At 45.4% G+C, this 57157-nt stretch carries 59 protein-coding genes, 2 tRNA genes and 3 riboswitches (1 of these 64 cut by a window edge); of the genes, 16 read left to right on the top strand and 45 right to left on the bottom strand.

What is annotated here, in order from left to right; genetic code table 11:
• From kdpB to MHH52_RS02685, 3 genes are all read right to left on the bottom strand, one after another.
• On the bottom strand, nucleotides 1-1501 hold the 5' portion of the coding sequence (gene kdpB, locus MHH52_RS02695) for a potassium-transporting ATPase subunit KdpB (protein ID WP_340006490.1). The gene continues 533 nt to the left of window position 1, outside the view; the window shows 1501 of its 2034 coding nt (coding positions 1-1501); the start codon lies at nucleotides 1499-1501; the stop codon falls past the left edge of the window.
• Nucleotides 1502-1517: 16 nt separating this feature from the next.
• The gene (kdpA, locus tag MHH52_RS02690) at nucleotides 1518-3194 is read right to left on the bottom strand and encodes a potassium-transporting ATPase subunit KdpA (RefSeq protein ID WP_340006489.1); all 1677 of its coding nucleotides are present in this window, start codon (nucleotides 3192-3194) and stop codon (nucleotides 1518-1520) included.
• A 216-nt stretch (nucleotides 3195-3410) separates the two neighbouring features.
• Nucleotides 3411-3827: a hypothetical protein gene (locus MHH52_RS02685; protein WP_313639948.1), complete on the bottom strand. Its 417-nt coding sequence runs from the start codon at nucleotides 3825-3827 to the stop codon at nucleotides 3411-3413.
• 193 nt (nucleotides 3828-4020) lie between these two features.
• Nucleotides 4021-4210, bottom strand: a riboswitch (cyclic di-AMP (ydaO/yuaA leader).
• 421 nt (nucleotides 4211-4631) lie between these two features.
• Nucleotides 4632-4797, top strand: a riboswitch (cyclic di-AMP (ydaO/yuaA leader).
• Nucleotides 4798-4977: 180 nt separating this feature from the next.
• Between MHH52_RS02685 and MHH52_RS02680 the strand changes: the two genes are divergently transcribed.
• Genes MHH52_RS02680 through MHH52_RS02670 form a run of 3 tightly spaced genes read left to right on the top strand, consistent with a single transcriptional unit; the run spans nucleotide 4978 to nucleotide 6315 of the window.
• Complete coding sequence (locus MHH52_RS02680) at nucleotides 4978-5286, top strand: hypothetical protein (RefSeq protein ID WP_340006486.1); 309 nt, start codon at nucleotides 4978-4980, stop codon at nucleotides 5284-5286.
• 16 nt (nucleotides 5287-5302) lie between these two features.
• Nucleotides 5303-5824: a hypothetical protein gene (locus tag MHH52_RS02675; RefSeq protein ID WP_340006485.1), complete on the top strand. Its 522-nt coding sequence runs from the start codon at nucleotides 5303-5305 to the stop codon at nucleotides 5822-5824.
• Between the two features lie 38 nt (nucleotides 5825-5862).
• Nucleotides 5863-6315: a hypothetical protein gene (locus MHH52_RS02670; RefSeq protein ID WP_340006483.1), complete on the top strand. Its 453-nt coding sequence runs from the start codon at nucleotides 5863-5865 to the stop codon at nucleotides 6313-6315.
• A gap of 239 nt (nucleotides 6316-6554) precedes the next feature.
• Here the strand turns inward: MHH52_RS02670 and MHH52_RS02665 are convergent, their stop codons facing one another.
• The 14 genes from MHH52_RS02665 to MHH52_RS02600 form a co-directional block, all read right to left on the bottom strand.
• Complete coding sequence (locus MHH52_RS02665) at nucleotides 6555-7844, bottom strand: ABC transporter permease (protein ID WP_340006481.1); 1290 nt, start codon at nucleotides 7842-7844, stop codon at nucleotides 6555-6557.
• Nucleotides 7837-8739, bottom strand: a complete 903-nt coding sequence (locus MHH52_RS02660) for an ATP-binding cassette domain-containing protein (protein WP_313639478.1) — start codon at nucleotides 8737-8739, stop codon at nucleotides 7837-7839. Before MHH52_RS02660 ends, MHH52_RS02665 begins: the two co-directional genes overlap by 8 nt.
• A 4-nt stretch (nucleotides 8740-8743) precedes the next feature.
• Entirely contained in the window at nucleotides 8744-9673 is a 930-nt protein-coding gene (locus MHH52_RS02655) for an ABC transporter ATP-binding protein (RefSeq protein WP_340006479.1), read from the bottom strand.
• Between the two features lie 19 nt (nucleotides 9674-9692).
• Nucleotides 9693-10088 carry a GntR family transcriptional regulator gene (locus tag MHH52_RS02650; protein ID WP_340006478.1) on the bottom strand — a complete coding sequence of 132 codons (396 nt, stop codon included), beginning with the start codon at nucleotides 10086-10088 and terminating at the stop codon, nucleotides 9693-9695.
• 61 nt (nucleotides 10089-10149) lie between these two features.
• The gene (locus MHH52_RS02645; protein ID WP_313639481.1) at nucleotides 10150-10878 is read right to left on the bottom strand and encodes a hypothetical protein; all 729 of its coding nucleotides are present in this window, start codon (nucleotides 10876-10878) and stop codon (nucleotides 10150-10152) included.
• A 337-nt stretch (nucleotides 10879-11215) separates the two neighbouring features.
• A complete protein-coding gene (locus MHH52_RS02640) occupies nucleotides 11216-11353 on the bottom strand; it encodes a hypothetical protein (RefSeq protein ID WP_340006477.1) in 138 nt (45 codons plus the stop codon).
• Nucleotides 11354-11657: 304 nt separating this feature from the next.
• Complete coding sequence (locus MHH52_RS02635) at nucleotides 11658-12866, bottom strand: IS4 family transposase (protein WP_340004463.1); 1209 nt, start codon at nucleotides 12864-12866, stop codon at nucleotides 11658-11660.
• Nucleotides 12867-13423: 557 nt separating this feature from the next.
• Nucleotides 13424-13888 (bottom strand): DUF420 domain-containing protein, encoded by a 465-nt coding sequence (locus tag MHH52_RS02630; RefSeq protein WP_340006475.1) that lies wholly within the window; start codon nucleotides 13886-13888, stop codon nucleotides 13424-13426.
• Between the two features lie 26 nt (nucleotides 13889-13914).
• The gene (gene ctaG, locus MHH52_RS02625) at nucleotides 13915-14835 is read right to left on the bottom strand and encodes a cytochrome c oxidase assembly factor CtaG (protein WP_340006473.1); all 921 of its coding nucleotides are present in this window, start codon (nucleotides 14833-14835) and stop codon (nucleotides 13915-13917) included.
• Between the two features lie 117 nt (nucleotides 14836-14952).
• Complete coding sequence (locus MHH52_RS02620) at nucleotides 14953-15279, bottom strand: cytochrome C oxidase subunit IV family protein (RefSeq protein WP_313639484.1); 327 nt, start codon at nucleotides 15277-15279, stop codon at nucleotides 14953-14955.
• A gap of 5 nt (nucleotides 15280-15284) precedes the next feature.
• The gene (locus MHH52_RS02615; protein ID WP_313639485.1) at nucleotides 15285-15911 is read right to left on the bottom strand and encodes a cytochrome (ubi)quinol oxidase subunit III; all 627 of its coding nucleotides are present in this window, start codon (nucleotides 15909-15911) and stop codon (nucleotides 15285-15287) included.
• Nucleotides 15908-17755, bottom strand: coding sequence for a cytochrome c oxidase subunit I (gene ctaD, locus MHH52_RS02610; protein ID WP_340009468.1), 1848 nt, complete (start codon nucleotides 17753-17755; stop codon nucleotides 15908-15910). The genes MHH52_RS02615 and ctaD overlap by 4 nt, the downstream gene beginning before the upstream one ends.
• A 127-nt stretch (nucleotides 17756-17882) precedes the next feature.
• Nucleotides 17883-18929 (bottom strand): cytochrome c oxidase subunit II, encoded by a 1047-nt coding sequence (gene coxB, locus MHH52_RS02605; protein ID WP_313639486.1) that lies wholly within the window; start codon nucleotides 18927-18929, stop codon nucleotides 17883-17885.
• Nucleotides 18930-19332: 403 nt separating this feature from the next.
• The gene (locus MHH52_RS02600) at nucleotides 19333-19521 is read right to left on the bottom strand and encodes a hypothetical protein (RefSeq protein WP_042123803.1); all 189 of its coding nucleotides are present in this window, start codon (nucleotides 19519-19521) and stop codon (nucleotides 19333-19335) included.
• A 468-nt stretch (nucleotides 19522-19989) separates the two neighbouring features.
• Here MHH52_RS02600 and MHH52_RS02595 point away from each other — a divergent pair, with 468 nt between their 5' ends.
• The 3 genes from MHH52_RS02595 to MHH52_RS02585 all read left to right on the top strand — a co-directional run bounded on the left by MHH52_RS02595 (nucleotide 19990) and on the right by MHH52_RS02585 (nucleotide 22506).
• Nucleotides 19990-21006 carry a serine hydrolase gene (locus MHH52_RS02595; RefSeq protein WP_340006470.1) on the top strand — a complete coding sequence of 339 codons (1017 nt, stop codon included), beginning with the start codon at nucleotides 19990-19992 and terminating at the stop codon, nucleotides 21004-21006.
• A gap of 92 nt (nucleotides 21007-21098) precedes the next feature.
• Nucleotides 21099-21437: a hypothetical protein gene (locus tag MHH52_RS02590; protein WP_340006468.1), complete on the top strand. Its 339-nt coding sequence runs from the start codon at nucleotides 21099-21101 to the stop codon at nucleotides 21435-21437.
• A 112-nt stretch (nucleotides 21438-21549) separates the two neighbouring features.
• Entirely contained in the window at nucleotides 21550-22506 is a 957-nt protein-coding gene (locus MHH52_RS02585; RefSeq protein ID WP_340006467.1) for a diacylglycerol kinase family protein, read from the top strand.
• Between the two features lie 105 nt (nucleotides 22507-22611).
• Here MHH52_RS02585 and MHH52_RS02580 read toward each other — a convergent pair whose 3' ends face one another.
• Genes MHH52_RS02580 through MHH52_RS02565 form a run of 4 tightly spaced genes read right to left on the bottom strand, consistent with a single transcriptional unit; the run spans nucleotide 22612 to nucleotide 25205 of the window.
• Nucleotides 22612-23199: a xanthine phosphoribosyltransferase gene (locus MHH52_RS02580; protein ID WP_340006466.1), complete on the bottom strand. Its 588-nt coding sequence runs from the start codon at nucleotides 23197-23199 to the stop codon at nucleotides 22612-22614.
• A 43-nt stretch (nucleotides 23200-23242) separates the two neighbouring features.
• Nucleotides 23243-23545 (bottom strand): hypothetical protein, encoded by a 303-nt coding sequence (locus tag MHH52_RS02575; RefSeq protein ID WP_313639491.1) that lies wholly within the window; start codon nucleotides 23543-23545, stop codon nucleotides 23243-23245.
• Nucleotides 23546-23567: 22 nt separating this feature from the next.
• The gene (locus tag MHH52_RS02570; protein ID WP_340006464.1) at nucleotides 23568-24386 is read right to left on the bottom strand and encodes a helix-turn-helix domain-containing protein; all 819 of its coding nucleotides are present in this window, start codon (nucleotides 24384-24386) and stop codon (nucleotides 23568-23570) included.
• A 33-nt stretch (nucleotides 24387-24419) separates the two neighbouring features.
• A complete protein-coding gene (locus MHH52_RS02565) occupies nucleotides 24420-25205 on the bottom strand; it encodes a zinc ribbon domain-containing protein (RefSeq protein WP_313639493.1) in 786 nt (261 codons plus the stop codon).
• Nucleotides 25206-25511: 306 nt separating this feature from the next.
• Here MHH52_RS02565 and MHH52_RS02560 point away from each other — a divergent pair, with 306 nt between their 5' ends.
• The gene (locus tag MHH52_RS02560; RefSeq protein WP_313639515.1) at nucleotides 25512-26186 is read left to right on the top strand and encodes a GTP pyrophosphokinase family protein; all 675 of its coding nucleotides are present in this window, start codon (nucleotides 25512-25514) and stop codon (nucleotides 26184-26186) included.
• 236 nt (nucleotides 26187-26422) lie between these two features.
• Here the strand turns inward: MHH52_RS02560 and MHH52_RS02555 are convergent, their stop codons facing one another.
• Nucleotides 26423-27232 (bottom strand): hypothetical protein, encoded by an 810-nt coding sequence (locus MHH52_RS02555; protein ID WP_313639494.1) that lies wholly within the window; start codon nucleotides 27230-27232, stop codon nucleotides 26423-26425.
• Nucleotides 27233-27264: 32 nt separating this feature from the next.
• On the bottom strand, nucleotides 27265-30351 hold the full coding sequence (locus tag MHH52_RS02550) for a DEAD/DEAH box helicase (protein ID WP_340006461.1): 3087 nt from the start codon (nucleotides 30349-30351) through the stop codon (nucleotides 27265-27267).
• Nucleotides 30352-30947: 596 nt separating this feature from the next.
• Here MHH52_RS02550 and MHH52_RS02545 point away from each other — a divergent pair.
• Nucleotides 30948-31724, top strand: coding sequence for a tryptophan-rich sensory protein (locus MHH52_RS02545; protein WP_340006460.1), 777 nt, complete (start codon nucleotides 30948-30950; stop codon nucleotides 31722-31724).
• Nucleotides 31725-31810: 86 nt separating this feature from the next.
• On the opposite strand, the gene MHH52_RS02540 is transcribed toward MHH52_RS02545, so the two are convergent.
• From MHH52_RS02540 to MHH52_RS02520, 5 genes are all read right to left on the bottom strand, one after another.
• The gene (locus MHH52_RS02540) at nucleotides 31811-32191 is read right to left on the bottom strand and encodes a RidA family protein (RefSeq protein ID WP_042123782.1); all 381 of its coding nucleotides are present in this window, start codon (nucleotides 32189-32191) and stop codon (nucleotides 31811-31813) included.
• 93 nt (nucleotides 32192-32284) lie between these two features.
• Nucleotides 32285-32950, bottom strand: a complete 666-nt coding sequence (locus tag MHH52_RS02535) for an oxidoreductase (RefSeq protein ID WP_340006458.1) — start codon at nucleotides 32948-32950, stop codon at nucleotides 32285-32287.
• A gap of 19 nt (nucleotides 32951-32969) precedes the next feature.
• Nucleotides 32970-34235, bottom strand: coding sequence for an MFS transporter (locus MHH52_RS02530; RefSeq protein ID WP_340009467.1), 1266 nt, complete (start codon nucleotides 34233-34235; stop codon nucleotides 32970-32972).
• Between the two features lie 223 nt (nucleotides 34236-34458).
• Nucleotides 34459-35139 (bottom strand): ATP-binding protein, encoded by a 681-nt coding sequence (locus MHH52_RS02525; RefSeq protein WP_340006456.1) that lies wholly within the window; start codon nucleotides 35137-35139, stop codon nucleotides 34459-34461.
• A gap of 133 nt (nucleotides 35140-35272) precedes the next feature.
• Nucleotides 35273-35476, bottom strand: coding sequence for a CsbD family protein (locus tag MHH52_RS02520; protein ID WP_313639499.1), 204 nt, complete (start codon nucleotides 35474-35476; stop codon nucleotides 35273-35275).
• Between the two features lie 446 nt (nucleotides 35477-35922).
• Here MHH52_RS02520 and MHH52_RS02515 point away from each other — a divergent pair, with 446 nt between their 5' ends.
• From MHH52_RS02515 to MHH52_RS02500, 4 genes are all read left to right on the top strand, one after another.
• A complete protein-coding gene (locus tag MHH52_RS02515) occupies nucleotides 35923-36813 on the top strand; it encodes an FMN-binding protein (RefSeq protein WP_313639500.1) in 891 nt (296 codons plus the stop codon).
• A 48-nt stretch (nucleotides 36814-36861) separates the two neighbouring features.
• Nucleotides 36862-38742, top strand: coding sequence for an FAD-dependent oxidoreductase (locus MHH52_RS02510; protein WP_313639501.1), 1881 nt, complete (start codon nucleotides 36862-36864; stop codon nucleotides 38740-38742).
• Nucleotides 38743-38987: 245 nt separating this feature from the next.
• A complete protein-coding gene (locus MHH52_RS02505) occupies nucleotides 38988-39437 on the top strand; it encodes a hypothetical protein (RefSeq protein WP_340006453.1) in 450 nt (149 codons plus the stop codon).
• A gap of 18 nt (nucleotides 39438-39455) precedes the next feature.
• Complete coding sequence (locus tag MHH52_RS02500) at nucleotides 39456-40436, top strand: polyprenyl synthetase family protein (RefSeq protein ID WP_340006452.1); 981 nt, start codon at nucleotides 39456-39458, stop codon at nucleotides 40434-40436.
• A gap of 705 nt (nucleotides 40437-41141) precedes the next feature.
• Here MHH52_RS02500 and MHH52_RS02495 read toward each other — a convergent pair.
• The 10 genes from MHH52_RS02495 to MHH52_RS02450 all read right to left on the bottom strand — a co-directional run bounded on the left by MHH52_RS02495 (nucleotide 41142) and on the right by MHH52_RS02450 (nucleotide 51044).
• Nucleotides 41142-42026: a UbiA-like polyprenyltransferase gene (locus MHH52_RS02495; RefSeq protein WP_340006451.1), complete on the bottom strand. Its 885-nt coding sequence runs from the start codon at nucleotides 42024-42026 to the stop codon at nucleotides 41142-41144.
• Nucleotides 42027-42066: 40 nt separating this feature from the next.
• Complete coding sequence (locus MHH52_RS02490; RefSeq protein ID WP_340006450.1) at nucleotides 42067-43353, bottom strand: aspartate aminotransferase family protein; 1287 nt, start codon at nucleotides 43351-43353, stop codon at nucleotides 42067-42069.
• A gap of 97 nt (nucleotides 43354-43450) precedes the next feature.
• Nucleotides 43451-45376, bottom strand: a complete 1926-nt coding sequence (locus MHH52_RS02485) for a U32 family peptidase (protein WP_340006449.1) — start codon at nucleotides 45374-45376, stop codon at nucleotides 43451-43453.
• Nucleotides 45377-45419: 43 nt separating this feature from the next.
• A complete protein-coding gene (locus MHH52_RS02480) occupies nucleotides 45420-46211 on the bottom strand; it encodes an energy-coupling factor transporter transmembrane component T (RefSeq protein ID WP_313639507.1) in 792 nt (263 codons plus the stop codon).
• Nucleotides 46204-47106 (bottom strand): ATP-binding cassette domain-containing protein, encoded by a 903-nt coding sequence (locus MHH52_RS02475; RefSeq protein ID WP_340006448.1) that lies wholly within the window; start codon nucleotides 47104-47106, stop codon nucleotides 46204-46206. The genes MHH52_RS02480 and MHH52_RS02475 overlap by 8 nt, the downstream gene beginning before the upstream one ends.
• On the bottom strand, nucleotides 47097-47951 hold the full coding sequence (locus tag MHH52_RS02470) for an ATP-binding cassette domain-containing protein (RefSeq protein WP_340006446.1): 855 nt from the start codon (nucleotides 47949-47951) through the stop codon (nucleotides 47097-47099). Before MHH52_RS02470 ends, MHH52_RS02475 begins: the two co-directional genes overlap by 10 nt.
• A 29-nt stretch (nucleotides 47952-47980) precedes the next feature.
• The gene (locus tag MHH52_RS02465) at nucleotides 47981-48538 is read right to left on the bottom strand and encodes a Gx transporter family protein (protein ID WP_042123757.1); all 558 of its coding nucleotides are present in this window, start codon (nucleotides 48536-48538) and stop codon (nucleotides 47981-47983) included.
• A complete protein-coding gene (locus MHH52_RS02460; protein WP_313639510.1) occupies nucleotides 48522-48911 on the bottom strand; it encodes a NusG domain II-containing protein in 390 nt (129 codons plus the stop codon). Before MHH52_RS02460 ends, MHH52_RS02465 begins: the two co-directional genes overlap by 17 nt.
• 731 nt (nucleotides 48912-49642) lie before the next feature.
• Nucleotides 49643-50578 (bottom strand): alpha/beta hydrolase, encoded by a 936-nt coding sequence (locus MHH52_RS02455; RefSeq protein ID WP_340006445.1) that lies wholly within the window; start codon nucleotides 50576-50578, stop codon nucleotides 49643-49645.
• 172 nt (nucleotides 50579-50750) lie between these two features.
• Nucleotides 50751-51044 carry an LPXTG cell wall anchor domain-containing protein gene (locus MHH52_RS02450; RefSeq protein ID WP_340006443.1) on the bottom strand — a complete coding sequence of 98 codons (294 nt, stop codon included), beginning with the start codon at nucleotides 51042-51044 and terminating at the stop codon, nucleotides 50751-50753.
• 422 nt (nucleotides 51045-51466) lie between these two features.
• Here MHH52_RS02450 and MHH52_RS02445 point away from each other — a divergent pair, with 422 nt between their 5' ends.
• Entirely contained in the window at nucleotides 51467-51859 is a 393-nt protein-coding gene (locus MHH52_RS02445) for a hypothetical protein (protein ID WP_340006441.1), read from the top strand.
• Nucleotides 51860-52056: 197 nt separating this feature from the next.
• Here MHH52_RS02445 and MHH52_RS02440 read toward each other — a convergent pair whose 3' ends face one another.
• The 4 genes from MHH52_RS02440 to MHH52_RS02425 all read right to left on the bottom strand — a co-directional run bounded on the left by MHH52_RS02440 (nucleotide 52057) and on the right by MHH52_RS02425 (nucleotide 53153).
• Nucleotides 52057-52470, bottom strand: coding sequence for an ASCH domain-containing protein (locus MHH52_RS02440; RefSeq protein ID WP_340009466.1), 414 nt, complete (start codon nucleotides 52468-52470; stop codon nucleotides 52057-52059).
• A gap of 89 nt (nucleotides 52471-52559) precedes the next feature.
• A tRNA-Thr gene (locus MHH52_RS02435) sits at nucleotides 52560-52631 on the bottom strand.
• Between the two features lie 82 nt (nucleotides 52632-52713).
• A complete protein-coding gene (locus MHH52_RS02430) occupies nucleotides 52714-52842 on the bottom strand; it encodes a hypothetical protein (RefSeq protein WP_313640587.1) in 129 nt (42 codons plus the stop codon).
• Nucleotides 52843-52856: 14 nt separating this feature from the next.
• Entirely contained in the window at nucleotides 52857-53153 is a 297-nt protein-coding gene (locus MHH52_RS02425) for an FAD:protein FMN transferase (RefSeq protein ID WP_340006440.1), read from the bottom strand.
• Between the two features lie 156 nt (nucleotides 53154-53309).
• Here MHH52_RS02425 and MHH52_RS02420 point away from each other — a divergent pair, with 156 nt between their 5' ends.
• Together MHH52_RS02420 and MHH52_RS02415 are read left to right on the top strand one after the other, a co-directional pair.
• A complete protein-coding gene (locus MHH52_RS02420; RefSeq protein ID WP_313640585.1) occupies nucleotides 53310-53651 on the top strand; it encodes a DUF4234 domain-containing protein in 342 nt (113 codons plus the stop codon).
• Between the two features lie 12 nt (nucleotides 53652-53663).
• Nucleotides 53664-54095: a DUF2752 domain-containing protein gene (locus tag MHH52_RS02415; protein ID WP_340006437.1), complete on the top strand. Its 432-nt coding sequence runs from the start codon at nucleotides 53664-53666 to the stop codon at nucleotides 54093-54095.
• A gap of 57 nt (nucleotides 54096-54152) precedes the next feature.
• Here the strand turns inward: MHH52_RS02415 and MHH52_RS02410 are convergent, their stop codons facing one another.
• Nucleotides 54153-54980 (bottom strand): MerR family transcriptional regulator, encoded by an 828-nt coding sequence (locus MHH52_RS02410; protein WP_340006435.1) that lies wholly within the window; start codon nucleotides 54978-54980, stop codon nucleotides 54153-54155.
• Between the two features lie 98 nt (nucleotides 54981-55078).
• Between MHH52_RS02410 and MHH52_RS02405 the strand changes: the two genes are divergently transcribed.
• The gene (locus MHH52_RS02405) at nucleotides 55079-55639 is read left to right on the top strand and encodes a GNAT family N-acetyltransferase (protein WP_340006434.1); all 561 of its coding nucleotides are present in this window, start codon (nucleotides 55079-55081) and stop codon (nucleotides 55637-55639) included.
• 391 nt (nucleotides 55640-56030) lie between these two features.
• On the opposite strand, the gene MHH52_RS02400 is transcribed toward MHH52_RS02405, so the two are convergent.
• Both MHH52_RS02400 and MHH52_RS02395 read right to left on the bottom strand, forming a co-directional pair.
• Nucleotides 56031-56102: transfer RNA gene (locus MHH52_RS02400), tRNA-Thr, on the bottom strand.
• A 94-nt stretch (nucleotides 56103-56196) separates the two neighbouring features.
• The gene (locus MHH52_RS02395) at nucleotides 56197-56505 is read right to left on the bottom strand and encodes an MTH1187 family thiamine-binding protein (protein ID WP_340006432.1); all 309 of its coding nucleotides are present in this window, start codon (nucleotides 56503-56505) and stop codon (nucleotides 56197-56199) included.
• Nucleotides 56506-56878: 373 nt separating this feature from the next.
• Nucleotides 56879-57114, top strand: a riboswitch (cobalamin riboswitch).
• Nucleotides 57115-57157 lie beyond the last annotated feature (43 nt).

Below are 57157 nucleotides of genomic sequence, written 5' to 3'. Positions count from 1 at the left end.
GAATGACCGCTATTTTATCCTCTGGTGTACTTTCAGCGATGAAATCATCTACACCCGCTTCACGGGCAATAGTAGCTGCGGTCAGGGGATTGTCGCCCGTACACATGATGGTCTTGATCCCCATCCTCCGCAGCTCATCAAACCGCTCTTTCATACCCGGCTTTACCGTATCCTTCAAGTAAATAAGTCCATAGATTCGATTGTCTACTGCAACAGCAAGCGGGGTTCCCCCCATCCGTGCGATAGCATCGGAATTACTGTCTAGATTAGCGGGAATTACCCCGCCTTTCGACTGTACCCACTTCTTCACGGAGTCTACCGCACCTTTACGTACACAGCGTCCATCTTGCAGATCAATACCACTCATCCGGGTTTCCGCCTTAAATTCTACGAATTCCCCACCTTCAGCAAGTTTGCTGTCATAGCTGCGTTCCAGCTTCTTGGCCAGCTCAATAACAGAACGTCCCTCAGGCGTCTCATCCTTTAGGGAACTAATGGCCGCCCATGCCGTAAGCTCAGCTTCGGATTCATTTCCGACAGGTACAAATTCACTCGCCATCCGGTTCCCAAAGGTAATCGTACCGGTCTTATCTAAGATCATCGTATTAATATCGCCGGCAGCCTCAACTGCCTTACCCGACATCGCAAGTACATTAAACTGGGTCACTCGATCCATACCCGCTATTCCGATTGCAGAGAGCAGTCCCCCGATTGTTGTCGGGATCAGACAGACCAACAAGGCGATCATGACGGGAATGTCTAATTCAACGCCTAGATAAGTTGCAATCGGCCGCAAGGTCACTACTACAATCAGGAAAATTAGCGTCAGACTGATCAAGAGCGTATTTAGCGCGATTTCATTCGGTGTCTTCTGACGTTTCGCCCCTTCAACAAGGGAGATCATTCGATCTAGAAACGACTCACCTGGATCACTTGTGATTCTCACTTTAATCTCATCACTGACGACCCGTGTGCCGCCTGTAACGGAACCAAAGTCCCCACCAGCTTCCTTGATCACAGGTGCAGATTCACCTGTAATCGCTGATTCATCAACGGAAGCCAGCCCTTCAATCACTTCACCGTCACCAGGGATGAGTTCTCCCTGACTGACGATGACGATATCCCCTTTACGCAGCTCGGAGGAGGATACTGTCTTCACTGACCCTCCAACCAGTTTGTTGGCAGTGATATCTTGTTTCGTTTTCTTGAGCGAATCTGCCTGGGCTTTTCCGCGGCCTTCCGCCAGCGCTTCAGCGAAATTCGCAAACAGCACTGTAAATAGCAGAATGAACAACACCGTGATATTAAACCCTAGCGATTTCTCAGCATTGAAATATCCAGGTGCGAGTACCATTAGCAATACAATGATCGTACCGACTTCTACCACGAACATAACCGGATTTTTGATTAGCGTCACTGGGTTAAGCTTAATAAAGCTATCCTTTACAGCGCTTAGGAGTATGGGTCCCGTCAGCAGCTTTTTTCTTTTTACAGTACTCATTTTGTTCTCCCTCTTCCTACCGTAAGGTTAGATATTCTGCAATCGGGCCGAGCACAATGACCGGCAGAAACGTCAGTGCACCAATAATTAATACCGTAACAATCAGAATCCCAGTGAACAGACCATTGTCTGTACGGAATGTGCCGATCGTTTCTGGAACTGGCTTCTTCCGAAGCAGAGAACCTGCTACCGCCAGCATAGCGATCATGGAGACATAACGGCCTAGCAGCATCACGATCCCGGTTGTGACATTCCAAAAGGTTGTATTGTCCGCAAGCCCTTCAAACCCTGAACCGTTGTTCGCAGCAGAAGAGACATATTCATATAACACTTGGCTAAGTCCATGGAATCCAGGGTTCGTAATCGCTCCTTTGCCCAAATCCGTCAGGAACGCACCTGCGGTTGGCACAAGGATAATGAACGGGTGAACGAGGATCGCGATGGCGATCAGCTTCATCTCCCTGGCCTCTATCTTCCTTCCGAGAAACTCCGGTGTCCTGCCGACCATCAGACCACACAGGAAGACACCCAGAATCGCATACATCAGCATATTGATCAGTCCGACACCTTTACCACCGAAGACATTGTTCAGCATCATCAGTGCCAGAGGCGTAATGCCTCCCAGCGGCGTCAGAGTATCATGCATATTGTTAACACTACCTGTCGTAGCTGCGGTTGTTACCGAAGTAAACAAGGATGACTGTGGAATGCCGAAGCGTACCTCTTTACCTTCCATGCTACCTTGTGAAGATTCGATTCCAAGTAGATTGATCGCCGGATTACCCTTTGATTCAGCATAAAAGTTCAGGCTTAGTAACAGTACGAACAAGGTCATCATTGCGGTAAAAATCACCCAGCCCTGACGTTTGTTCTTGGCAAACAATCCGTACATATATGGGAGTGAAGCTGGCAACATCCACATAGAGAGAATCTCCAGTACGTTCGTAAGTGGATTAGGGTTCTCAAAAGGATGGGATGAATTGGCCCCGAAGAAGCCGCCTCCGTTCGTGCCCAAATGTTTGATCGATTCCAGAGAAGCTACTGGACCGATAGCGATTTGTTGCGTTTGCCCTTCAAGTGTAGTAACCGCAAGCGATGGCTTGAGTGTTTGCGGCACATGCAGTCCTACCAGCACCAATGAAACCAGCAGAGCTAGCGGAATGAACACACGAATTTGTGCTTTAACGAAATCCTCGAAGAAGTTCCCAACTGATTTCTGTCCCGTAATCCCTCTGACAAAGGCAACAGCAACAGAAAGTCCGCTCGCTGCAGACGTAAACATCATCATCGTAATAACTGCCATTTGTGAAAAATACGAAAGTCCCGACTCCCCACTATAATGCTGCAGGTTCGTATTCGTCATAAAGCTGATTACTGTATTGAATGAAAGCGTCTGCTCCATATCCGCAATTCCATTCGGATTCAGCGGCAATCCCCGCTGTAATCTAAGAAAGATATAACTGAAAGCAACCAGCACGATATTCGTTAAAATAAAGCTGAGTGCATACTTCTTCCAGGACATTCCGTCCCGCTTCTTCAAGCCGATCAGCTTATAAATACCTTTCTCTGTACGTGCAAACCATCTATCTGTACGATTCTGTTCATTAGAAAATACATGATATAAATACGTGCCCATCGGCTTAACCAGCAAGATGAGAATTACGATTACAGCAACTATTTGCAAAATGCCCATGAATGCCCCTCCTTAAAATTTCTCCGGATGAATCAATGCGTAAACCAGATATACAAACAGCAGTAGGGTAACAGCGATTACTAGAATCACAGCTTATCCCTCCCTGTATCCTCAACTACACCTGCGCACCAGCGCATAAATCCATAAAACAACCCGTAAATTACAGCTAATGAAGCTACCATATACAGATCCATCATATCTCCCGCACTCCTTCTTTTATCCTTGATGAGGTGATTTATCTACCAGAAAATCAGCATCACCACTGTGGGAATAGATTACATAACTCGCACCAAGTCTTTTATAGACCAATCTAGGATTTACTGAACTTGTGATTACAAAAATCGGCTGTGTCGTCCAGGTACGGCACATCTGAATGTAGCGGCAGCAAAGCGTAAAGCTGCTCTCGAACAGATATACCCTGCCTACCGGGAACGGTGGGCGAAACCAAGTGTTCTGGTGACGGGTATCTACTAGGATCACCTGCTCAATCCCCAGCTCCTCAAGTAAAGCTTTCTCAGCCACATTGTTGGTAAGTCCCGCCATCTTAATACCTCTGAATTTCAGAAGTTTAATGAAATGTTCGCCCGCCTTCGTTGGCGCACATACCAGCACATATTCATTCTGATCCGTCATCTCTTATTATTCTCCTCAAATGCTCTGCTTGTAAGATCAGAAAGTGATCACCCTGATCTTGTAAGAAAAGCCACCGCTAATGATGAATTTAACGACCTCTTCGTGAGGCTCTCCATATATGCTTTGCTAATAAAAAGCACAGCAAAAAGCCACAAAGGATATCCTCTGTGGCTCGCTAGCGGTCACATTGCACTCATCCTCTCTCCATACGCTTACGAGGTTAGCTGTCGGATTCGGGCGGTGAGAGTCGCCCTACCTGTATAGATACGAGCTCACTCGCATCCTCTACAGGATTCACCCCATAACCGGCTTCCGACTCTCACATCGTCTGCCGATTGTTGGTTCCCCCGCTTTCCTTATCGGAAATTAAGCGGATCAAATATTCGATTGTTGTTGAAACAGGAGTAATCATACCCTTATGCAGGAAGTATTGTAAAACCTGATTGATGCCAAAATAATGCAAATTAAAAACTATTTTCGCATTGGATAGCGCTTACTTGATATCCAATCTCTCTATATCTCCTGTTTACTCCAGTTTGATTCAATTAGCGAAAAGCGGGCATACCATGTGATTTTATTCACCACAATTGTAGAAATCACCAAAAATCGCCTTTATAGGAAATGAAACAAGAAGTCGAGATTAAGCGAGGAAGAGGCTCGATAACACGCAATAAATACCTATTTGGTTCACTTTTTCGTCACAGTCGGCAGAATATGGTTCAAATTGCGCTCAAAAGAGCACTTTCTGTTTTTTACAGAAACACCTTGAAAAGAGTATGATTCGGGTTGAATCTAATTCGCGAAATACAATCAACGCTGAGTTCCTGCATTTGCAGGGAACGGGGGAACCATCAGGTCACATGGCCTACTTGGGGTGAATCCGAAGGAGACTGTTCATGTCTCACATAGGTAGGGCGACTCTCACCGTCCGAATCCGACAGCTAACCTCGTAAGCGTAAAGAGAGAGACCCTTGATCCGCCACGCTTTGGCCCAGGTGTGTGTATACCTGTATTCCAAAACCGCAGCAGAGGTCCTCCTCTTGCTGCGGTTTTTGCGTTACCTGAACCTATAGGGTGATAGCATGCTGGACGGGGTGAAAGGAATGAAACACTTCGCTATTTCAGTAGCCCTTCTACCTGTGAATGCTGTATGGACCGAAGAATTATATACGAAATATATAATAATATCCGAGAAAAACAGCAGCAACAGGATTGGTCAGCACACCAAAGCTTACCGTGGCTCACTGCCTTTAAGGAACCATGGAAAGATGTCGCTGTCGGTTGGTACGTAATAAGATCCCGCAACACCTTTCCCTTACATTTATCCGTTATACGTAAACAGAAATTTCGACTATGGCTGGAGCATGCCGCAGTCTGTGAGAATAAAGCTGAAATGCTCGCCTATATAGAGAAGGCTAACGTCGCTCACCATGTTGATCTTAAGCTTTTGGAAACCTAAGGAGGAGAAACCTGTCATGGACCAGCGAAGACTATCTCGCATTGAAGTATTCGTCTTTGATTCACCTGAGCCTATTCACTATGGAATGGAGGCTGAACAAGACAGCCGTTATGGCATCCTTAAACTTACCTGTAAGGGAGGTTGCAGTTGGGGCGCGTGTCTTATCTCAGCCAATACCAAAACCTTCGACCTCATTAAATGGAGTTCTTTTCTCAGAATGATTTACCATTGTCGACTTGAGGAAGCTATAGATCGAGTGCGTACCCATGGTTCAGAGTGGGATCAGACTCAGTTCGAGCTAGTTCAAGGTGCTTTACAGGATTTAAAAGCCAAGCTGCAGGGTAAATCCTTGGCAGGTCATATTGAGCAAGGTCGTCTGTACAGAGCTGTCGTCGGTGGGAGAGATTCCAGAGGAGGGCGGCTATACTATAAACCGTCTAAGGCCATATCCAGTGTTGCGCTTCAAAAACATAGTTATCCAGAACCTGATACCGCCGAGCTTATCAACAAATCCATTTCTTACTTTTCTATATTATAGGTTCATCACATAATCATTCTGAAAGGATCGTGTTCATCATGCCTGATCCCTTACCTACCGAATCAACCTATAGAATTATATTTGCAGAGTGTGTTCAAAAGTACACTAATGAAATCTATACGCTCAGTTCCCTGTTGTTACAACAAACAGCAGAAGCCGAGAAGATTACTATCCGTACTTTCAAAGAACTTCATAAAATATATCGTCAGAAAAACTTCGACCGCCAGCTATTCCCTATCGAAGCTTACCGCTCTTGTATCCGACAATGCGCCGATTACTACTCACGCCGATCTCTCTTGTCTGCCAAGGCATTGCCCTGGGAGGAGCAGCTCGTAAAAGTGATGTGGTATGGCCTAAAGCTATCTCTACCTCAAATAAGCATCATTCTTCAAAAAAATGTACCCACTCTGAAAGCACAGCTTAGGCATGTGCGGGAGCAAATGACTGCTCAAGAAGATCTAATGCCTACTGGAAATTTGTCAGTTGTTTAGTCCCTCAACGGGCAAAGCAGCGGCTGAACTGTCTATACCCTCTACCACACCCTCTACATAACTTTTACGATACGCACAAAAAAGCCGCGGCATCGGCCGCGGCTTCCTTATTCTCTACTATTACGCTTTGCTCTTACGCGCCTTACCGTACATCCACAATCCTGCAATAATCCCTACCATGGCTTATATTGTTCACTTTAAGTCATGATTACCACTCCTTAAAGGTTATATGATGCCTCTTAGATCTTGTACGCCTTCATCGCTTTTCTGATCTCTTTAATACTTGGACGTTTGCCGTACATCAATACGCCCGTGCGATAGATCTTGGCAGCCAACCAGCCAAAAATGAACGTGGTAACAAGCAGGATGGCTAATGACACAATAACTTGCCAGATCGCTACTTCACCAACACCAATTCGGAGTAGCATGGTCAATGGAGAGGTGAACGGCACATAACTCGCTACCTTAACCAGTAGAGTGTCCGCATTGGAAATACTAAACAGTGGAACATAGAAAGCTACGAACCCTAACATCATAATCGGCATAACCGCTTGGCCTAGATCCTCTGTACGGCTGACAATTGAACCTACAGCCGCATACATCAAGGCGTAGAGGAAATAACCTAGCACATAAAGTACAATCCCATAAAGCAATAAGTTAATATTAAGCTGACCTAAATCTAGGTCTAAATCTTTCAAAATCGTTGCATTATGCGGAAGCTTAAGATTGACGACTACCGCTGCGATAATGACGCCAATTTGTAATAAACCTACTAAGAAGACACCGATAACTTTACCGAACATTTGCGCTAAAGGGGACGCACTTGTAATCAGAATCTCCATGATCCGTGAGCTCTTCTCCGAAGTGATCTCAGCTGCGATCATATTACCAGTCATCATGATAGACATGAAGAACAGCATAAGCATGGCGTATACAATGACGTAATTAATAGCCGGAGTGGATTCCTGAGACGCATCTTTATCTCCCGCAGTTCCATCAGCGTTGAGCTGCTGAGTAGCTATCTGCACCGGTGTTGACATAGCAGCAATCTGCTCCTGCGTCAGCTTGTCGCCAACGATGAACTGTGTATTGGCCTGCTGAAGGGCATTTTGGAGATAGATTTGTGCATCTCCGTTCAGTTCACCATCTTTACTATGGTAAGTAACGGGTGGAAGTCCTTCGCCAGTAGGTTCTGCAAAAGTAACATACCCCTCTACAGTCCCTTCATCTAATGCTTTCTTTAGCTCCGCATCATCGGCAGAAGTGTATTGCACAACTTTTGCCTGCGGCATTCCTTCAGGTGAAGTATATGCCTTCAACAACTCTGCAGCCTGATTTCCTTCTTCCGCGATCACAGCAATTTGAGTCTCTGCGCTTGTTGTAGACTCGCCCTTAAACTGATCGATGATGTATGGGAGATTCATCCCAATGCTGAGCAGCAACACTAGAATTAACGTAGTAATCATGAATGATTTCGTTCTTACTTTATTTTTAAAGGTAAAGCCAATAATTGTCCCCATCTTATTCATGAGATTCACCTACCGCTCTGATAAAGATTTGATTTAACGTTGGTTCCTTAATTTCAAAATGCTCCACTTCACCCTGCGCCATCGCCTGCTGTAGGATACGCTGTGCTGCGCCGATCTCACTGATCGACAACAGATAACCTCGCTCCTGTCGCTGCACAGCTGTTACGCCTGTAATAGATTCTAGACCGGTCACTTCGTTAGCCGTACGCAACAATACTTGTTCACGAGGATACCCACTCTTAATCGTACGAATATCGCCTTGCACGACGGTATTAGAACGATCCAAAATCGTAATATTACGGCAAAGTTCTTCAACATGCTCCATCCGGTGTGTAGAGAATAAGATGCTTGTTCCTTGATCACGCAATTCTCTTACCGTATCTTTCAGTAGTTCCACATTAACAGGGTCCAAACCACTAAAGGCCTCGTCTAGTATGAGAATTTGCGGCTTATGAACGACTGCGGCGATAAAGCCCATTTTCTGCTGATTCCCTTTGGAGAGCTCTTCAATCTTCTTATTGTAATAATCCGGAACCTCAAACCGATCTAGCCAATAACGAAGACTCTTATCCGCATCACTAGCTGACATCCCACGCAGACGTGCCAAGTAGACGATTTGATCGCTTACCTTTACCTTTGGATATAATCCTCTTTCTTCGGGTAGATAGCCCATGATTTGCTGAAGTTCGCTGTTATACGGCTTTCCATTATATAAAATATTGCCACCATCAGGGTAAATTAGGCCAAGCACCATGCGCATAGTGGTTGTTTTTCCTGCACCATTTGCCCCCAGTAATCCGTAAATTTCCCCCTTGCCTACCGTTAGGTTAATTCCGTTTACAGCGGTTTTTTCTCCATATTGCTTCATTACACTTTCCAGCTTTAAGGCTTCCATTTCTCTATTCCCCTCTCTTGTGATCAATTAGGATAGGACGATGTCCCTGTGTCCATAAACCCAATATTTCGTCCAATTCCAAACTCCGACTCTTGATAACTTTTACGCCCAAGTCATGAATGCGTTTCTCGTTCGTAGGGAATTGTTCTATGATAAAAGAAGCTACACCCGGTGTATCTATGGTAAAGTTTAAGCCCCCCGGTAATTCCGCCGATAACTCAGCAAGCTCCCCTTCATCTGCAACATGTACCCACACCTCGGTCCAAGCACCGAATAGACTGTCTTTCTCGGCCATACCCAGCAGTTCTCCCCTATGCATAAGCACGATGTAATCTGCCAGCCGACGTACCTCCTCCACAATGTGTGTAGAGATAATCATCGTTGCTTGGGTCTCTTCCATATACTTACGAAGCGTCTCCATCATAATCTTCCAGGCAAAAGGATCAAGACCAGAAGAAGGCTCATCCAGTAACAATAGACGCGGGCGTGACGCAAGTGCTGCAGCAATTTCAAATTTTCGACGCTCACCCTTAGACATCTTCGAAAGCCTCATATGATACGGAACTTCAAATCGATCCATTAGATCCTGAAAATACGACTCATCCCAGTTCGGATACCAATGCTTTCGAAATCGGGCCGCTTGTTCCGCATTCCAGCGATTCTCTTCCGAAATCGAATTTTCAGGGACGTATGCAATAGACTGTCGAAGCTCTAGAGGGAGCTCGCTATCATACTTATTTTCAAACCAATAAATATCGCCTTCCTCTGGGTTCGACAACTGTAGCAGTAGATTCAGCAGCGTGCTTTTGCCAGATCCATTCTGACCTACCAAAGCTGTAATATATCCTTGAGGCAGATTCAGGTTTAGCGGCCCAATTGTCTTGCTACGCCGCTGTTTGCGTACATTCCGCAATTCTATCGCCATCTGTACCATCTGAGTAAGCGCCCACCTTTCATTCCTGTTCCCTATATTTACGTTCTACAATTTCCTGAAAAATCTCCTCAAGCTCTTCCTTGCTGCAATGTACTGATAGGCAGATGTCCACTGCACTTTCAAGCGCTTTACCGACTGCATCTCGCTTATATTCCTCCATCGCTCCGACACCTACATGGGATACAAAGGTACCTGTTCCTTGTCGTGTTCGCAGCAACCCTTCGTTCTCTAAATCCTGATACACGCGCCGCACTGTAATTACACTGCACTTCAGGTCTCCGGCGAACTCACGAATGGAGGGCAGTAGTGTCCCTTCCGTAATAACTCCACTAATAATTAATGATCTAAGCTGTGTCTCTATCTGATGATATAGCGGTTCTGCACTATTTTCGTTGATCTGTACCGGTACCCACATGATTTACACCTCGCCTTCCACTCTAGCATGCTAGAGCGCTATCCTTGCCATTTCCTATTCTTCATACGAGATCACGACTCTTCAGTCGATGGATAGTCCATTTAGAGAATAATTGTACAGATATTGTCCCCAGCAATAGTGACCCCCACATGATCGGAGATAGCAGCCCCCACTCCTTGGAAGAGGAGATACTGTATAAGAATAGGTTGCCTCCCCCAAGCGTCACTAGGAAAGATATTCCCCAAGACAACACCACGATTAACACTGTTAGACATAGATAAGCTTTGCCGCTACAAAGATATTCAATGAAAATGTATACACCGGAAACGATGAGTCCAACGCCGATCCAAGTAATGGCAAAAGCAATATACGAGGGTACTGCCAGCTCCTTCCGGAAATTCTCACCGAGCAAGTAGACAATACCGAAGAACAACAGACCATTTAGAGCAAAGGAGACTACCGCCTGAAACTTTCTCCGGGTTAATATTACATTGATAGGAATCGGTAAGGATCGTAAGTAAGCCAACATTCTCGTGTAGGAGTCTTCACTCCAATATTTCATGGAACGACGGGAGAAAGAGAATCCGATTAATGGCATTAGCGAAAGGAGCAAAAAATCCGCTATCATTGTCCGATCCTGATTACCCAGTACGTCATTTGTAACCAAGCTCGTCATCCCACCAAGATAACACATAAAGATAACTGTGATTAAAAATGTCCATAGTATTTTTAATTTGTCTCCGCGAAAATCAGAGCGCATGATAAACCACGAATCCTTTAATGTTCTCATTAATGCTAACCTCGCTTTACAATGTCTTCAGCGTCCAGCGGAAGCAGGTGTTCATATCCCTGTGCTTACTGTATATATCTATATACACAGTATATGTCCTTAATTTACCATTGTCAATCCTGTAAATGGAAAATATTCAAGATGATTAGGAGACAGCAACATCCTATGCTTTGGAGAAGACTCTGCCCACGCGCGATGCTGATCATTATTCGGATTAACTAATAAGAGGGTTAAATGGTGCTTGGAGAGAGGTTGTTGGTGAGCAAAGGACACGGAGAGATGCGATCTTCATTGTTGCTACGCTAATGAGCAATACATTGTAGGGTGCGTGTGGGTGCTAGTGCGGGATGGGCGTTGGTGTTGGTGTTGGTGTTGGTGTTGGTGTTGGTGTTGGTGTTGGTGTTGGTGTTGGTGTTGGTGTTGGTGTTGGTGTTGGTGTTGGTGTTGGTGTTGATACGGGGCAGGGCAGGTTCATGCTCTGGGCTAAAAGCTGAGGTATGAGCTATTGCGGAGTAGAATCTAAATTTAGGGAAAATCTCCCTATAATTACTTAGATTTAGCCTGGAATCAACGGTTTTAGGGAATTCCTCCCTATAAAGACATCTTTTTCCACTAGCATTGCACAGAACCTGACACATGAAGGGGTTGTTTGGCAAATGTGGATTTATATTTTTATTATAAAAAATATTTACAATCACTCTCTTCCTCATCAAGAAAAAAGGTTGAACACCATATAAACCTAGGATCATTTTACCAATTAATGTATTTGTTTGCCTGTTTTACTGGTTGGCGTACTTCTTTACCGTCTTATATTTCTTCGGCTTCGTTTGGGGACGACCTGTCTTTCCTTTTTTCTGCCTTCCCTTTGAGAACTTCTCTGGTTTTCGCTGGAGTTCTTGTAGAAATCGGTTCCATGCCTGGCACATGTAGCACCGTAAAAGCTTCAAAAAAGACCACGGGGACTGCGCTGCGTCCGTCTCATTGCGAAGCAGAAGAACCAATGCATATCCAATCAGTGCTAAAAAGATCTGATTCCACACCGCTTTTTCTCGTGAACTATACAGGTGGATCAAGCTAACATGCTGCTTCATCCACTTGAAGAAGATCTCAATTAGCCACCGGTGGTGATAGATTTCACTAATCTGCTCGGCCGTTTTGTCCCACACATTGGTTATAACCCGATATTGACGCCCTTTTTCGTCAGTATATTCCACTAAACGCAGCTGAACCTCGACGAGTTGTTTTTCCGCATTTTTGTAACTCACAAGCACATCGGCATCCCGCAACACGGGGGTATGGGGGGCGACCTCACGCTCATGAAGAACGAGGGTTCTGCTGTTCTGCTGGATGCGTGCGACAAACCGCAGACCTTGCTCCAGCCAAGTTTCATACAAACGGTACACCCTATACCCACGATCCAAGACATGAATGGCATCTTTGTCGACGACTAAATCCAAGGCCACTTCAGAGTCGGCGACCCCGAGCGTCGAGCAAATGACTTGGGTCGGGTACACCGTATCGCTATCTGCAATCACAAGCTTCAAATGAACCTTGACCCCGTTACTATGCTTGGAACAATAGGCCCACTTCCCAGCGAGTTCAGGGAGAGACAGACTCGTAGAATCAATGAGATGAAGTTTACCCAGACCGGTAACGCCTTGTTCAGGATACATCTGTGCGACTTGCTGCGTAAGCAGGAGCCACACGCGCTGCAACACCTCGAGCGGTAGATTGTCCAGTGTACGCACCACTTGAGAAGGACTAATCGATTTTAGACCTACTGCTTGCTGAAGTTCTCGGTTCGCTCGTAAGGCCTGGCTAATTTCGTCGAGGTCTGCTCGTTGGTTGAGTTGGGCTTCGACAAGTAGTTTCACGGCCTTGACCAACGTCAATCTACGTCGATGATTAAACAGCGGAAACGCTTCGTCGGAAAGCGGAAGTAAATCAAGGCATTTACAAATGACAGATTGATTTGGTATAGTACCCATTGGTTGCTCCTTTTGTAGGTGGAATGGGTAAAATGCCTATCCTTCTACTTTAGGGGTTTTTTTGGGTTTAACCAGTAAAATTACATCAATATATTGAAAATAAAGTAATTTATGCAAAAATGATTTTTCATGTTAGGTTTAATGCAAGGCTAGTGATCTTTTTCTCCTTTTTAGAACCAAAACCGTTCAATTACAGGTATATTTTCCCTAAATACCGCCTTTTTGAGCTCAAAACTTATCTTTTTTAGGGAGGTTTTCCCTATAATCCAAGCAGGTGGACCACCTCTGTGTTTTACACTTACGAGTCCAGTTCTTTTAGCAAGAAGCTCTTACGAGAATTACCCTTTAAGTACAATCTTCATTCTCGAAAGTTGTCCAACTCTCCACTCACTCCAGTACTCCCCTTCAAGCCATACTTAAAACCCTAAAATGTTTATTCCACAGTCGAATTTCAGACCCACTAATCTTCATAAACAAAAATAAGCCTGGCATCCACTATTCCACTTTGGGAACATGCAGATGCACAGGCTTATTTCATTACTATTTACGCAGCTAATTTAAGCGCCCAAAATAACTTTCCACACCGGTAAGGTATGTCCACCTGGATACAAAATATAAAGCAGCACATACACCATAACACCAGTAATCGCAGTAATGAACCAGATTATAGATGTCACTCTGCCCCATTTCCGGTGCTTGGAGTACTTCGCCTTAAATCCAAGAGTTAACGTAGTAAGTCCGAATACTGCAGCTACCGTTGCCAGCACGATATGGAAGATCAGAAATACTTGATAAATCGTCTTCAGTTCATCCGGACCGCCCCATGAGGTGTTTCCCACGAACAACGTTCTGGATACGTAAACAATAAAAAACAGGAGCGCAGCGATTGCAGCAGCAATCATTGTCTTCTTGTGCGCCTCGCGTTTGCCCTTAATGATGAGCCACCAGCCAATAGCAACGAGCACCGCGCTGAGCACGATGAACGATGTACTAATAGTTGGAAACAGTGTGAAAATATCCATAATTCTCCCCCTTGGCAGTATACCAGTTATGCACGGGTCAAGGTGCTCTCCTCAAGTGCTGAGGATGGCGTCGATAATTCATCATCTTCTTGTCCGTTCTCTTTTTTATACCAATGATAGAACACATAAGCAAGCATAGAGGCAAAAATAAATTCCTGAATGAACTTCATCGCGATGCCCCCCACCTGCTGATCTACCTTCGGTGACATCAATTCAAAGAACGCAGGACCCCCAAAATTCTGAAGTAATGCAGAGGGATCACCCGATATACAATAGCCCATGGCAAGTGCCCAAGTCTCCGGATCACTGTAAGTGGCATAGAGCGGATGGTCTGCAAAAATAATCAGCCCGCATGCTGGGGTCAGCAATACCATGTTAAGAAAAATAAACCCAATCTTGCCCAGTCCACTCGCCATCCGGCGCTCCGGTAGCGGATTGATCAGCGTCCACCACATTAAGGCAGCCGTTAGGAATAGAACAATGTAGTAAATGCGGTGAACGGTAAAATGCAACATCACATAATCATGGATAACTGGAATATGGTACAAGGAAAATAGTCCATTAAACAATAGAGCAGCTACCACCGGTCGAGCTAAAAAAGACAGCCGACGAAACGGATTTACTTTCAATAGGCTGCGCCAGATAAAATCCGGAATCCCCAGCATAATCAGTGGCACCGCTACCAGATAAGACAAGGCCATACTAACCATGTGGAAGGAAAACATCATATGCCCCAATAGACTAACGGGGCCGCCTTGTGCCAAATAAAGCGCAAGCATTCCGCACACAAATAGCGCTCTACGCCAGAGCGGAACCTGAATTGAATCGGCATAACGTCCAGCAATTGGACCAATCCAAACGAAATAACCCGCCGTCAGCAGCAGCATTACCGCCAAAAAAAGCGGGCTCCATAGTTCAGCAAAGCTAAAATATTGTAATCCCAGCATAATCCTAACCTCCTAGCGCAGGATCTCTTCATGAACCTAGTTGCGAAGCTTATAAATTATTGTATTGGAACACCAAAAAGAGGGGGCATCGCAGCCCGCCTCTTTCTTTATTATCCGTTAATCCCACCAAACCCAATACAGCGACATGATAATACTGGTACCGGCGATAAAGAAACCACCCAGCATGAAGATAATCGGCATTAGATGTCCCTTGTCTTTCAGGTGCATCCAGAAGCCCATCTGTACAATGACCTGAATGACAGCCATTACCAGTAGTAAAATAACTGCAAAGGTGGCATTCACGCCTCCAGCCGCAACAGCGGCGAAAGCAATTAAGGTCAAGACAATGGACAGTATAAAGACAACAATATGCCTCTGTGGTCCCTCATGCCGATGACGATGCTTATACCCGCCTTCCTCTGGCACATGCTGATCCGTCGTCATAGTGCCTAGCCCACCTTTCCGAGTAGGTATACAACCGTAAAGATGAAGACCCATACCACATCAATAAAATGCCAGTACATAGCTGCCACGTACACTTTTGGTGCAGTAACTACGGTTAATCCCTTACGCATCAGTTGCCCAATCAGGATGGAGATCCATGCAATCCCGAAAGCTACGTGCGCACCGTGAAACCCTACCAGTGTATAGAATGCCGAACTAAATGCACTTGTAGTCATTCCGAATTCTTCGTGTCTCACATATTGAGTAAACTCATAGATCTCCAGAATCAGAAAACTAAGTCCTAAGATTACAGTAACCACAAGCCAGTTGCGGAGCACCGCCGGACGGTTTCTGTGCATTGCTTGGATAGCGAATACACTCGTCAGACTGCTTACCAAGAGGAGGAACGTTGCAGCAGCTACAAGCGGCAGGTGAAACAGCTCATTCGCCGAGGGTCCCTCATTCGTCTGATTGCGCAGTGCGAGAAACGTAGCGAACAACGTACCGAACAGCACCGCTTCCCCGCCTAGAAACAACCAAAAGGCAAGTACCTTGTTTCGACCTTCGAGCGTAGCTTTTTCCGGCTCGTGCGGAAGTGTATCCTTAGAAGCTTCTGCATGTGCCGTTGTCATGTCCGCTCACTTCCTTCCAGCTCTTCAGGTTCAATATGCCATCCGTGATCATCAAACAGCGAACGCATCAGCATAGATCCAAATGTAATGATAAGACCAATCGCTGTAACGATATAATTATTAAACAAAAAGCTCATAAAGGCGTTTCCGAAGTCATCCCGACTGAACATAAAGCCGAGGCCGGCGATGAAGATTCCAACTGACATGGTGAACGGCAGTATGGTTGCTGATGGCATATGGATCGAGCCGACCGGTTCTGCCGGAGTCATGCCTTTATTTCCTGCCATTTTTTCTTTCCAGAACGCATCAATACCACGGATAAGTGGTGTTTGCTTGAAGTTATATTCTGGCGGTGGTGAAGGAATCGTCCATTCCAATGTACGTCCATCCTCCCACGGATCATTACCTGCATCCGCTGGCTTTCTTGAAGTCAGGAAGATGTTAACCAAGAAGATAATCATACCGACACCCATCAGTCCAGCTCCGATTGTACTGACTAAATTAAGCAAATCGAATTGCTGATTCGGCAAATAAGTGAATACCCGGCGCTGCATCCCCATAAGTCCAAGGAAATGCTGTACAAAGAAGGTTAGATGGAATCCGATGATAAACGTCCAGAAGGTCCATTTGCCCAGCTTCTCACTTAGCATCCGTCCGAACATCTTCGGCCACCAGTAATGCAGACCTGCAAACAAGCCAAGCACCAAGCCGCCCACAATAACATAGTGGAAATGCGCTACGACAAAATACGTATCATGGAACTGAAAGTCAGCAGGCGCAGAAGCCAGCATGACACCAGTTACGCCACCCATCGTGAAGGTAGGAATGAATCCTGCAGCGAACAAGTTCGGTGTCGTAAAACGCACTTGCCCGCCCCACATCGTGAACAACCAGTTAAAAATCTTAATCCCTGTCGGAACCGCAATCAACATCGTTGATACAGAGAACAATGCGTTAGCCACAGGTCCAAGTCCGGTAGTGAACATATGGTGAGCCCAAACCATGAAGCCCAGGAAGGCAATTAGAATGGTAGCGAACACCATCGAACTATACCCGAACAGTCGCTTCCGCGAAAAAGTCGGGATGACCTCCGATATAATTCCGAAGGCAGGCAGAATAAGAATGTAAACTTCCGGGTGACCAAATATCCAGAAGATATGCTGCCAGAGCACTGGACTTCCCCCGGCTCCAACCTCGAAAAAGTTGGCCCCAAGAATTCGGTCGAACGTCAGTAGTACCAGACCTACTGTAACTGCTGGAAAAGCAAACAATATAATAGCGGAGGTTATAAATGTAGTCCAAGCAAACATCGGCATCCGCATGTAGGTCATTCCCGGCGCGCGCATCGTAATGATCGTGGCTAGAAAGTTGATCCCCCCGATGAGGGTACCTAATCCGGCGATTTGAAGACCGATAGTATAAAAGTCTACACCGTGTGTAGTGCTGTATGTACTCGTAGATAGTGGGGTGTAGGCGGTCCATCCGGCATCAGGAGCGCCACCCATAACCCAGCTGAGATTCAGTAGAATTCCGCCGAACAGGAAGGTCCAGAAGCCAAGTGCATTTAGAAAAGGAAAGGCTACGTCACGCGCACCGATCTGTAGCGGTATGACGGCATTCATTAAGGCGAAGATGACTGGCATGACGCCGAGGAAGATCATCGTCGTACCATGCATGGTAATGAGTTCATTAAACGTTTGGGCATCCAAAAAGTCATTCATTGGCTTGATGAGTTGCCAGCGAATCAGAAGTGCTTCAAATCCGCCGATGCCAAAAAATAATCCTCCGGCCCATAGGTACAAAATCGCGATCTTTTTATGATCGACGGTTGTAAGCCAATCCATAAGTCCTGTATGGCGCTTCACACTGTGGCCATGCCCCAGAGGCTTGGATGAGTTCAAGGTATGCGCTGCTTGAGCCAAAGTTCGTACCCCCTTTTTCAAAAGTTCCGCCCGCCTTTAGGCTAAGGCATTAGTCCAGCTTATAGTTGGCCAAATACTCAGCAATGCCATCAATCTCCGCATCACTTAGGCCTAGATCTTTGGGGTTAGGCATCAGATTGCCCGGCTTTACAGATTGAGGATCGTGCAGCCATGTTTTGAGATTCTCTTCAAGCGGCGCACCATCTTCCCTCGTGTCGTCGTTGAGCAGAATCCCTGCAATCGACTCCCGAGAACCAATTCCGGTCAAGTTCGGCGCATTATTAATCCCTTGATCGCCTACAGCGTGGCAAGTTAGACACGCCGCTTTGAACTTCTCAGCTAAAGCAGGATCCTCTGGTAGTACAGCTACGGGTGCTTTCATCGAATCAATCCACTTCTGAAAATCCTGTTCACTAACCGATTTCACCTTAAATTCCATGAATCCATGAGACGGCCCGCATAGCTCCGCACATTTTCCGCGGTAAACGCCTTCATTAGGTGCACTAAAGCTGAAGCGGTTAATCGTTCCGGCTGGGTTGGTGTCGATTTTACCGGATAGGGAAGGAACCCAGAAGGAGTGCAGCACGTCTTTAGTCTCCAGTTCAAAAGCAATATCTTTGCCTACTGGAATAATCAGATCCTGTGCTGTAGTCACCTTGTAATCGGTATACTCAAACTCCCACCAATATTGGTGGCCGGTTACTTTAACCTTGATCGCATCCTTGTCATTGGCATGATCATCTCCTGCGGCGAACACTGCTTTCACCGTTGGAACTGCCAGTACCACTACGAGGATAAGCGGAATGACCGTCCAGAGAATCTCAAGCTTGATGCTACCCTCAACCTGCTCAGGGATTTCATTCTGGCCCGGCTTCCTGCGGAAACGGATCAGTACATAAGCTGCAATCGCAAAGACAATCAGCAACACGACGATCATAATACTGATCGACAGCTCCATTAATCCGTAAGACATTTCCGCTGCAGGTCCCTGTGGTCTGAGCGCCGATAAGTCCTCACGGCCGCACCCGGCAAGAAAGAGTCCAAACATAGCGGTCATGGGAAGGAGTCGCTTTACAGCCTGCCACGTTTTCATCATTGATCTACCCCGCTTTTCCCGATTTCGTAGATTCCTGTTTTTTTCTGTCAATTATAACAATCACTATTAATATAAGTTTAAGGGGAAGTTTTGTCAATCGTTCACAACTAGTTCACATTGTAATTTTCGACATAATAATCCCTTGTCCCGTCTGCATTTATGTGCAATTTATGAAAACGCAATCAAATAAAAAACAATCAATAAAGCGCATTCATTGTGAAATGTGTCTATTAATTCATTTGACTATTTTATGAGAAACAATATTTCTTATTCATATATGTACATACAAAAAAAACCGATTCCTGCAACAAACGCTGCTCGGGCACGGTTTATAAGAATCCTCGTGGATGTTATTACTCAAAATGATGTCAAAAGTTAAGTAAGTGACAATCGTATCTGTTAGCTAGGAGACCGATGAATTCATCTTTACCAGCTCATGCTCCACGACCATGGTCAGTTCTTCTTCATAGCCTCCGGTAATCCGATATTTTCGGACGTACTCCTTTACGAATTTCTTGGGATCTTTGGGCCGGAAAATGCGTGTCATTTCCCGTAAACTTTCCTTGACTTCGTTATGACCTTTACTTGCCATGATCAGTTCCCTCCCAAAACATTGAAAATGAATGCTCCGTTGTAGAGAATGCATGATGAAAAGTACGCCGTAACCTCGAATGCAAGTGAAGTAACCATTACACATACGTGGCTTGCATTATCCGCCAAAACGTAAAATTCAAAGCTTCAAAGCCTTGAGATACTAGTTCGCCGGTGAAGCAGGTTCGTCGTGATTTGGGCTGAGAGTAAGGACGCCTGTAGAACGAAAGCTCCTTGACACTTTTATTACCCGAAGAGCCACTTACTGAATCACCCCTTTCGGGCCTTATCGTTATATTGTATCATATTCCGGTCCAACTTCCACCTTTCCTTGTAAAATGTGCTAATTGGAAAATTTTTATTTTTATAGCGATCTTCGTAAGTCATATTGCTCGTGTCGGGTTAAAATACAATATGCTCTATAGCAAGCCATACCTGTTACTTACCACAGCAAGAAAAGGAGATCCCTATGGACCAACCGACACCATTACTGACTTCATCTTATAACGTAGTTCCCGCAATGACTACCGCACTACCAGAGGAAACAGCAACGCGCCGGGAAGGTCTTGAACAAGCCCATAATGCTATTCAGAAAGAATACCCAAAGATGCATAGTATGCTTATTGTTCGCCACGGCAAGCTCATCTTCGAACGTTATTACGGCAACCATCATGCCGGGGCATTAAATGATCTTCGATCTGCAACCAAAAGCTTTATCAGCGCGCTTACCGGAATCGCTATCGATCGGGGAGATATCCCTGATATCGATGTCTTTGTTTCGAAGGTACTTCGTAAGCATATTCCATACCTACACTCCCCTCATCTATCAAAAATCACTCTCCGTCATCTGCTCACCATGACTTCCGGGTTTAGCTGGATCACGGGCAAGAAGCTAGGTGAGCCGTTCGTCCGGAACCTTCACCGCAGTCGCCGCTGGGGTTCCTTTGCCCTTAGTATGAACATTATTCCGGAACATATCGGTCAATTCCAATACCGCAGTATCGACTCACACCTGATTTCGATGATACTTAGTGAATCTACAGGTCTCGATGCGTTCACCTATGCTACACAGCATTTATTTAGCCCTCTCCGAATGACTCACACCGCTTGGTTACCGAGTCCTGAAGGACACAGTATGGGACATATCGGTCTGCACTTAAACTCCCGAGATATGGCTAAATTCGGGATCTGTCTACTTAATAACGGTATATTTGCTGAACAGCAGATCATTCCGAAGCATTGGCTGCAAGAAGCGCTAACCGCACAGACTGCGGGATATCCGGCTTTTGGAGATTACGGATATCAGTTCTGGATTGGCATGATGAGCGGCCAACCCTACAAGCTTGCTCATGGGCATGGCGGACAGCAAATCCTTCTCCTCCCCAAGCTAGATGCGGTTGTGATCTTTACAGCAGAGAGCAAGACAAACAATTGGAAGAGCCCCCGCAAGCTATTGGAAAAATATATTATACCCACAATGAGCTAAACATACTTTTTCCTGACAAGTCATAGGCTTTTAAGGAAGAAGGATTTGAGAATCCCTCCCCTTCTTCTCCAAATAGAAGGAGAGTGAGCCCTTTGTCCCCTTTCAAATCATCCACCGGATTGCCCGATAATATTGCTGGCGCGCTGTGCTATTTTTTCCCTTTTGTTGGCGGCGTGGTCTTTCTCGCTTTGGAGAAACGCAGCCGCTTTGTGCTGTTTCACGCTCTGCAATCACTGATTACCTTCGGAGTGCTGATGATCCTCCACGTACTATCCGGATTCGTCCCCTTCCTCGGTTCCCTAATGAGCGCAATCCTCTCTCTTTGCAGCTTTGCTGTTTGGCTACTAATGATCTATCACGCTTTGAGTAGCAGATGGTATAAGCTACCATGGGTTGGGAATGTAGCAGAAAGTCAGCTTCCACATCTATAAATACCTATGAACTAACCACCTCTTATCGCTGAAAAGTATTCCCTTTTGCCCATCCACTCCTTACAATGGAAAGAAGGGCATCCACGGAATTCTACAGGCTGGAGGAAATTAAATGTATCTATTCATCATAAACCCACGTTCCGGCGGGGGCGCAGGCGGGCGGACCTGGCATACTGTAGAGGCGCTCATGAAAGAGCGAACGTTGCCTTATATGACCTTGTTTACGCATAGCGCAGAGGGCGCAGAAGCCCTCGTTCTAAATACACTTAAACACCGTGAAGACTGGAGAGCCGTGATTGTAATCGGCGGCGACGGCACGCTACACAGCATTTTGGGTGCCCTTCGCGGCAAAGATATCCCCACGGCAATCATCCCTGCCGGCTCCGGTAACGACTCCGCACGCGGCTTCGGCATTCCAATTGCGACTGAAGCTGCGCTAGAAGCTGCACTTAGCGAGCGGTATATCGAAGCAGATCTGCTCTCGGGTGCCGACGGTTTGACCCTAACGGCGGTCGCTAGTGGTTTCGATGCTCAGGTGGCCGAGAATGTGAATGCCAGCCGTTACAAACGGTTGTGCAATGCTATAGGAGCAGGCCAACTGGCTTATCTCATCGGCATATTACATACGCTGATGACGTTCAAGCCTTGCCGAGTGAGTGTAGCCTGCGACGGGACGGAGCATGTCTTTGAGAAGGCATGGCTGGTCTCGATCTGCAACCTGCCCAGCTACGGCGGCGGGCTCTTGATCTGCCCGCAGGCGAAGGCCGATGACGGCCAGCTCGACGTCTGCGTCGTGCATGGGTGCAGCCGCGGGCAACTGCTGCGGCTGTTCCCAACGGTACTGAAGGGCAAGCATGTCGCGTTGCCCTTCGTGTCCATGTTGCGTGGACGTAGCATAGCCGTCAACTTCGCAGAGGCCCGGCTGGCGATCGGCGATGGCGAGAGCTTCGGCAAAGGGCCGCTAGCCGTACGCTGCGAGCCGGGGGCGCTGCGGGTGCTCTCGCCGCTGGCGGCGGTTAGTGCACAGCGCCCCGCCGATATTGCAGCGGCCTGCGGTGGCAACGGGTAAGCCATACCCGTGCATACCACATACAAAAAACAGCAAGAGACAGGCTAAAAACCTGTCTCTTGCTGTTTTACTGTGTTCTATTATTCGAATTTATGCGCAAGAGTCTCAGCCAAGCAGTTCTTCTTCGACGAAAGAGATTCTTCCGTCCTCCAGTGAAGCGATCCGCACGAGCGATTCTACGCGGTAGCCTGCTTCCTTCAACAGCCTATTCCCTGGCTGGAACGCTTTTTCGATCACAATGCCAATTCCAACTACACTTCCCCCTGCCTGCTCAACAATGCGAGCAAGTCCGAAGGCTGCTTCGCCATTCGCCAAGAAATCATCGACAATCAGCACCCGCTCTCCGGGAGCAATGAACTTCTTAGAAACGGTAATTTCATTCGTTTCTTTCTTCGTGAAGGAGTATACCTTTTCTACATAGATATCCTCTGTCAGTGTCAACGATTTCTGCTTGCGGGCAAAAATCAGCGGAACCTCCAGCTCTAATGCCGTCATAATCCCCGGAGCAATTCCCGAAGATTCAATCGTCAGTACCTTCGTAATCTCTTCGCCCGCGAAACGGCGGGTAAACTCACGGCCAACCTCACGCATTAGGAAGGGGTCCATCTGATGATTCAGAAAAGAATCCACCTTGAGCACGCCTTGCCCGAGTACAATACCTTCTTTTAACACCTTTTGTCTCAACAGCTCCATTGTGCTCCTCCTTCTCCCATCAATGAATCCTTTCTCCCCACACCTATATTCCTGTCGGCTTCTGTGGCAATAAATTTCCAACGATAGATTTTAAATTATGATCATCTTTGCTCTTTTCCTGACCGTTATCATAACTCGTAATTCGAATCTCCAAGAAATCGCCCGGATTTACCGGCTTAAAGATTAATTTCTCGCGGTCTTCCAATCTCACGTTAAATTTCATGTCCTTGAACATTTCAACAAGTTCTGCTTCTCCAGGACTCGCTCCCTTATCCAGAAACAGCAGTCCACGTAATTTCTTAGGACCATCCTCATGCACCACTTCAAAATGAACGATACATTCCATGCTTCTCACCTCCCTATAATAGCTACTGCGCCTGTTCTTCCCCATCATCGCCCTGATCATGCATCACATATTTGCTGTGAATTTTGCTGTAACGTTCACCATAACGTTCTGTAAGTTCTGCGCCCATATCCTGCTCCAACTCGAACAGTACCATTTCCTGCGAAAAATGATTCAATAGCAGTTCTACTAACACCGGGTGCTCAGTTACGACCGCTTGTGCTGATCCATCTTCATAGCGCATCCCGAGCATACACCAGCGCCTATCGATCACGAATGAGAACTTCCGCCCACCCTTGCGCTGCGAATCTCTTCCAAGAGGTGGCCATACCGGAAAAGAGGCTGGAGCAGCATTACCACCATCAAAAGCCCATAACAGTCTAACTCCACGCAGCTCAGCCTGTTCAAGCTCACTCCGCAAAAGCGAGGCCTCCTCGCGCCACACATCAACTACGATCTCCTGCTCTGCCATATTAAGCTGGCGAATCAGAGCCCCCATTACATTGCGATCGCCTTCCACATTATAAAAAGAAGGGCTAACAGGTCCTCCGCGAGGCATCTCACTTTCCATATAGGCCAGCGAAGCTTGAACCCGTCCCGAAATCATAGTCGCAAGCTCCTCTGGATTAAGAACACTGTACCGCGCAGGTTCTCCTTCGCCACATCGTACATATCCCTGCTGCGTAAGGCGTTGAAGCGCTGCATACACATTCGATCTTGAAACTCCGAGCTGTTTGGCAACCTCATATCCAGAAGCCTGACCTTTAGTCGCAAGCTCTACCATAATTTTGGACTCCATCTCCGTGAAGCCCAGATTGCGCAGATGCAGCAGCAGCTGTTCCATCTTGTTGTCCCCCTAAGCTGACTGATATCTGTACTATATTTGCTCTGATCCACAACGGGGACACCATAAGGAGCCCTTAGGTAATTCATTCCGACAGATTTGACACTGGATCATATCTCGCACACCATTGTCCTCGGTGACCGCAGATTCCTCCTGATGTTCATTTTTGTGCCATTCCCCGAAGCGACGATCAAGTTCAAGTTGTCTTCTTCTTTCACGTTCCAGCTGTTCGGCTTGTCTACGTTCCCGCTCAATATCTTGCTCGGTCCCCTTATATTCTTCGAGTGGCAGCTCGTCATCCGAATGCAGAACTTCAGCATATACCACACTCTGCGGGTGGAGCTTCATCGCAAGCTGCTTCTCTTCATCCGTAAGCTCATCTGCCCCATAATATTGATCCTCTTCTTCATCCTCGTTCACAGATTGAACGAATACCGGCGTAGAAGGTATCTTCCTTGAAGTAGTCAACTCTTCAAGCTTTCTTCCACATTTCGGGCAAAAGTTTGCATCAAGCGCCACGATATGACCACAAGAACATAGCCGCTCATTTTTCAGCTCAGCAATTCGTGTACGTAGGACTTCGATTTTCTCCTGAAGCTTAGAACAGTTACGTGAAAGCTCCACCATTTTACCTTCAGCTACCGACATATCCTTTGAGCGATACCCTTCATAAAAAAGTCTGCCCATTTTCGTAAATTCAACTTCCATCTCACGTTCAACATCGGAAATAAGCCCGTTCAGCTTGCCGATCTCTACTGAGTTCTGTGCTTTTTCGGTGACCCGGCTCGCGCTATCTTTAATTTTTTTGATAAAACTCATTACAGTTCCTCCCTCTCAAGCGATACGTGATTCCATCATACCAAATGTATCGAATAGATTCATTAATGTGCTTTAATACGCGATTTAGAAGAGAATGTTCCTATAAAATCCATACTAATTGATTTATACCACTCCACTCTTACACTTATGGATTATATTTCCTGATTTTGAATGTTATTTTGCGTCAGTGGTTCTACATCGGTTAAAATAGAATTAATCACAAATAACGAAATCGGGAGAGTTTCAGTGGAAGAACATGAGAGCACACAGCTTACGCTTAATCAGTTACAGGTACACGTAAAGGATCTGCAACAGTGGCAAGGCAACAGCAGCGAGGATTTCGCCAAACTGGTAAACGAGTTCGAGGCTCTGCCGGCACTCTATCGCCACGCGTTAAATGATCTTCAGAATAAAATCGATGTGATCAAGACGGAATGGCAGTCTCGAGACGGCTTCAGTCCCATCGAACATGTCAAATGCCGGATCAAAGAGCCGAAGAGCATTCTTCAAAAGATGGAGCGTAAAGGCTACGGTTTCAGCTTGGAGAATATGGAACAATACATTCACGATATTGCTGGAATGCGGATTGTATGTGCCTTTGTTAAAGATATTTACCGTTTAGTAGATCATCTTAGTACACGCGAAGACATCCGCGTACTAGAGATTAAAGATTATATAGCTCATCCCAAGCCAAACGGGTATCAAAGCCTTCATCTTATAGTGGGTATCCCACTCGTCCTGCTGGAAGGAACACGCTGGGTAAAAGCTGAGATACAGCTACGCACCCTAGCTATGGACTTTTGGGCAAGCATGGAACATATTCTGTATTATAAATTTGATAAGCAGCTCCCTTCGCATGTCGCCGATGAACTGAAAGAAGCCGCACGCGCCGCTGATGAATTGGATCAGAAAATGCTACGTCTACGCCGCGAGATTCTAGAACTTTCAGAGGGGGAATCTCCCTCCATTGGGCAGCATTAGAATAACTAACCAGAAGCTCTGTTAGATAATTAGGGAATATCTCCCTATAATTCAACTGATTTGTTGGAAAATATAGATATTACCCCGATTTTTAGGGAGGAATTCCCTGATTCTAATCATTAAAAGCATTTATCGGCTATTTACAGGGAGTTTTTCCCCAATTACTCTCTCAAAAAAAGAGGCTGTCTCAAGAGTAGCACTCACTACTTTTGAGACAGCCTCTTTCGTATTTCCAACTAGTGCTTAATCAGGCCCTTATTCGCCCGACGTGCAGCAGCTTCTGCTACACGCTGCATAATCAAAGTTAATCCCTCAATGGCTTTGGGCGTCTGAGGCAGCAACGTCCCCCAGTCTTCTGTTACCGCAACGACTACCACCGGTGAAGGAAACGGTCTGGCCGCGATCTCATGGAACTGTGGCCCCGGCTGATGGAGTGAACCTTCAGCAGCCGCTTCTGCTAGCCATTCTCCAGAGGAAATAGCTGGCCCCTTGCGCTCAAGCCGAGCCAATTCCGTAGAAAGATCACTAACTGGAGCGTCCTCTGCCTCTGTTTCAGATTCGTCGGCAGCTATATCTCCTTCAGCCCAAAGGGCAAAAATTCCGTCCAAGAGCTCTCCTTTAGTAAACCCTCTCAGAGAAAGTGCCAGCAGTGGCTCTTCAGCAAGGCGTTCTTTAATAAGCTTCAGAGTCTCCACCTTGTTCTCCACTCCTTCTCCCTCGAAGAGGCCTTGCTCCAACTCTGTATCTGTAGGCAGAAGCTCAAGTTCTGCCAGCCCGCCCGTCAAACGCCCTTGCAGCAAGGCAAATACTTCTCCCGGACTTAGTGCAAGACGTCGCAATATTTCTTTTCTACGGGCAGCATGCCATACCGGAACCTTAAGAGAGAGAGGTCGATCCGCTCGTTGTTCCTGAGCAGCAGCAGGAGCGCCGGCGTTCCATTCACCCTTTGACCGTGACCCTCCCGTCACTTTCCCAGGTAGCGCCGTCCATGCCGCTTTTACTAGTCCAGGCACAACTTCCAGCCGCATCTCTAACAGTTCACTCATTGTTTGATCCCTCCGTAAAACTCATGTCTTTCTTACATCCAGTCCTGATCCTGCAGTTCAATAAGCTCTTTCAGCTCATGATTAGACATCTCAGTCAACCATGTTTCTCCAGAGCCAACAACCTGCTCGGAAAGGCTTTTCTTGCGCTCAATCAATTCATCAATGCGTTCTTCCAACGTTCCTTGGCAAATCAGCTTATGGACTTGAACATTCTTATCCTGACCAATTCGGAATGCCCGGTCTGTCGCTTGATTCTCAACTGCCGGATTCCACCAACGGTCGTAATGGATAACATGATTAGCTCTTGTAAGGTTCAACCCTACGCCACCTGCTTTAAGAGAAAGTACGAAGAAGGAAGGACCCTTCCCCTCTTGAAAATCATGAACCATCTCGTCGCGCTCTCGTTTTGGAATTCCGCCATGTAAGAACAGTGGCGCTGTTCCATAACGCTTAGTCAGCTTGCTAACCAAGAGCTCACCCATCGCTACATATTGAGTAAAAATCAACGCAGATTCTCCGACCTCTGCAATGCTATCGAGAATCTCGAACATGACCTCCATTTTACCGGATTGTTCATTTCGCGGGCCCCGGCCTTCTTCTTTGCGGAATAGCTGAGGGTGATTGCAAATCTGCTTCAACTTCGTCAGAGAAGACAATACGAGTCCTCTTCGAGCCATCCCACTACTCTCTCCGATCACGCCAAGCATTTCATCCACGACACCCTGATACAGGGCTGCTTGTGTTTCCGTCAACGGACAATAGGACTTCAGCTCCAGCTTCTCCGGTAAATCTTTAGAGATATCCGGATCACTTTTCAGGCGTCGCAATAAGAATGGTGACACCAAGCGATGTAATTCCCGCAGTCGTTCCCCACCCTCACCAGACACATAACGTTGCCGGAAGGAATGATAGGTTCCTAAATAGCCCGGGTTTAAAAAGTGAAAAATAGACCATAACTCGCCTAGTCTGTTCTCAACCGGAGTACCTGTCATAGCTATGCGATGCGGCGCTGATAGCTTCATCACACTTTGCGCCTGTTTCGTCCGGTGATTCTTAATATACTGAGCTTCATCCAGCACCACAGTGGACCACTGAACATTCGCCAAATCCTCGCTGTCACGACCCGCTAAGTGATAGGTCGTCAATACAATATCATGACTTGCAGCCAGTTTTAAAAAACTGTCACCCCGTACGCGGCGTCCACCATGATGAATGTGAACCTTAAGTGAAGGAGCAAAGCGCTGCAATTCCCGCTGCCAGTTACCTAGAAGCGATGTTGGGCAGAGAATCAGCACGGGCTCCTGCTTCTCTTCAGGTGGAGCACTTAACGCGCGGTCCAGCAGACAGGTGATGACCTGCACCGTCTTACCGAGACCCATGTCATCAGCCAGACACACCCCAAAGCCCAGACCACTGAGGACGGAGAGCCATTGATAGCCGCGCTCCTGATAAGGTCTCAGGGTTCCGTGCAGACCAACAGGCACGGGACGCGCTGGAAGATTACGTAATATGTCACCCCGCATAAGCGACGACAATAGTCCGGATGTTTCCATCCCCGTTACTTGCATCCCTTTCCAGAGCCGCTCCTCGCCATCCTCAGCCTCTAGCCGCATCCAATCAGCTGCAGTCATTTCCCCATTTTCATGGCGTTTCATATATTTAAGAACCTGGCGAATTTCTTTAGGATCTACCTCAATCCATTCTCCCCGGAAACGTACAAAAGGCACGCCAGCCTCCACTAATGCGTTCAGTTCTTCTTCGCTGATTGTACTTTCCCCAAGTGAGGCCTCAATGCGAAACGAGATCAGTTCTTCCATGCCAAGAGCCACTGGTGCAGGACTATCGATCCCACTCACTACCGGCTGCATTTTCATCTTCATGCCAATCCGGCGGCGTCCCTCACGGCTCCAGCGCGATGGCATCTGCACCGTTATTCCCCGCTCACGCAACTGCTGCACCGTCTCCTTCAAAAAGAAATAAAGACGTTCAGGTTCCAAATCCGCTCCCGCAGGTGCAGGCTTAGCAAGAGCGCGCTGAATATCTGGTGATATTTTCGCTGCTCGGCCCAGCGCTATAAGAAGCTGCTGCTGAATATTGCGATAGCGTTTCCCCCATAACGTAAACTCTCGTTCCTTACTGCTCCAAATCGATTTTGCCGGAATCCAGAATTCCCCTTCTTCCTTGTTCTCCGCCCAGAAGGTTAATCGCCAGATTTCGTCATTATCTCCGGGCGGCTCCAGACGTAGCCCAAGACCCAGCTGTCCACTCCGCGCTTCCTCAGGTTCTGATTGTGGCACATCGCTTCCAGCTGTCTCATTCACAGTGGCTAGAAGGTCTGTCACCTCTGCTTGAGTTCCCTGTACGGGTATATCCCGGCTACCTGTAAGAAGGCTATTCCACCATAGCTCTGTTAATGGGGAATAACCACGGCGATAATTGGCTTTGAAAGGTGTGAGTTCACCTTCAATACCCGCAATCACTTTTTTTATCTCTGCAGTCATAACCGCCTGCATAAAGGAGTAAAGAACATAGGCGCCAGCCTCTTCCCGTGAGGATAAATCCCCCGCCTCAGCGATATGCGTCCCTAGTGCCAGTACCGGCATGGAAGCTGCCAGCTGCAGAAAGATCTCCTTATCCTCCTGTTTTCGAAAAGCCGGAGACCAGCAGACCGTCGCCGCCTGTTCTCCACCACGACGACGTGTACCCACCGGGCGTGGGGGCAAGGCTCCTGGCGTAACTCCCCCTGTACCCATCAGTTCCAGCGTAAAGCGAGCTGCTGCCGCCCAATAACGCAATTCGCCGCCAGGCTCCACTCCCTGATCTCGGCATAACGTCTCGTCCCATGCCAGAAGCAGTTCAAATGCATCGCTAGGGACTAAGGCGAGCCCTTCGAATGTTCGTCCGGGCAATCCACGTCGTGCTGGCTTCCCCTCTACAGGAGGAGCCGGATATTTCACTTCTGCCAGACGCAGAGCAGCACTCGTAAAAGGACGCACTCCTCCCTGCAGCTCCAGCCGCTTCACAACTCGGGTCCAAGCGTCAACCTTCGGCTCCGAAGTTTCGCCAGAGAAGCAAAATAACACATCCCCCAACCATATTGCATAAAGATGCTTAGTCATCGGTGATCTCCTGTCTTTTAAGCAAGCAAAAAAAGAACCAGTCCGCCACCATCAGGTGGTAACTGCGACCTTTTCCGCGAGAAATAAATTTTGAAGCTATACAAGTAGAAGCAGGTTCTCCATCCTTTTAGAGATGAGATACGCTCCTGTAAGAAATATAAGGATAAAGAACTAGGATAAAACTTATCTGCTCTTGAATCTTCATCTCTTCATCTTATACGAAAAAGCGCTGATTTAAAAACGTTTCTGCATATTTTCTGTAGATTTTTATGCAAATAAAGTTGAAGTACATAGAAACACCCACTAATTTGATTCATTACGGCTTATTTTTAATAAACGTTCTACCCTCAATCGTAAAATACCCTGCACCACTGCCATGCTATCCATGAACATTGTGACTCATAAGTCATTTCTTTTCTAAAATATAAGAAAGTATAAGTTTCACGTTATACATTATCCTTATATTTCTCGCATAAACGCATACCGTCCTCAAGGGACGCCGAAGGCGCTTTTTCTTGTTTATAGTCTTAATTGTGCCGAAAGAGGGTATATTCTAAGTAGGCATCACCCTATTAAAAAGCTAGGGAGTGAATTCTTTGAGACGTTATAATCCTTATAAATGGCGGAACCTTCTGTTCTTCTTAGGTGTGATTATCGTGAATGTACTCTCGGTAACCTTGCCATTAGGAGGGCACAGCACTAAAGAAATCTCTGATAAATATCAGACCTACTTAACGCCAGCCGGTTTCGCGTTTTCCATCTGGTCCTTGATTTATTTACTGTTAGCCGGTTTCGTTATTTATCAATTCCGTTCCTATACAGCCTCTAGAGATTCTGTGCGAGCAATTCAGTTCTGGTTTGTCCTGAGCTGTATCTTTAATATGAGTTGGCTCTTCCTCTGGCATTATTTATACATCGAGCTCTCTCTGGTTGCCATGGTGCTAATGTTAATTTCCATAATTGTTATCTATCGAAGAACCCGCCAGATCTCAAATCCTACTTCAGGCGAGAAATGGCTGATAAAGCTACCCTTTAGTATATACCTTGGCTGGATTTCTGTGGCTACTATCGTGAACGTTAGCGTTGTTCTGGAGAAGAATCATTGGGAAGGTTTGGGCCTTAGCGGTAGCACTTGGGCCGTTATCATGCTCTGCGTGGGGACTCCGCTTGCGGTTGTTGTCAGCTATCCTTACCGAGATAGCATTTATCCACTGGTATTCGTATGGGCTTTCATCGCGATTGCCTTGGAACACAAAGAGACCAGTAATGTCTATTTAACGGGTCTGATTACAGCAAGTCTCCTGCTGCTCTACAGCATCTGGTTACTGCTCAAACCGCGCCGTAGTAGGTACAACAGATACAGAAGTTACTGATCCTAATATAAAAAAAACGGCAGACTAGGGTTATCCACCTTAGCCTGCCATTTTGTAAAATAATAAAAGTGCAAAAGGATAACTCCTTATTTCTTACGAGCTACCGCTTCAATCTCTACAAGTCCATCTTTAGGCAGACGCGCAACCTCAATGGCACTGCGGGCAGGATAAGGTTCTTTAAAGAAGGTGCTATAAACCTCATTAACAGCCGCGAAATCATTCATATCCTTTAAGAATACGGTTGTCTTTACTACATGGTCTAGCGTTGCACCAGCTTCTTCAAGAATGGCTTGTACATTGCTAAGCGCTTGACGTGCTTGTTCTTGTACGCCCTCAGCCAAATTTCCCGTTTCCGGATTCAGGCCAAGTTGTCCTGAAGTGTATACCCAACTACCCGTGGTTATAGCCTGACTATAAGGACCAATTGCTCCGGGTGCTTTGGTTGTAGCTACTTGTTTTTTACTCATTTTACTACCCCTCTCCATTATGCGCTGATCATTTATTGTCCATTGTAAATCCTGTTCTCATCTTAATGCAAATTTATCAGAGACCCAGACAACTTAGCGTTTCCCAATCACATATATTACTTCATTCGTATAAATATGTAATCCATGGGTATCAGCAGACGCAATGTTAACCATAGCTCTCGCTACTGTTGTGCCAGGTATGGCACGATATTTAGCCGCCTTACCAACCATTACGAAGTCCAGCGCTTTCATCAATCTAGCTGCGACCCTCTCCCCTAATCTGAATTCTTCACGTTGACCCAGTAGCAAGGAAGGTCGAAATAAATGCAAACCTTGAAATCCGATAGCGATTAAACCATCTTCTGCTCTTCCCTTAGTCCGACTGTAGAAATTACGCGACTTCGCACTTGCCCCCATCGAAGAGACAGCCAAAAACTGTTTAACCCCCTTATCTCTTGCTATGGCTGCAGCATCAAGCGGATAGTGTAGATCGACGCGCTCAAACTTCTCTTGTGAACCCGCCTTCTTAATCGTAGTCCCTAAACAACAGAAGATGGAATGTACCCCTTCGAACGATTCTGTATATCTCGTTAGGTTCTCCCAATCTACAACGATTTGCTTAAGCTTAGGATGCTCTATGGCAAGTGGTGTCCGTACGAGCACCCTCACCTCTCCCCAGCCATCACGTTTCAACAAATCCTCCGTAACCGCTTTGCCCACCAATCCGGTGGCTCCTAATACCATCGCTATCCTTAACATGGAATAACCCCCTTCACTTCTATTCGTCCCTTAGAATACGCCGGCCTAATAGAAACGCAAGAGCAATCATCAGCGTCCCTACCACTAGCTGCATACCGTATACCTGTGTCCATTGTGGCCAGTGTGCAATTTTCTCATATATCTGACCCCCAATAAGTGGGCCAAAAAACGATGATAAACCTGTAAGCGCCGCATATGTGCCCATATACATGGGCCGTTCTTTTTTCGGCGTATCTCCAATAATAAAATTAAAAGCCAACTGGTTGAAACCGCCTACACCTACACCAAAAACAATATGGGCCGCAAATAACACCAGCAGCATCGGCATCACAGACAAGAGTCCCCACATCAACGAAGACAAGGCAATAATCGGCAAAGTAAAGAACAACAGGCGCTTGTTGCTGTATTTCGCATTTAAATTGCCCCAAACGTAGAAGCTAGCCATCATAAACACGGTCTGGGACACATTAAGTAGCGACAAGGTTTCATAATTAATATGAAGTAACTGCAACATGACATAAGAGTACAGCGGAACGGTTAAGTTCTGCAGCAACAGCCAGGCAGCTAGAAACAAGGTTGACTTCATAAACAAAGTATCTTTAAGCGGTTTCTTAAACATGGGCAAAAATTTATGTTCATCCGATTTCTCGAAAGGTACGTCCGGATAAAAAAAGAACACAACGACATTTGATATCGAGAAAATCCACACAACAATATATAGAATCAGAAAACCATGACCTCCGGGATAACGGTCCAGAATAATACCCCCGCCATACATAACCAAACTTCCGAGTGCATTCAGGAGAGTGTTGCGAATCCCAAAATAACGTCCACGTACACGTGCTGGAACTAGATCGCTAATCACAGAACTCCACAGCACACCACCAGCGGTATTGGCAATAAAAGCAGTAGTGTATACGGCAATAAATACGATGACCCAATATTCTTTAGGAAAAATAAACGGGATCAGTCCCGTGGAACCCCAAAGTATCCTATGCAGACCAATAAAAGTAACCATGGCCCATTTGCGACTTGGCAACTTCTGAATTAAAAAAGCTACCCCTATCTGCGCCACATTAACCAAGGTAGTAAGCGCTAGCACAAATCCAATTTGACTAGAGGAGGCTCCTAAATATAGGAGGAATCCTGTTAGAAACTGCCCTTGCAGCAGTACCTGAAAAATGGTTGATGGTACACCTTCCCACGTAGCTATATGCAGATTTCTGCGATGTACTGAGGGTTTACGAATACGTTTTGAACCGGTAACCTTATGCTTATTTCCCATGTTGTCCATAGAGGCGGTAACACTCCTTTGATGCGGTATTGGCTTCATTCTACTCCGCATCAATCTACTGTCAATACGCCAAATCACCAAATAATATTGGAGCTTTACTCACTATCGGCTTCAAGGGGCAGATAAAACGAGAATAGACTTCCCTTCTCTTCCTTGCTTTCCATAGAAATAAACCCGCCGAGCAATTTGGCCAAATCATTACTAATAGAAAGTCCTAATCCTGATCCACCATATTTCCGTTAGTGGTTCTGTCTGCCTGTTGAAAAGCTTCAAAGATCATGGCATGCTTCTCCGGTGCGATTCCTATGCCACTATCCTCCATATCAAATACAAGCCATCGCTGCAGGTTATCCCCTTCACCACTTTCCTGCTCGTGAATATGCAGCGATACGTGACCTGTCTTTGTAAATTTAATAGCATTAGAAAGCAAATTACGCAGAATCTGCTGGACTCGATGCGGATCGGAATGGATCATTAGTGGGACATCCTCATCCATAGAGATATTAAATTCCAGCCCTTTTTGTTTGGCCGTCACAGCGAACTGCATAGCAAGTAGTTCTGGGATCTCGCTAACATATAATTCTTCATTTATAATATCCAATCGGTCAGCCTCGACCTTAGATAAATCCAGAATATCGCTGATGATCATCAACAATTCTTCACCCGAACGATGGATAATGGCTGCGTACTCCCTTATTGCTCCTTCATCCCTTAGGAGACCCAGTTGAAAATCACGGATAATTAATGAGAACAGAATGCTTAGAATTAACCCCGCAGGGAAAGTAATCGGCATAATCTCTCTTATGTACTCTTCCACAGGGATAACGCCTAACACAATAATGTTCATTGCATTCACTACATTTACGATTAGAATAACGATCAAACCTTGATACACAATACAGAGGGTTGAACGTCTGACCCAACCTCCGTTCGTCTAATTGTTGCTGAAGAAGAGCGCAAATCAGATACGATTTGCGCTCTTCTTCAGCACTCTATATTTGGGTATTTAGAGGATTTACTAATTTGAATTAATCGCGGTAGGAACGTCCCCAGCTTTGATACTCTTTTTCCGCATCGTCTTTCGAATGGCCGTAACGCTCTTGCAATTTACCAATCAATTTATCTTTTTCACCATCAATAACATCCAGATCATCATCTGTAAGTTTTCCCCATTGCTTCTTGGCCTCGCCTTTAATCTGTTTCCATTTTCCTTTAAACACATTGTTATCCATTAAAAGCTCATCTCCTTAGCTCAATTAAGTAGGGTAGAATTCTATCCTGTGTTACCGTTACATTACCCTATCCTATTCGCCATGAATCGTACCTTTCTAAGGTTTGTCACATTATGTCAAATAATAGTCTTCAAAGAGGTATTCAAATCTTTTAAAATTTGATATAATCCACATATAAATTAAATATTTAATTTTTTAAGTGATTTTTTTCACATGAGTTATTTGCTCTATGTGCTAGAATGCCCTCGGAGATAAAACAACATCGTTAAATTTTTTTCTATTGCGTGCCGATATATGTCATGATACTGTTAGAGTTTGGCACTTCACCCCAATATAAAAGTGACAAATATCATTTATAAAGTGATTTTTATCACTTCACAATACTATTAAAATGTTTTACATTTTAATATATATATTTTAAACTATATTTTTGGAGGTCATTGCAAATGAAAAAAACAACAGTAATCTTGTCGACTGCCCTTATCCTTGGTAGTTTGCTCGCAGGTTGTGGTAACAACGCAGACAACACCCCGGCAGCTACTAATGCTCCCAAAGAAAACAGTGCAGCAACTAATTCCAGCAACACTGGAACTGAAGCAGCGAAGTACAAAGACGGATCTTACTACGCTACTGCTGATGTCGATGCTAAAACTGGCTGGCAACATTTCGCACGCCTAACTGTAGAAGGCGGCAAGATCACTAAAGCTGACTGGGATGGTTTTAACGTAAACACTGCTGGTGACCTGAAGAAAAAACTTTCCGAAGATGGTAAATATGGCATGAAAGCTGGCGGTGCTTCTTCTGAATGGCACGAGCAAGCAGCAAAGGCTGAAGCATTCCTGATTGAAAAACAAGATCCAGCAGCTATAACTTTAGACGCTGAGGGGAAAACTGATGCTATCTCCGGTGTATCTGTACACGTTTCTGACTTTGTGAAAGCTGCTCAAGCTGCTTTGGCCGCTGGACCTGTTGAAGCTGGCCAATACAAAGACGGAGGCTACCATGCTGAAGGCGAAATGGATAAAGACTCCGGTTGGAAATCCACTGTTGACCTGACTGTTGCTAACGGCAATATCGTGGCTGTTAAATTCAGCGGTGTAAATGCTGCTGGCGACGACAAGAAACAATTCTCCGTCGATGGTAAATACGGTATGAAAGCTGGCGGCGCTCAAGCTGAATGGCATGAAGAGATCGCTAAAGTTGAGCAATACTACCTTGAAAAAGGCGCTGCTCCAGAACTTACAGCTGAAGGTAAAACTGATGCAATTTCCGGCGTGAGTATTCATGTTGGTGAATATTTTACACTTGCTGAAAAAGCACTCGAAGGCGCGAAATAATTTCGCATAACCTTCTGCAGTTAATCAGACGAATGAGGTGAATTTCTTTTGAAAAAAATAGTCATTTTGGGCGGCGGCTACGGCGGCGTACTCACGGCTAAGAAACTGGCAAAGAAATTTAAGAAAAACAAAGATGTTGAAATTACTCTGATCGACCGGAATCCATATCACACTCTATTGACTGAGCTGCATGAGGTTGCCGCGAACCGTGCTCCAGAGGATTCAATCAAGATCGATCTAAAGAAAATCTTTGCTGGTCTTAAAGTGAATGTTGTTCTTGACGAAATCAGCAATATTGATTTCAAGGGTAAGAAACTCAAATCCGACAAAACTACCTATGCGTACGATTACCTTGTAATCGGTACAGGTAGCAAACCAACTTTCTTCGGCATTCCAGGCGCAGAAGAGAATACCTTCTCCTTCTGGTCTTACGATGATGCGGTAGCATTGAAACGTCAAATCCGCGATATGTATACCAAAGCGGCTATGGAGAAAAATCCAACTGTACGCCGTGCAATGCTAACTTTCGTTATCATCGGTGCCGGCTTTACTGGTGTCGAGCTTGTTGGGGAAATGGCTGAGCAACGCGAGGAATTATGCAAGGAGTTCTATATCGACCCATCCGAAGTAAGATTGATTGTGGCTGATATGGCTCCGAAGATTCTGCCTATCCTTCCAGATAAGCTGATTCAAAAAGCTGAAGCTCACCTTCGCAAGCTGAACGTGGAAATTGTTACAGGCGCCAAGATCACTGAAGTAGGCGACGATAGTGTTGCACTTGGTGAGAAAAACGTTGTCGCTTCACAAACCATTGTTTGGACTGCAGGTGTTGAAGGTTCTGAAATCGTGGGTGGACTTGAAGTACAACAACAAGGACGCAAACGGATTGTTACGAATGAGAACCTTGAAAGTGTAGATCATAAGAACGTATATGTGGTCGGAGACAACATTTTCTTCATTCCTGAAGGTGAAACTCGTCCTGTACCACAAATGGTTGAGAATGCTGAACAAGCAGCTCCGATTGTTGCTGGCAACATTGCTGCTGACATTCAAAACACTGCTAAAAAAGCTTACAAACCAGGTTTCCACGGTACCATGGTATCCATCGGTAGCCGCTACGGTGTAGCAAACGTTGGTTTGCCAGGCAAGTTCTTTATGCTTACTGGTTTTATGGCAATGCTATCCAAACACTTTATCAATATGTTCTACCTGTCTCAGGTTGTGGGCTTCAATAAAGTATGGACTTACATGATGCATGAGTTCTTCCATGTTGAGAACCGTAAGAGTTTCTTGGGCGGATACTTCTCCAAGCGTTCACCTAACTTCTGGCTCGTTCCGCTTCGCATGCTGCTTGGTGGAATGTGGTTATATGAAGGTATAGATAAGCTTCGGAAAATTTGGGTAGATCCAAACAAGATATTCCTAATTCCAGCCGCTCCTTTTGCAACGGATGCTTCATCAGCAGCCAGCGTAGCGGTGGATGCAGTTAAAACAACAGTAGATGCACAATCTGCAGCTTCAGCAGTATCCACTGCAAAAGAAGCGGTTCAAGCATTGCCAGTTCCTGGCTTCGTGTATGATATTACTAACTGGTTCATGGATTTGATGTTCTACAACAACGACGGAAGTTATACTTTCCTCGCGAAATGGTTCCAAATCGGTATGGTATGCGCAGAAATCGTGTTCGGTATTATGCTCATCGTTGGTCTGTTCACAGCTATTGCTTCTATAGCGACGATAGCCATGTCCGTCATGATCTGGTCGACCAAAATGGCTTCTACAGAAATGTTATGGTATGTTGGTGCGGGTATCGCCTGCATCGGTGGATCGGGCAGCACGTTTGGCCTAGATTACTATGTACTTCCTTGGCTTAAGAAACAGTGGAAGAGAGTTCCGCTAGTCAGACGATGGTATCTATACACCGACTGATTATAAAGCCCTGAATTGTGTAATTTATTTTAAAAACAAATATGTAGATTACATGTCAATAAAGTTAAATATGGATGTACTTCAGAGTAATGTGTCCCTAGGACACATTACTCTCCTTATTTACAAGAAGAAATTAACCTTCCTATATAAGGAAATGGTGTATTTCTTCTTTCAATGAATGGTTTTGTAGGGATGATCAGGGGTATGGTTTCTTCCGGCAAAACCGACAAGAAGGAGAGAATCTTGTGAACAAACAACTCATAGAAGATACCCTCCGGTTGTTGCATACTGAAATGTCACCTATTGCCGGGATTGAGCTCGAGCCCTCTCCGGCGGCATGTGAACAGCTACTCTCGGTACTGGAACGCCATGATCTGGAATACAACCGCAAAGTCAATTTGCTGGGTATTTACACTATTCTCACTTTGGCAGCAGAGCGCCATATGGAATGTATCCCACATCATCCCGACCTTACCCGCAACATTTTGGATGGAGATTATTTGTATAGCTTTTACCTGCAGTTTGCGGTGAAATGCCGTGAGCTCGACCTAGTTGCTTACCTAGCTCCTTCGATCAAAAAAATGCAGATTAGACGGTCAAATGGAGACTTCGCGGAACAAGATCCAGCGGCTGGAATCGAACAGTTCTTGATTCAAGAGTGCAGACAGCGCAGTCGCACTAGTAAAGCCATTTGACAGGTGGGATTTCATAAAATGAAGCTTCATGAAGCCTTAAATATAGACATAAATGAAATCAATCGCGAAATCGTAAACCTTGTAGCACGTGATAAAGATGTTCCTAAGAAATCTCAGCTTGCGCAGAGTGTTCTTGAGCTTATTAATTCAGGTGGTAAACGTCTTCGCCCTCTTATGGTCATTGTTGGCAGCCGTTTTGGCCTAAAGGATACAGGTCGTAGAGCGCTTCAACTAGCTGCTGCTGCTGAATTTATTCATGTTGCCTCATTAATTCATGATGATATCATTGACGGTTCTGAGTTACGGCGGGGTGGTCCTGCCTTACATATGAAGACGGGTACATTGCCGGCTGTGCATATCGGCAATTATATGTCCGCACGGGTTATTGAACTGCTAAGTAAATACACAGGTGACAAAAATAAGTACGTCCATGACTTATCCTCAGTAGCTACCGCACAGCTATGTCTGGGTGAATATCAGCAAATGGAACATGCTTTTGATTATGACATTACAATGGAGCAGTACCTGGAGAAATCCTTAAACAAAACTGCCCTACTTATGGCTACCTGCTTACGTGTTGGTGCATTATCCACTGAGAGCACCGAGGAGGTTGCCAACCTTCTGTATACCTTCGGAGAAGCCTTGGGGATGTCTTTTCAAATACAGGATGATCTACTTGATTTCACACAGTCCGCAGCTATCCTCGGCAAGCCAGCCGGTAGCGACCTGCGCCATGGTCAGGTTACCTTACCTGTGCTTTTTGCATTACAGGATCCAGAGCTATCGCCTGTGATCCGTACAATCGGCCCCGCCTCTTCTGATGCAGAGGTGGCACATGTGCTCGCCCTTATTAACAGAAGCGATGCCCTGTCCCGCTCTGAAGAGGTCAGCCAGAGCTATCTAGATCAAGCCGCAGCTATTGTTCAGCAGCTCTCCTCCTACCCGGCGCATGCCGATCTGGACACGTTGCTGCAATATTTTGCGGGCCGTGATCGCTAAGGACTTGCTGTCACAACAATCAAAAACGGATACCACCCATTTACTTGGGAAGGTATCCGTTTTTTTGTGTGGTATAGCTAAAACAAGTCGAACGTAGCGTAGCGTCCGTGAGCGTGTTTAGCATGTCCGCCTCCAAGCTCTACTCCAACGGACATATATAGGGAAAACCCCCCTATATTTAGCTGATAATCGCTTGAAATCCACAATTATAGGGAATTCCTCCCTATAAAAACCTGAATTAGCATGGTTTATAGACTAATCAGCCAAATTATAGGGAGACTTTCCCTATAAAAAATCTAAAGTCAATAAAGCGCAGGATTATAGGGAGGTTTTCCCTATAATCCTTCTTGTATATTGCTTAGCCCTCTTTCATTGCTCTAGCCATCTTCGTAGATGCCTACAAAAACAAAAAAAGGAAAGCCGAGTAGCCAGCTTTCCGATCCCATTACCTACCCCCTTTTAGGTAGGCTATTGTCTTTTGTTGTTAGCTTGGAGGTTAGGACGGAACGGAGTGGAATTTTGGAACTGTAGAAACGTAGTGTTCGCCCGAAAGCTTTCCGTAGGAAAGCTCGCTTCAAAAGCATACGCTATCCTCGGATTTCTACCGCAGACAGCGGTTCAAATCAAAAAAATCCGAGGATAACAGCGACCCTACAGTCCAACATTCCACGCAGTGCAGCTTCCTAACCACCGCCTTATTGCTCCCTAGCTAACATAAAAAAAATCAATCAGCGTACACAACAATATCACTATGCTGATCACCTGATTCAGATTATAAGAAGCCACCTTCATCATCTTACGATTCGAAGGTTTTATAATCTTATGCTCAGTCATCAGGAGCACCGTCGCAATCCCAATCCCAACCAAATACATCCAGCCGAGATCACGCCATAGATATAAGAACAATAGCAACATAATCATAATGAAATGTAGACCTTTTGCAATACGCAGAGCGTTCTCCAGTCCGAAGAAGCTAGGAATAGACCATAGCCCATGCCGCCGGTCAAATTCGATATCCTGGGTGCCGTAAATAATATCAAAGCCGGCAATCCATAGCATAACAACTGTTCCGATAACAAACGGTGTAAACGCGATGTTTCCGGTTACGGCAAACCATGCGCCAATGGGTGCAGAAGCAATAACAAAACCTAAATATAAATGGCTGAGAAAGGTAAACCGCTTCGTGTAAGAATAGATTGATATCAATACGATAGCCACCGGCGATAAGAGCAAGCAGAGCAAATTAAGCATGCCTGAAGCCACAATGAAAATGGCATAATTGACCACAACAAAGACCACAACTTCTTTTTCCTCCAGTAAGCGTTGAGGCAGATGTCGATGCGCCGTACGAGGATTCTGTTCATCGAACGTACGGTCCGCCAGCCGGTTGAAAGCATTGGCGCCATTACGGGCGCCTATCAATGCAATCAATCCCCAGATCATCACATGTCCCGATGGCCAGCCCCCTGCAGCCCATACCATCGATATAATGGCAAATGGCAGCGAAAAAAGCGTATGAGAGAACATTACCAATTCGCTGAACATTTTAAGTTTTATACCTGCAGTTTTACATATGTTTAGAATAGCCATTCGTGCATTCCTCTTTCTTCACTACTTGTGTTTAATTCCATTAATGATTATGTTCTGCAAGGACTTCGTTCAAGACGTTAAGCATCCCGTCGATATCCTCTTCCGTAATAATCATCGGTGGCTGGAAGGCCAGTACATTGCGGCCTATGCCATTTTTGCCGATCAGATAACCTTGGTCCTTCATCGCCTCCAGCACTTGATCTGTAAGCGCCGCAGCGCCGTCAGCGTCTGCACCGGCAAGCTCCGCTCCCAGCATAAGTCCAGTTCCCCGTACATCAACAATTAGCAAAGGATAACGGGCTTGAAGAGCCTTCAGACCTGCTTTCAATCGTTCTCCAAGCTGTACCGAGCGTTCAGGAAGCCTTTCATCTCGAATATAATCAAGCACAGCCAGCGCCGTTGCAGCAGATACCGGATTTCCCCCAAAAGTGGAGGCTGACGGGCGATTCAGCGCAAGGGCAATCTCATCCGTTGTAGCAAAAGCTGCAACTGGAATTCCGTTACCGAGTGCTTTGGCCATACTAATAATATCAGGAACGACGTCAAAATGCTCCATAGCAAACATTTTTCCAGTACGTCCAAACCCAGTCTGAATTTCATCAGCAATCAGGAGTACACCGTATCTCTCCAACAATGTTTTTACATCACGGAAGTAGGTTGGCGTTGGCATAATCATTCCACCGTTGCCTTGGATAGGCTCCACGATCATAGCAGCGATCGAATTCCCCTTCTCTTCGAGCACCCGCTCCAGCGACTCCAAGGATAACGAGGCAGCTTCCTCTAGAGATAATTCCGGATGATAAGGGCGAGGAATAAACTCGACGTCATGATCCAAGTATTTATCGGTACGCCACATAGGCAGGCCTGTCACACTCATCGTTAGATTGGTACGGCCGTGTAGGCCGCTCTCCAGCGCAATGAACCCTTTACGTCCCGTATACATCCGGGCGAGCAGCAGTGCTCCCTCATTAGCTTCAGAGCCACTGTTAACGAAGAAGGTCCGGCGTAACCCGCCCGGCATAACTTCTTCCAAACGTTCAGCCAAATCTACACTCGGTTGAGTTAGATAGATAGTTGTTGTATGCTGCAGCTGCTGCAGTTGTTCAATCGTACGTACCGTTATGGCTGGATTACAGTGACCACAAGCGACCACGGATACACCCGCGAAGAAATCCGTATAGGACTTCCCCTTCTCATCATAAACAAACTGCATTGAACCACGAACAAGCTGAGGCGCATCACGATAAAAATGCTGTGTACAAGGATAGAAATATTGCTTACGTTTGGACGCTACCGCTTCTCTTCCGATGAAGTCTTGTTGTTCCATGAAGGGTTCTCTCTCCTTTTTGTGAAAATAGTAACTTATTCATAGAGTCCTGTGCACCACCTTATCACTCAGGTGATATCTAGTCCCCAAAATACATTTAGTTAAATTGTAGCGAGCCCAAAGTATAACCCGCATAAATCGGCTTAAGGCCGCCCAGCATGTCATCCTTCATATCAGATCCATTGATTGCCTGTTGATAAGAAATTATAATTTCACGCAGCTGTTCGACGCTATATGTTGCTCCTTCAATACGGAAGCTTGATATCCCTAGCCCACTCATCTCACCCAATAAAGGTAAATAGCAGAGTTCTTTTGCGAATAAAAGATGACAACGGCCATGTTGATCACGATATACCGGATTCTCACCTTTGTCTGTTTTTAGAACCAATACATTATTGTGCACATATTGATTATCTTCTTCAGCTATAGGCTCCATTACCTCAGTATTCTCATAAAGATCATGTTCCATATACATAAGTGCAGGTGTACCATGAACAATAACTTCCAAAGGCACTTCACAGCTAGATGCAAAGGTAGCAAAATGCTCCATCGTCATTTCCGGCGACACCGAAAGCTGAGTCAAACCTAAATTAGCATATAATTGTGCTGAAAGATGATTGTATACATTTAAATTACTGTCTCCAATTAACGGATATCCTGTTGCGTTGTAACGTCGAATGGCTCCCAAATTTGTAACGATAAGACCGTCTATCGGCAAGCGTTCTCCGTTAAGCAATTGATCATATTGATCAAAATGCAGCTCGGTCATCATACGTGGCAAACCCAAGTAGATTTTGCTATCGCCCTTCAGTTCACCAAGTTCCTTGATGTCCCGCTTTGTAAAAGGTTGATCTGGTTCAAATACATCCCCCGGCAAATACAGGCTATCCACACCAAGCTCTAAGACCATCCGTGCCTGTTCCATATTATTTACACGTACAGCCAACTTCGCCTTGTTTGTCTTCGGCTGCTTTTCTAGAGCCAATCGTTCCCGTAGCTCCTCTACACGTTTCTCAGACAGCTCACGTTCTGCGGTTGGCGTACTGAATACTTTTCCAGTGCTATAGAATTTGCCTGTACCTTCATAACGACGGTTAATGTTAGTTAGTCCAGGTCTTCCAAAAGCATAAGCTGTCGAGAAATCACGTTTACGGTTGTTGTAGAGCACTTTAGAATCCACCGTACGATCAAAGCCTAACGGATCAGCGATATAGCGGTCAATAGCTTCGCCGTAGCTATTCGCCAGCATCACCATAAATTCTTTATCCCGCATACGACCCTCTATTTTGAAGGAGGTAATGCCTGATTCAATCAATTCCGGAAGATGCTCATACATGAACATATCTTTTACAGCTAGTGGGTATTCAGCCGGATATACATACCCGTCTTTTTTAACCCGATAATCCCAGCGACAAGGCTTCATACATTTCCCACGGTTACTACTCATACCGAATACATGGGAGCTGAAGTAACAATTCGCACCGTGAACCGAACACATATCTCCGTGAATAAAATACTCCAGTTCCATACCGCTTCGCTGACCAAGCAGCTTAGCTGTCTGCAGATCCATTTCCCGCGAGGTAACCACACGACTTACCCCTAGATCGCGCAGCGCATAGATCATCTCCAGGTTGTGAACATTCATCATCACAGAAGAGTGAATAGGAAGACTAAGCTTCATCTCGCGAATAAGCTCCAGCACGGCCATATCCTGAACAATCAAGGCGTCAGGGCGAGCACCGTCAAGGAAACGCAGATATTCTCTAGCCTCTTCCACATCTTCTTCACTAAACAGGTTATTCACCGTGATATACACCTTTTTGTCTAGACGGTGAGCGATATCTAGCGCCTCTACGATTTCCTCATGAGAAAGGTTATATCCTTTACGCATCATTCTCATATTCAATACAGGTCCACCAAAATAAACTGCATCACACCGTGACTGGATCACTTCCTTGAAAATCTCAAACGTTCCTGCGGGTGCTAATAATTCAACTTCTCTACCGTTAAAATAACGTGCCATTCATGTTCCCTCCCAAGTTGATACTCTTCATACAAGTTGTACTTTACACCAAAGCTACTGCAATCCCCATAACAACAAACATACTAATAAAAACAGTATCGAATATGCCCCACCTTAAGCGGTGATACCGACTGCGCGGAGCATCCATACGAAAGCCTCGGGCTTCCATGGAATACACCAGATCCTGTGCACGCCTAAACGCACTCGCGATAATTGGAACCAGCAGGGAGACTAACATTCGTCCCTTTTCCTTCAAAGGAAGCTCTTTTAGATCAGCACCCCGTGAGGCCTGCGCTTTCATGATAATCTGCGATTCATCTAGAATCGTAGGAATGAAACGAAGTGAAATGCTGATCATCAGCGTGATACGGTCGGGCTTCAAGCCTAGCTTTTTGAAGGGAGCCAAAATCCCCTCCAGCCCTTGATTCAGCTTACCCGGCGTTGTGGTGAAGGTCAGCAGCGCAGTAAAAGTAATCAGAAAAAACATGCGGATGACCGAAAATGCGCCTAACCTTAGCCCTCCCTCATAAATAGACCATGAGCCAAGGGTCAGCACGGCCTCCCCCGTCTTCACAGACAGCAGCTGCACGATAAAAATAAATAACATTAAATAACGTAAAGGCTTAGCTGCTTTCAGGAAATATTTTAGCGGAATCCGTGTGGAGGCCATAACAGCTATTGAAAAAATAGCCAACAGCGCCATAGCCATCCACGAACGAGAAAGCAGGATAACAGCTACGTATAATAGCATCCCGGTAATTTTGGCACGAGCATCCAGCTTATGCACCCATGAACCCGTCTCAATACTGCGCCCGATTATTAGCTTCTCATTCATGGCCGTCCCTCTTTCCCTCGTACTCGCTAGAGCTTCCTGATCCCGCTGGCAGCGAAGCTATCAGCTCTGCTAGGCTCTCTGCCGTCAAGCGAGGAGCTTCATCCGCAAGACCGAAGCGATCAGCAACTGCACGCCAGTAACGAAGGGACTGTGGAACCGTCAAGCCACACTGTTCCAGAATCGAAGGGTCATCTGCCAGTGCCTTTACGCTGCCCTGAAACGCCGTGCTGCCCTCTTTAAGTACAAGCCAGCTGTCCGCATAGGGCAATAGCTCATCCATCCGATGCGTGACGACAATGATCGTTCTACCCTGTTCACGACATAACCGCTCCAGCAAGCTGATTAGCTCTGCACGGCTAATAGGATCAAGCGTAGCCGTGGGCTCATCCAGAACGATGACTTCAGGGTCCATAGCTAGCACGGATGCGATAGCCGCCTTACGCATTTGTCCACCGCTCAATTTAAAAGGATTCCGCTCTAGCAGCGCCAGATCCAGGCCCATATCCAACATGGCCTGCCTTGCACGCCCCTTTGCCTCTTCGGGGCTCATGCCGAAGTTAAGGGGGCCGAAGATGAGATCCTTCTCGACCGTATCTTCAAACATTTGCTGCTCCGGAAATTGAAATACCAATCCGACTCGGCGACGTAGCGGCATTAGTTTAGGTGACTTTTCACCCGCCTGGATGGTTACATCGAGCACTTTCACCGTACCCTCCGTTGGTTTCAGTATCCCGTTAAACAACTGCAGCAGCGTCGATTTACCAGAGCCTGTCGCCCCGGCAATACCAACCATAGAGCCCATTGGAACACTGAGGTTAATGTCGCGGAGCGCCGTCAGCTTCCATAGGCTTCGATCAGCGTAGGAGTAGCTTACTTGCTGTAATTCTATGGCCATAACGTGTCTATAAGCTCCTTTTCACTGGCGGGAACATCCACATGAATGCCCTTATTCTGCAGCTCGCGTGTAAGGCGCCAAGGATATGGCTCACGCAAATGGCACTTTTGCAGAAGCTCCTCATTCCGGAACAGCTCCGCCGGTGTAACATCTGCAGCCAAACCACCTCCATGCAGCGCAAGCACCCGATCCGATGCCAAAATCTCATCTGCATCATGCGTAATCATAAGGATCGTATACTTTCCTTCTGCTCGCATATCCTGCAAAATGCCAAGAAGGTCATTTCTGCTTCCCTCATCTAACATAGAAGAGGCCTCGTCAAAAATGACGATGCCTGGTTCCATAGCAAGAATGGAGGCAATAGCGACACGCTGCTTTTGGCCCCCCGACAGCTCACCCGGGTGTTTGGACAACAGATGATTTATTCCCAGCCTCGTCGTATAAGAGTGCAGACGTTCAGCCATCTCTGCGTACGACAAACAAAGCCCTTCCAGGCCGAATAAGATATCTTCCTCTACGGTGGCTCCAATAAACTGATTATCAGGATTTTGGAACACCATACCGATACATTGCCGAATGCTTCCGATCGTTTCCTCACTCAGTTGCATACCACTAACCACAATCTCGCCAGCACCCTTAGGCAGCAAAGCATTTAGCAGCTTAACTAGCGTAGACTTACCGCAACCGTTGGGGCCAACCAAGCTAACCCATTGTCCCTGTGAGATAGATAACGTTATATTTTGAAGAATCGGATGCTCGGGATCATAACCAAACGATACCCCATCCAGAGAAATGACAGCTTGTCCATCTCCCTCTAATTCTTGACCTTCGTATGATTCATTCATGTTAGTCATCCTTCCGCTGATGTGACTAATCAGTCCAAAAACTCTTCAAACAACGATATTTTTGACAATGAAGCCACCAGATAACGGACTGCATAGCCCACGGCAATTCCTGTTACTACTCCAGTGATCAGCAGCATGGGAAGATAATAAAAAATACTAAGGGATGAGAATACCATAGAAGCTGCCAGCAGCTGACCGATATTATGTGCAATCCCACCAGCTATACTAATGCCGATCAAGCTTATACTCTTACCTTTACCGCTAATCAGCATTAACACGAACATCACAACAAAGCTAAAAAGCGAACCGAATAAACTGAATAGCAAGCTTGAGAAAGTACCTAACAGAAATGCAGTAAGCAATGTTTTGAGTATGACAAGTAGGAACGCGTCCCGTCCACGTAAAAAGTAAATACAAGTCAAAATCATAATGTTGGCGAGTCCAAGCTTCGCCCCAGGCACTAGACCCATCCCTGATAACGGAATCTGTGCCTCTATTAGACTTAGCACTACCGCCACTGCGGCGAAAATCGCAATAATTACCGTTCTTTTTAAAGCTGTTGCAGATTCACTACTGGACATAGGCATCTATATCATCCTCCCCCGACGCACTTGTGATTTCCACTAATACTCTATGCGGTAGGCAGACAATCGTCTGTTTGGGCAGGGTAATAAAACCAAAACCTAGACATACTTGATCCGGGCAGTCGGCATCATACATTTCAATCCCGTAATCATGCACCTTCAAAATGTTGTAGCCACGTTCGGTACGGACCTCAATGGTTTGTTCTTCTTTTGTAAGCTTTACCGTTTTAAATAACTCGCCGTCCACCGTTACATTGGCTACGAGATTTTTACTGGCCCCACCTTTATCATCATTGTCCGAAAACCATCTCGGTGCGAGAAAAGCGAGCGCAGCAATCAACACGATGGAAATCAACCACACATCTGCGCGTTTCATAAAAATCTCCCTTATTTTTTAATTAAAAACCAGACTTATTAATTATAACGGTCTACCCTCAATCCTTCAATCAATGTTGGAGTTTAATGTAAGTTTTAGAGACCAGTTCACAAAATAGGCACGCAAAATAACCCCCACAGTCCCAATTCCTCTGGCTTTCTAGCTTTTCCGAATTAATCCACAAATAATCCGGCATAAGTCATATTCGAATCAAACGCTCCCTCTTGCTACGCTTGTTCCCCTCCCAAATCAAACAACCCTTATCTTGGAATTCATTATTATATTTGCCTTTTAAACAATACTGTGTTATATTTATATCGTATTTGTTTTTCGATATATTGAATATCCCCATCAAGAAGATGTCAGGCCGACTATTTTACACTTCGGCATTTTGGACACAGAGGCTTCATGTTTTCTTGCAGAAACTTTCCTTTTTATGAGATTAAATTCGAAATATAGCATTCCGATTCACACTGGCGCGGTCAATGGAGCCGCAAGGGCAAAAGAGAGGTAGGGCTTTTGTCGTATTGGAAGGATTATTCTCGCCACACGGCTGCTGGAAATAACAAGGAATTAAGACACCCGTTACTCACGAACGGCGGGGGATGAATATAACGAAAAAGCATGGCTGTACGAACCTTACTCAAGGACACATGCCATGTGTGGAAAAATATAGGCGCCCGATAACCGCTACCTAGCGGATATCGGGCGCTGTCTACGTTCAGGGCAAATTAATTTACATATTGATTCACAAAAGCTGTTACTACGTTTATATAACCCGTCTTATCCGTATCATAGGATAACCCATGTCCCGCTTGCGGCACTACGACCTTCTCTTTTGGACTCTGGCATGCCTCATACAATTCATTCATCATAGCAAAAGGTACAAAGTTATCCGCATCCCCATGAATAAAAAGAATCGGCACCTTCGCTTTCCGCACCTGTTTCAAGGCAGACGCCTCACTAAAACCATACCCAGCCTTCAAACGAGTAATTAGACTCGCAATTTGTATAAAAGGGAAACTTGGCAATCGATACATACGCCGTAGTTGGTAGGCTAATTGTGCTTTTACTGAGGTGTAAGCGCAGTCCGTGACAATAGCTTTGACCTGCGGTGGTAGATTTTCTCCTGAGGTCATTAGCACTGTAGCTCCACCCATAGAGACCCCATGGAGCACAACTTGAGGATTGGGCCCAGTCTCTTTGATAATGTACCGGATCCACTGCAAGTAATCCTTGCGCTCATGCCAACCAAAACCAATATAATTCCCAGCGCTTTCCCCATGCCCCCTGGCATCGGGGATCAGGATATTAAAGCCCAGTCTCTCGTAATAGATTTTGGCGTAAGCCCCCATATCCTTCCCTTTTCCAGAATAACCGTGGGCTAGAATCGCTGTACGTCCTTCAGCACGATCCGAAGAGAGCAGGTACCCTCTTAGTTCTAGTCCGTCCTCAGATGTAATCTCAACATTCTCAAAGCTCTGACTGGAGATCCAGTCCTTCCCCTCACCCCAAGAAGCCCCAGCAACCGGGGGATCAACCTTCAAATCACGATTATTACTCAGGAATTCCTTCGGTGCTCTGTTAATAGCAATTCCATAAAAGAAAAAGCCCGCATAGATCAGAGCTCCTATGACGATGACAGCGCTAATGAAGAACCATACCAATTCATCTTCCCCGTCCTTTCTTCATATCCCTTGTAAATCAGTATAGCATCTACTTATAATGTGCCAAAATTTAACCATCATGACAAAATAAAACCGCCATCGGAATATGTCCCGAAAGCGGCTTTACTATTCTTCACGGCATAGCTTGTGATCAAGCTACAAACACCGTTTATTATTTCTTGTTGGAGAATCTATTTCTCATTAGCAATCCGATAAGTGCAAAACCTAGACTTGCTACATAATAAGGAACTGGACTTGATTCTCCCGTTTTTGGCAGTTCATCCACAGGTGGATTACCTAGCGGGATCGTATCATCCACTACGACGATATCATCAGGTACCAGAGCTTCCGTCGCTGCCGGCCCTAGTGGAATTTCGTCATCGTCAACAAGGACTTCTGTATTGCTCGACGGCGTTGGTGTTGGTGTCACGGTCGGCGTTGGCGTCGTTACAGGTCCAAGCGGCACAGGATCATCATTAACGACTATAGTGCCAATTACGGATGATGGTCACAATTGTCAATCAATTCCTTCTGACAACCCTCCACATTAGCAGCCACAAAAAAAGCACCTAAAGGCGCTTCGCACAAAGGTTTTCCTTCGATTTTAAAGTAACTTCATCCAACCCAATATAGATATCCATAATGGAATACTTAGAATCAACCAAATACCAATCCGCGCTGAAGACTTCCTTCATCCTTCATCTTAATTCTCCTTTTTATGAGCCTTAAGCATTGATTTTTATTATTGCAAATTTTATATATTCTATTCTCTCTAATTCAGTTGTGAATTGAATCACATTAAACAAGCTGTTTAGAAATACCATTGATTATTTTTGGGATATCGGGGTAGAATACGAATATACGTTCCCATTAGAGGTGATGATACTCATGCATAGAGCAGAAAGCAGGGACAACATGCTGGTGAAATCTTATTTATTGCTTCCGATGATTTTATCAGCATTCGAACGGGACTCCGCCATTCTATCTGTACACTTACGAACACCAGCCCCCTATTTGGAGGTTCTCGGAACCGCAGCAGCAGTAGCGACAACAGATCTAAGAGATGTTCGTTCGGAGATGAGGAAACGGGGAATCAAGGTATATGAACAGAACAGGCTTAACACGGGGATAGAAGCCAAATTTATATGTCGTGGATACCATGAACGAATGCTGCTGTTAAACGACATCGTTGCTGCCCAAGCTGCCATCCATATGCGCAGATATCTCGGGCTGGATATTTCATCCTTTAAGAGCTATGAAGAGCAGTATCAGATTAAGTAAAGCTGCATAGAAGCTGCCCCCTCCCCCCATTCAATTAGCAAACAAAAAAACAGGCCTTACCATGGGAGCTGGCAAGACCTGAGAGAGAAATATACCACAAAACACTGGGGGGTGTTTGGTGTCTTCAATATAAACCTCGAACCTGAAAATAAGATGATGCTCACATGAAAATTACATTAAAAACATCAATTTGTCTTTCAGACTAGCTCCGGATGTTCCCACAAGCTTAATCTGCCTTTAGCCGGTATAGGATAACTCAGCGGAAGAACACCTTCGAGTTTCCAAGCAAAACGCCCTTCACTATAGTCGCCAAAATCATATTCATTCCCATTTATCCACCCCCTTAGGTCCGCCTCCGGTGTAACCTCATAACACCCCGTGAGCTGACCTGACGCAATAATGGCTCCTGTCGGCAAATTGTTCGCTGTATAGCCATGCTTCGCCAATATCGATTTGAACGGCTCCTGTTCACATACCTTCTTGTCTATCCTCATCCCGGCATGAATGCCTAACTCTCCGCGGTAGGCTATTCTCCATGATCGGGTTTCGAACTGTTTTTCACCGAGAGCAATCAACGTTGCCCAAGGCTGTCGTATCGTTAAACACCGCATGATATCCATCCCTTCATTCAATCCGGAATACACAGAAAAGTGCGGTCTCCAAAATCCCGGAATACCGCGCTGTATAAGCATTGTAAGAATGCTGGTGAAGGGAATTGAACCCCCGGCCTACGCATTACGAGTGCGTTGCTCTACCCCTGAGCTACACCAGCATGGGCTTTTTTTGTGAAACAAAATCTATTTATACAACGCTCAGAAAATTTTGCAAGTATATACGCCTAGAGACAATCACTCTTAATTTGCAAAGGTATAGCTGTCATTCGTTTTATTCAGCATTTCCTTGAAGCCAGAAGAAGCATACAGCTTCTTGTCCTTCGTAATAAACAAGACTTCCGCATTGGGAATGTTTTCTACGAATTTCAATCCCTCTTCGATATCTAGAAGGACCAAAGCTGTATCGATGGTATCAGCTCGGTCGACCGGTCTGTTACTATCGTTACACTGCTAATATTATTATCGACTGGATATCCAGTTTTCGGATTAATAATATGCGGATAAAACTTACCATCTTCAATGAAATATCGTTCGTAAATACCTTCGGTCACCACAGTCTTGTCATTTACGCGGATTGAACCGATTGGATTGCCTCGTTCCTCAGTAGGGTCCTGAATACCGATGTTCCAATCTTCTCCGGTGTTTCTATTCATAAATGCGACCTCATTTCTCTCTGTCATTTTCGCCCTTGATTGTAGCAGAAAAGAAGCTTCACTAAATGCGCAAAATTTCACGTTAGTAGTGATAACCTACAATAAAACACTAGAATTTTCAATTCCAATCACGTATCATGTGTACGAATGTAGAATTACACGAAACCGAAGGAGTTGATATTGTTGATCCAAAAACGGAGTATTGGTATGGCAATCCTTTTTACTTTTATCACTTGTGGCATTTACGGTATTTATTGGATGTACAAAATCTTTGAGGAATCCAGAATTATCAGTCGTGATCATGAAGGTAGTGCAGGGATAGATCTGTTATTAACGATTGTGACTTGCGGCTTGTATGGGTTCTTTGCGATTTACAAAGCAAGCTCCCGGTTGTACGAAGCGGATGTAGCTCGTGGAAATACATATGCTAATGATGATTCTATATTGCTCACAATTCTGTATGTGTTTGCTTCCATTATTTCAATTGCTATTATCCAGTCGAAAATCAACAAGTTTTTAAATTAATTGAATATTGTTATGTTGAGAGCAATAAAGCAATTAGACCGAAAACGACTCCTCCCTATTCTCATTCTTGGTGTAGTTGGTCTCCTTAGTATGGCTGCGAATGTCCTATTTCAAAAAAGCATTTGCCTCTTCATAAATGTATTTGGCATTCCAAGTCCTGCTTGTGGGATGACTAGGGCCTATATGAGTTTACTGCAAGGAGATATTAGAGCAGCATGGATCTATCATCCGTTATTCATCATGCCAATATTGATATGCGTACTCGCGTTTTATAAAAAATTAAGTCAGCCTATTATTATCCTGTTTATTATTTTGCTGTTAGCGGTGTGGGTTTTACGATTAATTTTTATGCTTCCGCATAACATCGAACCAATGGTGTATAACCCTCATGCGTTGATCCCCACCCTTCTATCTATTATGAAGGAATGGACTGGGTTGGTGTAACAAGCTCACATCGTTAAAACTACTAAGAGTCGTTTATACGGCTCTTTTTTTATGTTGTCAGCCCACCTGAATGGCGATCCGAGTGACAAATTCATCTGGATTACTTGACGACAGATAACCGAGTAGCTCAAGCTCATACGCATCTCCGCAGATACGCATTTTTTTAGCTTGAATGAATGCTTTCAACTGTTCGTAGGATGTATCCATGCTCTCGTAATTACCTTTGTGATTGATCATTGCATAAGTTCCCTTAGGCTTAATAAATAACTGATCACTTTCATGCTTGTCCTTGATCTTAATAAAATAATTCGTCTCTCTATAATCCCCTGCTTCCAAACGACTTTGATCGATGGAACAAATTGCAACCTCAAGTTCAACCCATTCTTCCTCGAGCTTATGAAGTTGTTCATAATACTTACGAATAGATTCCTTCTCGCCATCTCCTTCAGCTACGCGTACAGCAATAAAATATTCTTCCTCGCATTCTTCAATCCACGGCACTCCAATGACAGCACGCAGTCCTCGATCCGTAATTTTGATAGCTCCTTGCAGTATATTCTGCATGCGCGCAAATTTATTCTGCTCTATGGTCAGCTGCTGTTGCATTTGTATAAGGATGGATAAAAAATGTGACGAATTCTGATTTTGAATATAGTCCCTTATTTCTTTTAGTGCCATTCCTGCTTCTTTTAAAACTGAGATGATTTCATAGGTATAGTACTGTTTGATATCGTAATAACGATAGCCATTGGGATTAGTTATCCTAGGCTTCAAGATGCCGATTTCATCATAGTAAAACAACGTATGTTTGCTTACTCCGCATATTTTTGCAAATTCACTGGTAGTAAGGTATGGATCATTCTTTTGATCTGATATGATGTTCATCCCCCTATTGACTATAGGGTTACCCTATACTGTAAAGTTTGTTTTTGCAAGGATCCGATGGATTTTTGCCCAGTATTTTTTGAAGAAGGATGAGAATAATGATAAGACAAGCCACGAAGAAAGATGTATCCGAGGTAAGCGAACTCATTTATATGATTCTGGATGAAAAGGAGTCCTATTTCACTGAAAATTACATAAAAAAAGAGGTCATGGCGTTTATTCGACATGCTTATGCCCAGGAAATAAGCTTCTTTAGTTATGCCAATATCATCGTCAAGGAAATAGAGGGCCAGGTTGTGGGGATTGCGTTAATGTACGATAGCAAAATGACTGATGCATTCTGTGAGCAATGGGAAAATGATGTGGCGCTCTTCTTTGGAGAGGACCAGGATGAATTCGAAACGAGCGAAGCTCAGCCTGGAGAATTTCATTTGGACACAATTGCTGTTGTCGAAGAATTCCGGGGACAAGGGATCGCTAAAGAACTTCTTGAAAAGATGGATCAAAAGGCATACAGCCATGGCCATACCAAGCTGTCATTAAATGTTTCTGCTAAGAATATTGCAGCTAAGCGACTTTATGAGCGCCATCATTATAAGGTCGAGTGTCAATTTCTAATTTCGAGCCATACGTACTTTCATATGACGAAAAGCTTATAGGTAAAGCGGGCCATTAAGGAGTCAATTAACATGCAACGATTTAATAAAAATCCTTAATAACCTTCCAAATGTGTTACAAGGGATTTTAAATGCAGCACTTATCATCTTAGCACTTGTTTTATCTATAAAACAGCGCGGCCCCAAAAGCCCCGGAAGCCGCGCTGTACTTCAATTTACCGTGTAAGTACCGGTGGATGAATAAAGAGGATGGCGGATCATTTTTCATATCAAAAAACCTCCCACAAATTTCGTAGGAGGCTGCATATTTTACCGTAAATTAGTACCGACGCACGCCCGTTTTAGTACTCGGAAAGCGTTGGCCTATCGTTGCCTATCCGTAACATTCAACGTGTGACAAAACGTTGGTATGACGGGATAAACTAACGAAGGATGCTGGTGAAGGGAATTGAACCCCCGGCCTACGCATTACGAGTGCGTTGCTCTACCCCTGAGCTACACCAGCTTAAAGCTGATTCTTCTGTCAAACAAAAAATATTATACAACTTCCTGCCAGAAACGCAAGCCTATTTCTCCCTGTTCCCTACTCTCCCAAACCGCTATTCCATCTGTAGTTTACGCTCCACAGACTCCAGCTTTCCACGGCTAGTGGAGGGCTTATCACGGCGGTCGTCTATTTTAAGTGAGGTAGAGACACGCTCTGCACCTGCGGCAAAAGGAGACTCATGCAGCGCTTCTACCGCTGCGAAAATACGCTGAAGAGGCCCTTCGATGATCGTCCCCATGGATGTAAGCTCATAAGTAATCCCTTCTACCGTCTTCAACACTCGCTGCATTTCTGCAACATAGCTGCTAAGACTGGTACTGCCTGTTCCAATCGGAATAACGGTTACTTCAGCAATAGGCATGAGAATACCTCCTCGAAATTTAAAGTATGTGTCTCCTTCTATTGTAACAACTCCACCGCTCTCCCACAAACCAAGTCAGCAGTATGATGATCCCCTCTTTTTCCTACGAGCACTCCGAAATATAGCTTCGGCTAAGGGTAGTTTTTCTTAAGTAAATTCTAGGGTCGTCTGCACTACATTTATGGACTCTTTGTGGCATCTTTTCGGACAATTTATGAATCATTTTCCACGTGCCTGTGGATCAATTGTGGATTACTTATGGACAGCCTGTGGATCATTTGTGGAGTACTTTTGAAGAACCCACTCTCTGCGCGGGTTTTCTAAAAAACTATTTACAAACACAACATCTTGGGTTATTTTTATCTAACGACAACAAAATATAGTGGAGACAGGCGCTTTGATCCTTTATCGGATTTAGAGCTTAATAGGGAAGTGCGGTGAGAATCCGCTGCGGTCCCGCCACTGTAACCGGATGTCCTTCTCAAGCTTTTAGAAGCTTAAGAAGGACAGATCTCCCGGCAAAAGCCACTGAGGGTTAAGATAGCCCTTGGGAAGGCGCTGAGAGGTCCTACGGAAGCCAGGAGACCTGCCTGTTTCGACGACACCAACTATGAATGCCTGCGAGGAACAGGAACGGTGTCCGCATGCGGTC

The sequence above is a fragment of the Paenibacillus sp. FSL K6-0276 genome (assembly GCF_037977235.1).
Lineage (GTDB): Bacteria > Bacillota > Bacilli > Paenibacillales > Paenibacillaceae > Paenibacillus_AQ.
This window is presented reverse-complemented; position numbering and strand designations above follow the sequence as displayed.

Excerpts from the sequence above, each read along its gene's own strand:
- MHH52_RS02490 (WP_340006450.1), bottom strand. The coding sequence starts at position 43,353 with ATGGAACAACAAGACTTCATCGGAAGAGAAGCGGTAGCGTCCAAACGT.
- MHH52_RS02585 (WP_340006467.1), top strand. The coding sequence starts at position 21,550 with ATGTATCTATTCATCATAAACCCACGTTCCGGCGGGGGCGCAGGCGGG.
- MHH52_RS02410 (WP_340006435.1), bottom strand. The coding sequence starts at position 54,980 with ATGAACATCATATCAGATCAAAAGAATGATCCATACCTTACTACCAGT.
- MHH52_RS02575 (WP_313639491.1), bottom strand. The coding sequence starts at position 23,545 with ATGGAATGTATCGTTCATTTTGAAGTGGTGCATGAGGATGGTCCTAAG.
- MHH52_RS02580 (WP_340006466.1), bottom strand. The coding sequence starts at position 23,199 with ATGGAGCTGTTGAGACAAAAGGTGTTAAAAGAAGGTATTGTACTCGGG.
- MHH52_RS02630 (WP_340006475.1), bottom strand. The coding sequence starts at position 13,888 with ATGGATATTTTCACACTGTTTCCAACTATTAGTACATCGTTCATCGTG.
- MHH52_RS02595 (WP_340006470.1), top strand. The coding sequence starts at position 19,990 with ATGGACCAACCGACACCATTACTGACTTCATCTTATAACGTAGTTCCC.
- MHH52_RS02395 (WP_340006432.1), bottom strand. The coding sequence starts at position 56,505 with ATGCCTATTGCTGAAGTAACCGTTATTCCGATTGGAACAGGCAGTACC.
- MHH52_RS02500 (WP_340006452.1), top strand. The coding sequence starts at position 39,456 with ATGAAGCTTCATGAAGCCTTAAATATAGACATAAATGAAATCAATCGC.
- MHH52_RS02655 (WP_340006479.1), bottom strand. The coding sequence starts at position 9,673 with ATGGTACAGATGGCGATAGAATTGCGGAATGTACGCAAACAGCGGCGT.
- MHH52_RS02540 (WP_042123782.1), bottom strand. The coding sequence starts at position 32,191 with ATGAGTAAAAAACAAGTAGCTACAACCAAAGCACCCGGAGCAATTGGT.
- coxB (WP_313639486.1), bottom strand. The coding sequence starts at position 18,929 with ATGATGAAAACGTGGCAGGCTGTAAAGCGACTCCTTCCCATGACCGCT.
- MHH52_RS02685 (WP_313639948.1), bottom strand. The coding sequence starts at position 3,827 with ATGACGGATCAGAATGAATATGTGCTGGTATGTGCGCCAACGAAGGCG.
- MHH52_RS02645 (WP_313639481.1), bottom strand. The coding sequence starts at position 10,878 with ATGAGAACATTAAAGGATTCGTGGTTTATCATGCGCTCTGATTTTCGC.
- MHH52_RS02660 (WP_313639478.1), bottom strand. The coding sequence starts at position 8,739 with ATGGAAGCCTTAAAGCTGGAAAGTGTAATGAAGCAATATGGAGAAAAA.
- MHH52_RS02465 (WP_042123757.1), bottom strand. The coding sequence starts at position 48,538 with ATGCCTATGTCCAGTAGTGAATCTGCAACAGCTTTAAAAAGAACGGTA.
- MHH52_RS02470 (WP_340006446.1), bottom strand. The coding sequence starts at position 47,951 with ATGAATGAATCATACGAAGGTCAAGAATTAGAGGGAGATGGACAAGCT.
- kdpA (WP_340006489.1), bottom strand. The coding sequence starts at position 3,194 with ATGGGCATTTTGCAAATAGTTGCTGTAATCGTAATTCTCATCTTGCTG.
- MHH52_RS02480 (WP_313639507.1), bottom strand. The coding sequence starts at position 46,211 with ATGAATGAGAAGCTAATAATCGGGCGCAGTATTGAGACGGGTTCATGG.
- MHH52_RS02515 (WP_313639500.1), top strand. The coding sequence starts at position 35,923 with ATGAAAAAAACAACAGTAATCTTGTCGACTGCCCTTATCCTTGGTAGT.
- MHH52_RS02675 (WP_340006485.1), top strand. The coding sequence starts at position 5,303 with ATGGACCAGCGAAGACTATCTCGCATTGAAGTATTCGTCTTTGATTCA.
- MHH52_RS02405 (WP_340006434.1), top strand. The coding sequence starts at position 55,079 with ATGATAAGACAAGCCACGAAGAAAGATGTATCCGAGGTAAGCGAACTC.
- ctaG (WP_340006473.1), bottom strand. The coding sequence starts at position 14,835 with ATGCTGGGATTACAATATTTTAGCTTTGCTGAACTATGGAGCCCGCTT.
- MHH52_RS02520 (WP_313639499.1), bottom strand. The coding sequence starts at position 35,476 with ATGGATAACAATGTGTTTAAAGGAAAATGGAAACAGATTAAAGGCGAG.
- MHH52_RS02665 (WP_340006481.1), bottom strand. The coding sequence starts at position 7,844 with ATGAATAAGATGGGGACAATTATTGGCTTTACCTTTAAAAATAAAGTA.
- MHH52_RS02460 (WP_313639510.1), bottom strand. The coding sequence starts at position 48,911 with ATGAAACGCGCAGATGTGTGGTTGATTTCCATCGTGTTGATTGCTGCG.
- MHH52_RS02555 (WP_313639494.1), bottom strand. The coding sequence starts at position 27,232 with ATGAGTGAACTGTTAGAGATGCGGCTGGAAGTTGTGCCTGGACTAGTA.
- MHH52_RS02680 (WP_340006486.1), top strand. The coding sequence starts at position 4,978 with ATGGACCGAAGAATTATATACGAAATATATAATAATATCCGAGAAAAA.
- MHH52_RS02620 (WP_313639484.1), bottom strand. The coding sequence starts at position 15,279 with ATGACGACGGATCAGCATGTGCCAGAGGAAGGCGGGTATAAGCATCGT.
- MHH52_RS02485 (WP_340006449.1), bottom strand. The coding sequence starts at position 45,376 with ATGGCACGTTATTTTAACGGTAGAGAAGTTGAATTATTAGCACCCGCA.
- MHH52_RS02495 (WP_340006451.1), bottom strand. The coding sequence starts at position 42,026 with ATGGCTATTCTAAACATATGTAAAACTGCAGGTATAAAACTTAAAATG.
- ctaD (WP_340009468.1), bottom strand. The coding sequence starts at position 17,755 with ATGGATTGGCTTACAACCGTCGATCATAAAAAGATCGCGATTTTGTAC.
- MHH52_RS02530 (WP_340009467.1), bottom strand. The coding sequence starts at position 34,235 with ATGGGAAATAAGCATAAGGTTACCGGTTCAAAACGTATTCGTAAACCC.
- MHH52_RS02475 (WP_340006448.1), bottom strand. The coding sequence starts at position 47,106 with ATGGCCATAGAATTACAGCAAGTAAGCTACTCCTACGCTGATCGAAGC.
- MHH52_RS02440 (WP_340009466.1), bottom strand. The coding sequence starts at position 52,470 with ATGCGGTGTTTAACGATACGACAGCCTTGGGCAACGTTGATTGCTCTC.
- MHH52_RS02670 (WP_340006483.1), top strand. The coding sequence starts at position 5,863 with ATGCCTGATCCCTTACCTACCGAATCAACCTATAGAATTATATTTGCA.
- MHH52_RS02535 (WP_340006458.1), bottom strand. The coding sequence starts at position 32,950 with ATGTTAAGGATAGCGATGGTATTAGGAGCCACCGGATTGGTGGGCAAA.
- MHH52_RS02615 (WP_313639485.1), bottom strand. The coding sequence starts at position 15,911 with ATGACAACGGCACATGCAGAAGCTTCTAAGGATACACTTCCGCACGAG.
- MHH52_RS02550 (WP_340006461.1), bottom strand. The coding sequence starts at position 30,351 with ATGACTAAGCATCTTTATGCAATATGGTTGGGGGATGTGTTATTTTGC.
- MHH52_RS02565 (WP_313639493.1), bottom strand. The coding sequence starts at position 25,205 with ATGAGTTTTATCAAAAAAATTAAAGATAGCGCGAGCCGGGTCACCGAA.
- MHH52_RS02415 (WP_340006437.1), top strand. The coding sequence starts at position 53,664 with ATGTTGAGAGCAATAAAGCAATTAGACCGAAAACGACTCCTCCCTATT.
- MHH52_RS02640 (WP_340006477.1), bottom strand. The coding sequence starts at position 11,353 with ATGAACCTGCCCTGCCCCGTATCAACACCAACACCAACACCAACACCA.
- MHH52_RS02600 (WP_042123803.1), bottom strand. The coding sequence starts at position 19,521 with ATGGCAAGTAAAGGTCATAACGAAGTCAAGGAAAGTTTACGGGAAATG.
- MHH52_RS02570 (WP_340006464.1), bottom strand. The coding sequence starts at position 24,386 with ATGGAACAGCTGCTGCTGCATCTGCGCAATCTGGGCTTCACGGAGATG.
- MHH52_RS02635 (WP_340004463.1), bottom strand. The coding sequence starts at position 12,866 with ATGGGTACTATACCAAATCAATCTGTCATTTGTAAATGCCTTGATTTA.
- MHH52_RS02425 (WP_340006440.1), bottom strand. The coding sequence starts at position 53,153 with ATGACAGAGAGAAATGAGGTCGCATTTATGAATAGAAACACCGGAGAA.
- MHH52_RS02650 (WP_340006478.1), bottom strand. The coding sequence starts at position 10,088 with ATGTGGGTACCGGTACAGATCAACGAAAATAGTGCAGAACCGCTATAT.
- MHH52_RS02445 (WP_340006441.1), top strand. The coding sequence starts at position 51,467 with ATGCATAGAGCAGAAAGCAGGGACAACATGCTGGTGAAATCTTATTTA.